At 57.9% G+C, this 57,671-nt stretch carries 48 protein-coding genes and 1 tRNA gene (1 of these 49 running past the window's edge); 33 read left to right on the top strand and 16 right to left on the bottom strand.

The window, feature by feature from the left end; all coding sequences use genetic code 11:
• The 4 genes from AD944_RS10415 to AD944_RS10400 all read right to left on the bottom strand — a co-directional run.
• Positions 1-1,456, bottom strand: partial view of a mechanosensitive ion channel family protein gene (locus AD944_RS10415; protein ID WP_373317149.1) — the 5' portion only. The gene continues 1,199 nt to the left of window position 1, outside the view; the window shows 1,456 of its 2,655 coding nt (coding positions 1-1,456); the start codon lies at positions 1,454-1,456; its stop codon lies off the left edge, out of view.
• Between the two features lie 33 nt (positions 1,457-1,489).
• Complete coding sequence (locus tag AD944_RS10410; protein ID WP_045541775.1) at positions 1,490-2,134, bottom strand: RDD family protein; 645 nt, start codon at positions 2,132-2,134, stop codon at positions 1,490-1,492.
• 68 nt (positions 2,135-2,202) lie between these two features.
• Positions 2,203-3,450, bottom strand: a complete 1,248-nt coding sequence (argJ, locus tag AD944_RS10405) for a bifunctional glutamate N-acetyltransferase/amino-acid acetyltransferase ArgJ (protein WP_045541774.1) — start codon at positions 3,448-3,450, stop codon at positions 2,203-2,205.
• A 75-nt stretch (positions 3,451-3,525) separates the two neighbouring features.
• The gene (locus AD944_RS10400) at positions 3,526-4,482 is read right to left on the bottom strand and encodes a peptidylprolyl isomerase (protein ID WP_035382566.1); all 957 of its coding nucleotides are present in this window, start codon (positions 4,480-4,482) and stop codon (positions 3,526-3,528) included.
• A gap of 236 nt (positions 4,483-4,718) precedes the next feature.
• Between AD944_RS10400 and secA the strand changes: the two genes are divergently transcribed.
• The 17 genes from secA to thiD all read left to right on the top strand — a co-directional run bounded on the left by secA (position 4,719) and on the right by thiD (position 23,343).
• A complete protein-coding gene (gene secA / locus AD944_RS10395) occupies positions 4,719-7,442 on the top strand; it encodes a preprotein translocase subunit SecA (RefSeq protein WP_045541773.1) in 2,724 nt (907 codons plus the stop codon).
• A gap of 39 nt (positions 7,443-7,481) precedes the next feature.
• Positions 7,482-8,231: a YebC/PmpR family DNA-binding transcriptional regulator gene (locus AD944_RS10390; RefSeq protein WP_035382568.1), complete on the top strand. Its 750-nt coding sequence runs from the start codon at positions 7,482-7,484 to the stop codon at positions 8,229-8,231.
• Positions 8,232-8,233: 2 nt separating this feature from the next.
• A complete protein-coding gene (gene ruvC, locus AD944_RS10385) occupies positions 8,234-8,740 on the top strand; it encodes a crossover junction endodeoxyribonuclease RuvC (RefSeq protein WP_006557695.1) in 507 nt (168 codons plus the stop codon).
• A complete protein-coding gene (gene ruvA / locus AD944_RS10380; protein ID WP_006557694.1) occupies positions 8,737-9,345 on the top strand; it encodes a Holliday junction branch migration protein RuvA in 609 nt (202 codons plus the stop codon). The genes ruvC and ruvA overlap by 4 nt, the downstream gene beginning before the upstream one ends.
• A complete protein-coding gene (ruvB, locus tag AD944_RS10375; protein ID WP_006557693.1) occupies positions 9,342-10,421 on the top strand; it encodes a Holliday junction branch migration DNA helicase RuvB in 1,080 nt (359 codons plus the stop codon). Before ruvA ends, ruvB begins: the two co-directional genes overlap by 4 nt.
• On the top strand, positions 10,418-10,831 hold the full coding sequence (ybgC, locus tag AD944_RS10370; RefSeq protein ID WP_035382572.1) for a tol-pal system-associated acyl-CoA thioesterase: 414 nt from the start codon (positions 10,418-10,420) through the stop codon (positions 10,829-10,831). Before ruvB ends, ybgC begins: the two co-directional genes overlap by 4 nt.
• A gap of 95 nt (positions 10,832-10,926) precedes the next feature.
• Positions 10,927-11,667, top strand: a complete 741-nt coding sequence (gene tolQ, locus AD944_RS10365) for a protein TolQ (RefSeq protein ID WP_176364784.1) — start codon at positions 10,927-10,929, stop codon at positions 11,665-11,667.
• A gap of 3 nt (positions 11,668-11,670) precedes the next feature.
• Positions 11,671-12,102, top strand: a complete 432-nt coding sequence (gene tolR, locus AD944_RS10360; RefSeq protein ID WP_035382576.1) for a protein TolR — start codon at positions 11,671-11,673, stop codon at positions 12,100-12,102.
• 27 nt (positions 12,103-12,129) lie between these two features.
• Positions 12,130-13,122, top strand: a complete 993-nt coding sequence (locus AD944_RS10355) for a hypothetical protein (RefSeq protein ID WP_006559843.1) — start codon at positions 12,130-12,132, stop codon at positions 13,120-13,122.
• A gap of 25 nt (positions 13,123-13,147) precedes the next feature.
• On the top strand, positions 13,148-14,512 hold the full coding sequence (tolB, locus tag AD944_RS10350; protein ID WP_006559844.1) for a Tol-Pal system beta propeller repeat protein TolB: 1,365 nt from the start codon (positions 13,148-13,150) through the stop codon (positions 14,510-14,512).
• Between the two features lie 438 nt (positions 14,513-14,950).
• The gene (gene pal / locus AD944_RS10345; protein WP_035382583.1) at positions 14,951-15,427 is read left to right on the top strand and encodes a peptidoglycan-associated lipoprotein Pal; all 477 of its coding nucleotides are present in this window, start codon (positions 14,951-14,953) and stop codon (positions 15,425-15,427) included.
• A 137-nt stretch (positions 15,428-15,564) separates the two neighbouring features.
• The gene (locus AD944_RS10340; RefSeq protein WP_082741173.1) at positions 15,565-16,452 is read left to right on the top strand and encodes a tol-pal system YbgF family protein; all 888 of its coding nucleotides are present in this window, start codon (positions 15,565-15,567) and stop codon (positions 16,450-16,452) included.
• Between the two features lie 89 nt (positions 16,453-16,541).
• Positions 16,542-17,771: a tRNA lysidine(34) synthetase TilS gene (gene tilS / locus AD944_RS10335; RefSeq protein WP_236709161.1), complete on the top strand. Its 1,230-nt coding sequence runs from the start codon at positions 16,542-16,544 to the stop codon at positions 17,769-17,771.
• Positions 17,772-17,948: 177 nt separating this feature from the next.
• On the top strand, positions 17,949-19,895 hold the full coding sequence (ftsH, locus tag AD944_RS10330; RefSeq protein ID WP_045541832.1) for an ATP-dependent zinc metalloprotease FtsH: 1,947 nt from the start codon (positions 17,949-17,951) through the stop codon (positions 19,893-19,895).
• Between the two features lie 68 nt (positions 19,896-19,963).
• Positions 19,964-20,998, top strand: a complete 1,035-nt coding sequence (folP, locus tag AD944_RS10325; protein ID WP_045541771.1) for a dihydropteroate synthase — start codon at positions 19,964-19,966, stop codon at positions 20,996-20,998.
• Positions 20,999-21,133: 135 nt separating this feature from the next.
• Positions 21,134-22,492 (top strand): phosphoglucosamine mutase, encoded by a 1,359-nt coding sequence (gene glmM, locus AD944_RS10320; RefSeq protein WP_035382668.1) that lies wholly within the window; start codon positions 21,134-21,136, stop codon positions 22,490-22,492.
• A 5-nt stretch (positions 22,493-22,497) separates the two neighbouring features.
• Positions 22,498-23,343 carry a bifunctional hydroxymethylpyrimidine kinase/phosphomethylpyrimidine kinase gene (thiD, locus tag AD944_RS10315; RefSeq protein WP_045541770.1) on the top strand — a complete coding sequence of 282 codons (846 nt, stop codon included), beginning with the start codon at positions 22,498-22,500 and terminating at the stop codon, positions 23,341-23,343.
• A 31-nt stretch (positions 23,344-23,374) separates the two neighbouring features.
• On the opposite strand, the gene AD944_RS10310 is transcribed toward thiD, so the two are convergent.
• A complete protein-coding gene (locus tag AD944_RS10310) occupies positions 23,375-24,097 on the bottom strand; it encodes a response regulator transcription factor (RefSeq protein ID WP_045541769.1) in 723 nt (240 codons plus the stop codon).
• A gap of 439 nt (positions 24,098-24,536) precedes the next feature.
• On the opposite strand from AD944_RS10310, the gene tsaE reads away from it, so the two are divergent.
• From tsaE to AD944_RS10280, 6 genes are all read left to right on the top strand, one after another.
• On the top strand, positions 24,537-25,010 hold the full coding sequence (gene tsaE, locus AD944_RS10305) for a tRNA (adenosine(37)-N6)-threonylcarbamoyltransferase complex ATPase subunit type 1 TsaE (RefSeq protein ID WP_045541764.1): 474 nt from the start codon (positions 24,537-24,539) through the stop codon (positions 25,008-25,010).
• A gap of 84 nt (positions 25,011-25,094) precedes the next feature.
• On the top strand, positions 25,095-28,211 hold the full coding sequence (gene addB / locus AD944_RS10300; RefSeq protein WP_045541763.1) for a double-strand break repair protein AddB: 3,117 nt from the start codon (positions 25,095-25,097) through the stop codon (positions 28,209-28,211).
• A complete protein-coding gene (gene addA / locus AD944_RS10295; protein ID WP_045541762.1) occupies positions 28,208-31,774 on the top strand; it encodes a double-strand break repair helicase AddA in 3,567 nt (1,188 codons plus the stop codon). The genes addB and addA overlap by 4 nt, the downstream gene beginning before the upstream one ends.
• Positions 31,775-31,898: 124 nt before the next feature.
• Positions 31,899-32,225: a thioredoxin TrxA gene (gene trxA / locus AD944_RS10290; RefSeq protein ID WP_006558158.1), complete on the top strand. Its 327-nt coding sequence runs from the start codon at positions 31,899-31,901 to the stop codon at positions 32,223-32,225.
• A gap of 152 nt (positions 32,226-32,377) precedes the next feature.
• Entirely contained in the window at positions 32,378-33,298 is a 921-nt protein-coding gene (gene accD / locus AD944_RS10285; RefSeq protein WP_045541761.1) for an acetyl-CoA carboxylase, carboxyltransferase subunit beta, read from the top strand.
• A gap of 11 nt (positions 33,299-33,309) precedes the next feature.
• Positions 33,310-34,659, top strand: coding sequence for a bifunctional folylpolyglutamate synthase/dihydrofolate synthase (locus AD944_RS10280; RefSeq protein WP_045541768.1), 1,350 nt, complete (start codon positions 33,310-33,312; stop codon positions 34,657-34,659).
• Between the two features lie 71 nt (positions 34,660-34,730).
• On the opposite strand, the gene AD944_RS10275 is transcribed toward AD944_RS10280, so the two are convergent.
• Positions 34,731-34,805, bottom strand: a tRNA-Thr gene (locus AD944_RS10275).
• A gap of 160 nt (positions 34,806-34,965) precedes the next feature.
• Between AD944_RS10275 and cysS the strand changes: the two genes are divergently transcribed.
• Positions 34,966-36,312, top strand: a complete 1,347-nt coding sequence (cysS, locus tag AD944_RS10270; protein ID WP_045541760.1) for a cysteine--tRNA ligase — start codon at positions 34,966-34,968, stop codon at positions 36,310-36,312.
• Entirely contained in the window at positions 36,309-37,082 is a 774-nt protein-coding gene (locus AD944_RS10265) for an RNA methyltransferase (protein ID WP_006558163.1), read from the top strand. The genes cysS and AD944_RS10265 overlap by 4 nt, the downstream gene beginning before the upstream one ends.
• A 456-nt stretch (positions 37,083-37,538) precedes the next feature.
• Here the strand turns inward: AD944_RS10265 and AD944_RS10260 are convergent, their stop codons facing one another.
• Entirely contained in the window at positions 37,539-38,204 is a 666-nt protein-coding gene (locus tag AD944_RS10260; RefSeq protein WP_035382606.1) for an alpha/beta hydrolase, read from the bottom strand.
• Between the two features lie 136 nt (positions 38,205-38,340).
• Complete coding sequence (locus AD944_RS16790) at positions 38,341-38,553, bottom strand: hypothetical protein (RefSeq protein WP_140329602.1); 213 nt, start codon at positions 38,551-38,553, stop codon at positions 38,341-38,343.
• A gap of 115 nt (positions 38,554-38,668) precedes the next feature.
• Between AD944_RS16790 and AD944_RS10250 the strand changes: the two genes are divergently transcribed.
• Genes AD944_RS10250 through AD944_RS10225 form a run of 6 tightly spaced genes read left to right on the top strand, consistent with a single transcriptional unit; the run spans position 38,669 to position 44,388 of the window.
• Positions 38,669-39,814, top strand: coding sequence for a cysteine desulfurase family protein (locus tag AD944_RS10250; protein WP_045541758.1), 1,146 nt, complete (start codon positions 38,669-38,671; stop codon positions 39,812-39,814).
• Positions 39,815-39,871: 57 nt separating this feature from the next.
• Positions 39,872-41,056 (top strand): cysteine desulfurase family protein, encoded by a 1,185-nt coding sequence (locus AD944_RS10245; RefSeq protein ID WP_052427115.1) that lies wholly within the window; start codon positions 39,872-39,874, stop codon positions 41,054-41,056.
• Positions 41,057-41,099: 43 nt separating this feature from the next.
• Positions 41,100-41,414, top strand: a complete 315-nt coding sequence (locus AD944_RS10240) for a ferredoxin family 2Fe-2S iron-sulfur cluster binding protein (protein ID WP_006558169.1) — start codon at positions 41,100-41,102, stop codon at positions 41,412-41,414.
• Between the two features lie 34 nt (positions 41,415-41,448).
• A complete protein-coding gene (gene mnmA / locus AD944_RS10235) occupies positions 41,449-42,531 on the top strand; it encodes a tRNA 2-thiouridine(34) synthase MnmA (protein WP_006558170.1) in 1,083 nt (360 codons plus the stop codon).
• Between the two features lie 12 nt (positions 42,532-42,543).
• On the top strand, positions 42,544-43,215 hold the full coding sequence (locus AD944_RS10230) for a glutathione S-transferase (protein ID WP_045541756.1): 672 nt from the start codon (positions 42,544-42,546) through the stop codon (positions 43,213-43,215).
• 33 nt (positions 43,216-43,248) lie between these two features.
• The gene (locus AD944_RS10225) at positions 43,249-44,388 is read left to right on the top strand and encodes a glycosyltransferase family 4 protein (protein WP_052427114.1); all 1,140 of its coding nucleotides are present in this window, start codon (positions 43,249-43,251) and stop codon (positions 44,386-44,388) included.
• Between the two features lie 85 nt (positions 44,389-44,473).
• Here the strand turns inward: AD944_RS10225 and AD944_RS10220 are convergent, their stop codons facing one another.
• From AD944_RS10220 to rfbB, 7 genes are all read right to left on the bottom strand, one after another.
• Positions 44,474-45,145: an RluA family pseudouridine synthase gene (locus AD944_RS10220; RefSeq protein ID WP_082741172.1), complete on the bottom strand. Its 672-nt coding sequence runs from the start codon at positions 45,143-45,145 to the stop codon at positions 44,474-44,476.
• Positions 45,142-47,736, bottom strand: coding sequence for an FtsK/SpoIIIE family DNA translocase (locus AD944_RS10215; protein WP_045541754.1), 2,595 nt, complete (start codon positions 47,734-47,736; stop codon positions 45,142-45,144). Before AD944_RS10215 ends, AD944_RS10220 begins: the two co-directional genes overlap by 4 nt.
• Before the next feature lie 180 nt (positions 47,737-47,916).
• Positions 47,917-48,885: a glycosyltransferase family 2 protein gene (locus tag AD944_RS10210; RefSeq protein WP_045541753.1), complete on the bottom strand. Its 969-nt coding sequence runs from the start codon at positions 48,883-48,885 to the stop codon at positions 47,917-47,919.
• 98 nt (positions 48,886-48,983) lie between these two features.
• Entirely contained in the window at positions 48,984-49,895 is a 912-nt protein-coding gene (gene rfbD, locus AD944_RS10205) for a dTDP-4-dehydrorhamnose reductase (protein WP_045541752.1), read from the bottom strand.
• Between the two features lie 15 nt (positions 49,896-49,910).
• Positions 49,911-50,468, bottom strand: a complete 558-nt coding sequence (rfbC, locus tag AD944_RS10200; protein ID WP_035382613.1) for a dTDP-4-dehydrorhamnose 3,5-epimerase — start codon at positions 50,466-50,468, stop codon at positions 49,911-49,913.
• Between the two features lie 68 nt (positions 50,469-50,536).
• Entirely contained in the window at positions 50,537-51,448 is a 912-nt protein-coding gene (gene rfbA, locus AD944_RS10195) for a glucose-1-phosphate thymidylyltransferase RfbA (RefSeq protein WP_045541751.1), read from the bottom strand.
• On the bottom strand, positions 51,445-52,503 hold the full coding sequence (rfbB, locus tag AD944_RS10190; RefSeq protein WP_035382616.1) for a dTDP-glucose 4,6-dehydratase: 1,059 nt from the start codon (positions 52,501-52,503) through the stop codon (positions 51,445-51,447). Before rfbB ends, rfbA begins: the two co-directional genes overlap by 4 nt.
• A gap of 170 nt (positions 52,504-52,673) precedes the next feature.
• On the opposite strand from rfbB, the gene AD944_RS10185 reads away from it, so the two are divergent.
• Both AD944_RS10185 and AD944_RS10180 read left to right on the top strand, forming a co-directional pair.
• Positions 52,674-54,857, top strand: coding sequence for a hypothetical protein (locus tag AD944_RS10185; protein ID WP_179946466.1), 2,184 nt, complete (start codon positions 52,674-52,676; stop codon positions 54,855-54,857).
• 15 nt (positions 54,858-54,872) lie between these two features.
• Positions 54,873-55,568: a histidine phosphatase family protein gene (locus tag AD944_RS10180; RefSeq protein ID WP_035382618.1), complete on the top strand. Its 696-nt coding sequence runs from the start codon at positions 54,873-54,875 to the stop codon at positions 55,566-55,568.
• Between the two features lie 43 nt (positions 55,569-55,611).
• Here the strand turns inward: AD944_RS10180 and treF are convergent, their stop codons facing one another.
• Complete coding sequence (gene treF, locus AD944_RS10175) at positions 55,612-57,579, bottom strand: alpha,alpha-trehalase TreF (RefSeq protein ID WP_408735779.1); 1,968 nt, start codon at positions 57,577-57,579, stop codon at positions 55,612-55,614.
• Between the last annotated feature and the right edge of the window lie 92 nt (positions 57,580-57,671).

Here is a 57,671-nt window from a genome sequence, read left to right as displayed (position 1 = left end):
CAGCGATCAGACGCGCGAGAACTAGGCAGACAAGCGTGAGCAGGGTGCCACGCAGGATCCACTGATAGCCGCCCTTCAGGTGTGCGGCCCACACAAACCACAGAGCAATATCCAGGAACAGGACGGGAATCCACCAGAAGCGCGCCATGGCCCCGACAAAGGCCCAGAAGGCATTCTTACGGAGTTCAGGGGACGGCTGGAGCGAATTGGCCACAATATGGCGCACCCGCCAGATAAAGGCGGCAATGATCAGATGCTGCACCAGCACCACTGCACGGAGCATGGCTTCCGTGCCGCGGGGGGCCAGATTGAATTCGCTGCCCAGTGTGGAAAGACAGATGACCAGAGAGGGAGCAGCAACCAGTACGTTCCACCACCGGGTCAGCATCCGTGCCGTGTTATCCTGCGCAGGGATAAGCCGGATGGCCGGAGAACGAGGGGCGAGCCCTGTTTCCAGAAGCAGGTACAGGCCACGCGCCACAACATAGGCGTTTGTCAGCGTAATGGTGACGGTGCGCGCCTGCGATGTGGTGGTCAGAAATTCCGCGCCCAGATAGCCGATGGCCAGAACCACAACCACGGGCAGCAGTTTGAGCAGGAAGTGCAGGAAATTGTAAGGCACACGCACCAGATAGCGCATGACTTCATTCCGCCGTCTCTGATCATCCGCGCGGGTCTGAGTGTTGTCTCCATCGGGTGTGGAGGTTGCCGCCTGCACGGTTTCGACTGCGGCCGAAGCTTCCTGTTTGCGTTCGCGGGCTTCCGCATGAGAGGTGACAGCGGTAAGCGGCTTTTTCAGCATCAGGCTGGTGCCGCGTTCCAGAGCCAGAGCTGCCAGCAGAATGATTGCGGCGCGGCTGAAGGCGTCCAGCAGGGTTTTCCGGGTTTCCGGATTGCTGATCTGGCTGCGGAACCATGAGCCGACAAACCCCAGATCCTTGAACAAACCGGCAAAGTTCTGAACATATCCCTGCATGGATGATGTCAGATTATCCAGCTCTGAATTGACATCGCTATCTACAACGGCTGGTGCGGAGGAGGCGGGTTTGGCTGCTGGCGCTGCGGCAGGCAGGCCTTTTGCCATCAGGGAGAGTGTGTGAGTGAAATCCTCGCGCTTTTTCGGGTCATTCAGCACGTTCAGAAGCTGTTGGGCATCATCCTTGCTGAGCGAGCCTGTTGCGCTGGAGGCTGAGGCCGGGGTCGTATCAGCCGCGTGCGCCAGAGAGGCGAAACCGGGTGCCAGACCTGCCAGAAACAGGCAGAGGCAGCAGAGCGTAAAGAAAGATCTGCTCCATAAAGATAAAGACGAAGAAAAAGCAGATTGAGTTCTGGTCGAGCCCCGCTCCAGGCTTGTTGCCGCCATGGCGTGCCGTCTCCTTGTATTCAGCGCGATGAGAGAATGGGCGGTGAATGCCCGATAAGTGCGCTCAAGGGTAGGGGGCAATTCCGGCAGTATCAAGACCGCCGGAGGGCAGGGATGGCCGGCGTTTCAGGAACGGGGTTCGAAAGTCACAACCTGTGCAGTTTCAGACCGGATAACCAGCGTATCCGCAATCAGGTCATGCAGCGCCTGTTTGTGGCGGGTGAAAGCCACCATCAGCACCCCGATGTAAAAAAACGGGAACGAGATGAAGGCCTTTACCAGAAAACGCACCGTCGCCCGGCCAATGGAAATCTGTCTGCCGCGGGTGGTGGTGACTTCCAGACGGCATAGCCGTTTGCCCGGTGTGGCGCGGAAGGAGGACGATTCAAAGAAAATGAAATACAGGGCCGGAAGCAGTGCCAAAAACAGGCTGGGCAGATGCCAGTTGCCTGCATGAATATGCGGAATAAGGACGGAAGCCGCTTCCGGCTGCACGAAGGAGGCGATATCCACAACATCCATGGTCTGGCCGGATGCGTCGGGAATGGGGGTTTCCTCCCATTCCACTTTCAGGTCAGGCAGCATGAAGAAGCCCAGCACGCCATCCACCACGCTCAGAATGACGCTATCAATTATAAAAGCCCACACACGCCACCAGAAGCCAGCGTAAATCCACATCGGGCGGCCAATGCCCTCCTGCGGCGTATAGAAACCGTTATCCGAATGTTGCGACGGGCCTCCCCAGCCGGGCGGCAGATCAGAAGCGGACATCAGGCCTGTTCCTTAAAAACTGTTGCTGGCGAAGCAGCGAACATGAACCGTCCGTGTGGGCGGCGGGGCTAACTGCGGTAGGAGCCGTTGATATCAATATAGCCGTGGGTCAGATCACAGCTCCAGACCTGAGCTGATCCTGTGCCAAGGCCAAGATCAACGGCGATATCAATTTCCTGCCGCTTCATATGGGCAACCACGGGGGTTTCATCATAGTCCGCCACAACCGTGCCATCACGGGCAATGCAAACACCGCCTATTGAAACGGAAAGTGTGTCACGGTCTGCCGGTTCGCCGCATTTGCCTACGGCCATGACAACGCGACCCCAGTTTGCGTCTTCTCCAGCAACAGCGGTTTTCACCAGCGGGGAATTGCCAATGGCCATGCCAACACGCCATGCGGACGCATCAGAGACTGCACCCGTCACCCGAATGTTCATGAGCTTGGTGGCCCCTTCTCCGTCCCGAATGACGAGAAGTGCCAGGTCATGCAGCACCGCTTTCAGGGCTGCGCGGAAATCTGCCAGTGCAGCGTCATTCAGGGCGTCAATTTCTGCTGCAACAGGCGGATTCTGTGCCGCACCTGTGGCGAACAGCAGAACCATGTCTGAGGTGGAGGTATCAGAATCGACCGTGATGCAGTTGAAGGTGGTTTTGACATCTGCTGAAAGCAGGCTTTGCAACACAGGTGCCGGAAGAGCGGCATCGGTCGCCACGAACGCCAGCATGGTGGCCATATCTGGCGCAATCATGCCGCTGCCCTTGGCAATGCCCTGAATGGTCACAGTGGTCCCGTTCAGTGTGGCAGTGCGCACAGCGGCTTTCGGAAACGTGTCAGTGGTCATGATGCCGCGTGCTGCGGCTTCCCACCCGGTGTCGCTGAGTGCAGTGTGCAGCGCGGGCAGCGCATTTGTAATGCGCTCATGCGGAAGAATCGCCCCGATCACACCAGTGGAGGCCAGATAGACGGCATCCAGCGAACATCCTGCCAGTTTGGCTGCGGTTTCCGCCGTGGCTTCACAGGTTTCGCGGCCTGCGCGACCGGTAAAGACGTTGGCGTTCCCGGCATTGACCACCAGCGCCCCTGCCTGTCCGTGCGGTAGCACGGAGCGGCACCAGTCAACCGGTGCGCCAGCACATTTTGTCTGGGTAAAGACACCCGCCACCGTGGTGCCGGGGGTAAACTCGGCCAGAACCAAATCTGTCCGGCCTTTGTAACGGATACCTGCTTCCGCCGCGCCAAGGCGCACCCCGCGAATAACACCAAGCTCAGGAAGAGGCCGGGCGAGAGGAGAAACGGGGAGGGCGTGTGCCATAACGCTTTATGTCCTTGAAACGGCAGAACCGCCATGCAGGAGGCATGGCGGCTGGAAGAGGGTGGGCAGGTTAGATTATTTTTTGGCAGGAGCAGCCGGTGCCGCGCCCGGTGTGCCGGGAGGAGGTGCATCAGGAAGCTGCTTGCCGGTTGAGGGATCAAACCGGACAATCTTGACATTACTGGTGGCTTTGCCAACGGCTTCACGCACGTATTTCTGGATCAGAGCCTGACGGATCTTGTCTTTCACGCTGTCCAGGGACGGCACGGGATCGGTGCGGGTATCAAGCACCTGAATGACATGGTAGCCATACTGGCTCTTGACCGGCGTGCTGCTGATTTCGCCTTTTTTCATGGCGAAAGCGGCGGTTGAGAAGGCCGGAATCATGTCTTCCTTCTTGAACCAGCCCAGATCACCACCGTTCTGCTTGGCGCTGCCGGTATCGGTTGAAACTTCTGCAGCCAGCTTGCCAAAGTCTGCGCCAGCTTTCAGCTTCTTGATAACATCAGTAGCTTCAGCTTCGGTCTTGAGCAGGATGTGGCGGGCATGCACTTCCTGTTCCGGCGGCTTGCCTGCGTAATTCTGCTGGTAATACTGCTCAATGGCGGCATCCGTCAGTTGCGGCGTAACCTGTTTGGACAGCCATGCATTCTGCAGCGCATTGATGGAAGCAGCATCCATCATTTTCTTGACGTCTGGCGTCTTGTCCAGACCTTCCTTGCGGGCAACAATCTGGATGGCTTTCTGATCAGCCAGCTGATTGACCAGCATCGGGAAGATCAGGTTCGGCGGCAGCTGACGCATCTGCGGTGGCATGTTGGACAGGGCGTCCTGCACATCAGACACCGTGATTTTTTCACCATTCACGGTTGCGACCACGGCATTGGGGTCTACCGGCTTTGCTGGAGGAGCTGCTGGTGTGGCAGGAGCTGCTGCCGGTGCGGCAGGAGCCGCAAAAGAAGAAGCAGAAAAGGCAGTGGAGGCAAGCAGGGCCGTAGCTGCAAGAGCGAAGGCCTGTTTGGTAAACCGCATGAGGACAAACCCTAAACTAAGGACTAAACAGTGTTACCTCTATGAAGGAGGCTCCCCAGCCCTGCAAGCCCTCTTGCCGGGTGCAAGGCAAGAAACCGGGGTGATTGGTTGACCGCAGGCGGCCTCGGCCCTATTTTGCCCCCGAGCCACTCCATGCTGATGCCTTGTTCTGTCTCCGCCGGTCTGGTTCCGGATGGAAGGCGGAAGGGGTCGCGCATTGTTCCGGAAAGGTTTTCATGCTCGCAAGCTTCGTCCGCGCCCTGTTCGGCACTGCCAATGATCGGACGCTCAAGATGTTCCAGCGCCGCGTGCCGGAAATCAACGCCCTGGAACCCCAGATGCAGGCGCTGGATGACGCCGCGCTTGCAGCCAAGACGGGAGAGTTTCGTGACCGGCTGGCCCAGGGGGCCACGCTAGACAGCCTCCTGCCCGAAGCGTTCGCTGTGGCGCGTGAGGCATCCCGCCGGGTGCTGGGTATGCGGCATTTTGACGTGCAGCTTATTGGCGGCATGGTGCTGCAGGCTGGCCGTATTGCCGAAATGCGCACCGGCGAAGGCAAGACGCTGGTGGCAACGCTGGCAGTGTACCTCAGCGCCTTGGCTGGCAAGGGCGTGCATGTGGTGACGGTGAATGATTACCTCGCCTCGCGTGATGCTGCCGAGATGAGCAAGCTCTACGGTTTTCTTGGGCTGACCACCGGGACGATCGTGCCCAACATGCCTGATGAAGCTCGCCGTGCGGCTTATGCGGCGGATATCACCTACGGCACCAATAACGAATTCGGCTTCGATTACCTGCGCGATAATATGAAATATCGCCTGGAAGAGATGGTGCAACGCCCCTTCTACCATGCCATTGTGGACGAAGTGGACTCCATCCTGATTGATGAAGCCCGCACACCGCTCATTATTTCCGGCCCGGCGGAAGATAGTTCCGAATTGTATCGGGCGGTTGATGAAGTGGTGGTCCGGCTGGTGCAGGACCTCTCCACTTACGATAAGGACGAAAAATTCCGCAGTGTCGTGCTGACGGATGCTGGTTCCGATAAGGTGGAAGAGCTACTGCGGGAGGCTGGCGTGCTGGATGAAGGCGGGTTGTATGACCTGCATCATGTGGCTGTGGTTCATCACGTGCAGCAGTCTCTGCGCGCCCACACCCTGTTCTCGCGCGATGTGGATTACATCGTGCGGGGCGGCAAGGTGGTGATTATTGATGAATTCACCGGCCGCATGATGGAAGGCCGCCGGTATTCGGATGGGCTGCATCAGGCGCTGGAAGCCAAGGAACATGTTGAGGTCCAGCAGGAAAACCAGACGCTGGCCTCCATCACCTTCCAGAACTTCTTCCGTCTTTATCCCAAACTGTCCGGCATGACCGGTACGGCCATGACCGAGGCCGACGAATTTGCGGAAATCTACAAGCTGGATGTGGTGGAAATTCCCACCAACCGGCCAGTTGCCCGCAAAGATGAAGATGATGAGATCTATCTGACGGAAGCGGAGAAATTCGCGGCTGTCACGCGTCTTATCCGTGAGGTGCATGAGCGCAACCAGCCTATTCTGGTGGGCACGACCTCTATTGAGAAAAGTGAAGCGCTTTCCGCCCTGCTGAAGCAGGAAAACATTCCCCATAATGTGCTCAATGCCCGCTTCCATGAAATGGAAGCCAAGATTGTGGCGCAGGCGGGGTCTCCGGGTGCTATCACCATTGCTACCAACATGGCCGGACGTGGGACGGACATCAAGCTGGGCGGCAATGTTGACATGCTGATAGAGCAGCAGCTTGAAGGCATGGAGCCGTCACCGGAACGGGATGCGGCCGAGCAGGCCATTCGGGACCGTGTGACCCGTGACCATGAGATTGTGAAGCAGGCCGGTGGCCTGTTTGTTATCGGCACCGAGCGGCATGAAAGCCGCCGGATTGATAACCAGTTGCGGGGTCGCGCCGGGCGTCAGGGTGATCCGGGCAATTCGCGGTTCTTTATCTCCTTGCAAGATGACCTGATGCGCATTTTCGGGTCTGACCGTATGGGCGGCATGTTCCAGAAAATGGGCATGAAAGAAGGCGAGGCCATTGTTCACCCCTGGCTGAGCAAGGCGCTGGAACGGGCGCAGAAAAAAGTTGAAGCCCGCAACTTCGACATGCGCAAGAACACGCTCAAATATGATGACGTGATGAATGACCAGCGCAAGGAAGTGTACGCCCAGCGCCGGGAATACATGTCTACCGAGGATGTGTCCTCCATCATTGCGGAAGCGCAGGAAGATGTGATTGACGCCATGGTGGCGCGCCATATTCCTGAAAAATCCTTTGCGGAACAATGGGATGTGGACGGCCTGCATGCGGCTGTAAACAAGACATTCGCACTTGATCTGCCGATTGCCGAATGGTCGAAGGAAGACGGCATGGATGCGGAGCAGGTTGCTGAGCGCATCAGTCAGGCTGCTACGCAGGCACATGCCGCCCGGGCTGCCAATCTTGGCCCGGATCTGATGCGGTTCATTGAAAAACAGGTCTTGCTGACCACCTATGATGCCGTTTGGAAAGAGCATCTGCATGCGCTTGATCAGATGCGTCAGGGCATCGGGCTGCGGGCATACGGCCAGAAAGATCCGCTGAACGAATACAAGCATGAGGCCTTCCAGCTCTTCACCATCATGCTTGAAGAAATGCGCGAACGCGTTGTGTCTCTGGTGGCGCGCGTGGAAGTGGCTCCGGCTGGCACGGTTGATCCGTTTGCGGATACAGCAGAAGTTCACGCAAACCCGGAAATTCCCGGCTTTGAGTCCGAACCCGGACCGGGATTGTCTCCGGGTGCTGCGCCTGAAATGGCAGTGCCCATCGGGGCCAGCGCCATCATGCCGGATGATCCGTCAAGCTGGGGCGAAACACCGCGTAACGCGCCATGCCCCTGTGGTTCAGGCAAAAAATATAAACATTGTCATGGCCGCCTGATCTGAGCAGGCGGGAGTGTGGACGGGACAGTTAGGTAAGGAACTATGGCGGGTCATTCCCAATTTAAGAACATCATGCACCGTAAAGGTGCGCAGGATGCCAAGCGGGCCAAACAGTTTGCCAAGGTTATTCGTGAACTGACGGTTGCTGCCCGTTCCGGCCTGCCTGACCCTGCGTCCAACCCGCGCCTGCGGGCGGCTATTGCCGCCGCGCGTGATGTGAACATGCCCAAGGACAATATTGACCGCGCCATCAAGAAGGCGACGGGCGCTGCGGGCGGTGAAGATTATGTGGAAGTGCGCTACGAAGGTTACGGCCCGGCTGGCGTTGCTGTTATTGTGGAAGCCCTGACCGATAACCGTAATCGCACGGCATCTGATGTGCGCGCGGCGTTCTCCAAATATGGTGGGTCTCTGGGGGAAACCAATTCGGTCTCCTTTATGTTCCGTCGCCTTGGTGTGATCACCTATCCGCTTTCTGTGGCTTCAGAAGATGACATGCTGGAAGCCGCCATTGAAGCAGGGGCTGAAAATGTTGTGTCTTCCGACACAACGCATGAGATCACCTGTGAAGTGGAATCTTTTTTTACCGTGCGGGATTCGCTGGAAGCCAAGTTTGGTGAGCCGGAAAGCGCCAAGCTGGACTGGCGGCCGGAAAACAGCGTGACGCTGGATGAAGAAAAAGCCACCAGCGTGTTCAAGCTGCTGGACGTTCTGGAAGACAATGACGACGTGCAGAACGTTTACGCCAATTTTGATCTGCCGGATGATCTGGCCGAAAAACTGTCTTCCTGACAGTGGTGCGCCTGCTCGGCATTGATCCCGGCCTACGGTTTACCGGTTGGGGTGTGATTGATGTCGAGGGTAACCGGTTGCGGCACGTTGAAAACGGCGTGATTGCAACCAACAGCGCGGATAGCGTGCCAGACCGGCTGAAGGTGCTGCACGAAAACCTGACATTGCTGATAGACCGTCTGGCTCCGTCTGAAGCGGCGGTTGAAGAAACTTACGTTAACCGTAACGGCACCGCCACGCTCAAATTGGGATACGCGCGTGGCGTGGCCCTTCTGGCTCCGGCTTTGGCCGGGTTGGACGTGGCGGAATACGGCGCGTTGTCTGTTAAAAAATCTGTTGTGGGCACAGGCTCTGCCGATAAGGATCAGGTGGAAATGATGGTACGCCGTCTGCTGCCTGGGGTTAAGGTTTTGCGGGCAGATGCGTCTGACGCATTGGCGGTGGCCATTTGCCATGCGCATCATCGGGCCAGCGCCCGCCACATTGCGGCCGGGGTAAGAATGGCATGATTGCGTTTCTGTGCGGGTTGGTCATTCAGGTTGAAACAGGATCGTGCGTTATTGATGTGAACGGCGTGGGATATCTGGTCTCGGCGTCCACACGTACTTTGGCGGCGCTGCCCAATCCGCCGGAAAAAGCCCGCGTGCTGATTGAAACAGTGGTGCGGGAAGATGCCATTCTTCTGTACGGCTTCATGGAAAGCGCGGAACGCGAATGGTTCCGGCTCCTGACCAGCGTGCAGGGCGTTGGGGCCAAAGTGGCCTTGGGGATTCTGTCCACACTTTCTCCGGGTGAACTGGTGGCTGCGCTTTCCACAGCGGACAAAGCCAGCCTGACCCGTGCACCGGGTGTAGGGGGGCGTCTGGCCGACCGAATCCTGACGGAACTGCGTGATAAAGCGGGTAAAATGCCCGGTGGCGGCGGTGGGATTGTGTTCCCTGCTGCGGCCACACCGGGCGGCGGGATCGAGGCGGATGCCCTGATGGCGCTGGCCGGTCTGGGTTTCCGTCGCTCGGAGGCAGTGCCGGTTGTGCGGCGCTTGCTGGACGAACGTGGTGCAGCCGCCACGCTGGATACAGTGCTGCGGGATAGCCTGAAGGAGCTGGCCCGATGAGCGGTGCTGACTTCACGCCTGAACGGGAAATCGACGCCGGCCGCCACGAGGATGATGCGGGAGAAGGGTCGCTTCGCCCGCAAACTCTGGCGGATTTTACCGGGCAACGTGCGAGTCGGGAAAATCTGGCCGTGTTTATTGCCGCTGCCCGCCAGCGGGGAGAGGCACTGGACCATGTTCTTCTGCATGGGCCACCGGGGTTGGGCAAAACCACACTGGCGCAGATTGTGTCTCGTGAACTCGGGGTCGGGTTTCGGGCAACATCTGGCCCGGTTATTCAACGGGCTGGTGACCTGGCGGCCATCCTGACCAACCTGCAACCGCGGGATGTGCTGTTTATTGATGAAATTCATCGCCTGCAGCCCGCGATCGAGGAAATTCTCTATCCCGCGATGGAAGATTTCCAGCTTGATCTGATTATTGGGGAAGGCCCGGCCGCACGGTCTGTACGAATTGATCTGCCCCCCTTTACCTTGGTGGCGGCAACAACCCGTGCGGGCCTGTTGGCCACGCCCTTGCGGGACCGTTTTGGTATTCCGCTTCGGCTGGTGTTCTATACGCCGGATGAACTCCGGCTGATTGTGGCGCGCGGTGCGGAAAAGCTCGGCTTTGCGCTTAGCAGCGAAGGGGCGGAGGAAATTGCCCGCCGTTCCCGTGGCACACCCCGTATTGCGGGGCGTCTACTGCGCCGGGTGCGGGATTTTGCGTTGGTAAGCGGCAAAGGCACGGCTCCCGTCAGTCGTGAGGTTGCGGATGCGGCTCTCAGTCGTCTGGAAGTGGATGCACTGGGGCTGGATGCCATGGATCGCCGTTACCTGCGTCGCATTGCGGAATACCACCATGGCGGCCCGGTTGGTGTAGAGACACTTGCAGCCGCCTTGGCTGAAGCGCGGGACACACTGGAAGACGTGATTGAGCCTTATCTGATTCAGGAAGGGCTCATTATGCGTACCAGTCGGGGGCGCATGCTTGGGGAGCGGGGCTGGCGGCATCTGGGTCTGACCCCACCGGCCAGACCGGATGAGCCGCGTTCAGCCCAGATGGATCTTCTGCCGGAAGATGAGGAGGGCGAATGACCACGCATAGCATCGATTTTCGCATTTATTATGAAGATACAGATGCAGGGGGCATTGTGTATCACGCCCGGTATCTGGCGTTTGCCGAGCGGGCCCGCACGGAGGCCATTCGCAGCCTGGGCATGCCAGCGGCCAGCCTTTTGTCAGAGTTCGGGCTGGTGTTTGTGGTGCGGGACGCCACGATCAATTACCGGGTGCCGCTCACGCTTGATGATATTGCAACTGTCACCACGCGCCTGCTTGAGCAGAAGGCGGCAAGTTGCAGGCTTGAGCAGGTTTTTACCCGCGGTAATGAATTTTGCGCGCGCGTTGACGTGGTTCTGGCCTGCGTCAAAGCAAAAGATGGTCGTCCTGCCCGATTTCCGCCGTTATGGCGTGATCTTTTACGCCGACTTGAAGCGGAAGAGTAGAGGCCCTCTTCTGCTTTCGCACGGAAGACAGTAAAAACGGTGCAGTTGGGCAGCATAGGTAAAAGCCCGAGTCGGTGACTGGTTGCCCACTATGGGTGCAGAGGCAGGAGGCGTTTTTGGATCGTGCGGTTGACGCGGCAAATCTCGGCGTAGCAGCGGCGGGAGATCTGTCGGTATGGGGCATGTTTATGAATGCCTCCTTTATGGTCAAACTGGTCATGCTGGGGCTTGTGCTGTGTAGCGTGATGGTTTGGGCCATTATTTTCGACAAGATTGTTACACTGCGGCGGATCAACAAACAGGCCTCAGCCTTTGAAGACCGGTTCTGGTCTGGCGGCAGCCTTGATGATCTGTATGAAAGTGATGGCGCCAAGCCGGTGCACCCGCTGGCTGCCGTATTTGGTGCCGCTATGGGGGAATGGCGGCGTTCTGCCCGTATCCCCGGTGTGGATCTGGTGCGCGGCGGCGTGAAGGAACGTGTTGACCGTGCCATTGGCATTACGGTGACGCGTGAAATGGACCGCCTGCGCCGTTGGGTGATTTTTCTGGCAACAGTGGCGCCCGTTGCACCGTTTGTCGGCCTGTTTGGCACGGTGTGGGGGATCATGCATTCCTTTGCGTCCATTGCCGCCATGCACAACACCAATCTGAGCGTTGTGGCCCCCGGTATTTCAGAAGCCCTGTTTGCAACGGCCATTGGCCTGCTTACGGCTGTACCTGCTTATGTGGCCTATAACGTGATCAGCAACAGCCTTGATCTGTTCCAGGACCGTCTGGAAGGGTTTGGCACGGAATTTGCGGCCATTCTTTCCCGCCAGTCCGAAGAAAGGGCCTGAGCCATGGCGATGCCGTCGGGAGGAGGAGGGCGCCGCAGGCGGCGTCCGATGGCCGAAATCAACGTGACGCCTATGGTGGACGTCATGCTGGTTCTGCTTATCATCTTCATGGTCACATCCCCCATGTTGACAAGCGGCGTGAACGTGGACCTGCCCAAGACCGATGCCCGGCCCGTTAATTCAGATACCAAGCCCATAACGGTGTCCATCAAGTCTGACGGAACGCTTTATCTGGGAGATTCCGAAGTCTCGCCGGATCAGTTGGTGACGCAGCTCAAGGCTGCTGCCAATAACGATGCGGAACACCGTATTTTTGTCCGTGGTGATGCTCATATTGATTATGGGCGTGTCATGCAGGTGATGGGGCAGATCACCGAAGGCGGCTTCACCCACGTGGCCCTGCTGGCGCAGCAACCCGCCAGCAGCGGGCACTAAATTCTCCCACGCGGAGAGGACAAACTCATGGTGCGGCCACGCCGTTCCGAACAGATTCTGCTTCGGCGGTCTCTCTATCTGTCAGGCGGAGCGCACATTGCGCTTCTGTTGGCGCTTCTTCTTTCCCTGCCAGCCCCCAAGCCGCCGGAGGAACCTCCTCCGGTTGTGGAAATGCAGTTTGAAAGCGCTGACAGTGGCGGCTCCACGGCCAAGGCTGACAAGCCTTCCCCGACACCTGCGCCCGCTCCGGCCCCTGTGCCGAATGATGCGCCCCCTACGCCGGAACCGCCCAAGCCTGTTCCGAACGAGGAATCGCCACCTCCGCCACCCCCACCGCAGCCTATTCCGCCACCGCCTGTGCCAGAAGCGGAAAAGCTGCCTGATACGCCCATTCCACCCAAAGCGGATGAGCCTTCTCCGGATGTGGTGAAAACGCCGCCGTCTCCGCCGTCGCCCCCAAAAGCGACGCCGAGCGTGGCGCCGCCTTCTCCCGTGACTGAACCCACGGATACGCTGCCTGATACGCCTATTCCGTCGCATATCACGCAGCCGAACAAGGCGAAGAAAACCCAGACGGATAGCCATTCCCTGCTGGAGACACTGGATTCATTCCGGTCGGACCAGAAGCAGACGCATGCGCCCACGGCAAAGGCCAACCCCGTGCAGGGTGGTGCGCCCAATGGGGGTGGGTCACCCACAGGGGATATTACGCGCAGCCTGAGTGTGGGTGAGCAGAAGGCCATCGGGGGAGCTGTGCGCCGCTGCTATACGGAAGATACGGCCGCAAAGAATTACGCGACCTTTGTGGCGCACCTGATTGTGACGGTGGATGCCACAGGGGAGGCGCGTATTGTGCAGTTTGCTCCGCAGACACAGGCACAGATGAACGCTGATCCTTCCTATCGTGCTCTGGCGGAACGGGCGCGGGCGGCGGTTTTGAGCCCTACCTGTTCCAAGCTGCCAATTCCCAAAAACCTTCTGGGTCAGACCCGGCAGTTGAAATTTATATTCAGGCCTTGATTCAGGCCACAGGGAGAAAAAACGTATGCTGACGAATACCCGGCCGATTATTTCTGACCAGGATGCCGACAACCTGAAGTCTTTTCTGGGCCGCCGTACCGTGATGGGAGCCGGGCTGGCAGCTGGGGGCCTGCTGGCAACCCCGCTTTCCGCCATGGCTGCCGCTGCCGCCGCGCCGGAAGCGGAAATTACCGTTGATCAGGCCCGCACGGCACCGATCCCCATTATCCTGCCCAATTTTGGTGGTGGATTGGGTGCTCAGATTGCTGAAGTGCTGAGCAATGATCTGACCAATACAGGCCTGTTCAAGGTTCTGCCGGGTGGGGCCTCCACGGGCGCGCCGGATTTCTCTACCGCAAAAGCAACCGGTGCACGGGCGCTGGTAACGGGCACAGTTTCCGGCAGCGGGTCGGTCCGGGTGGAAATGCGTCTGTGGGATGTACTGACACAGCAGCAGATTCAGGGCACGGCCTACACAACCTCTTCCGCCAACTGGCGTCGGATTGCCCACATTGTGGGGGATGTGATCTATGAGCGCATGCTGGGTGAAAAAGGGTACTTTGATACCCGTATCGCCTTCATTTCCCGCTCTGGCGCGCGGGCCCATCAGCGTACACGCCTTGCCATCATGGATCAGGACGGTGCGAACGCCCGCATGTTGACGGCTGGCAACTGGCTGACCCTGACACCGCGCTTCAGCCCGGTGAAGGATCAGGTGGCCTTCATGTCCTACGCCAATAATCGTCCGCGGGTGTATCTGTTTGACCTCGGCAGTGGCCGCCAGCAGATTCTGGGTGAGTTTGCGGGCATTTCCTTCGCGCCCCGTTTCTCTCCAGATGGTCGCTCCGTTGTTCTGTCCGTTACCCGTAATGGTGGATCAGACCTGTTTGTGGTTGATCTGGCCTCTGGCTCGCGTCGCCAGATCACGGCATCCGGCGCCATTGACACCAGCCCCAGCTACAGCCCCGATGGCTCACAGATTGTTTTCAACTCTGACCGTGGCGGCAGCCCGCAGTTGTACATCATGAGTGCGTCTGGCGGCGGGGCACGCCGTATTTCTTACGGCAATGGCACGTATGGGTCTCCGGTATGGTCTCCGCGTGGGGATCTGATTGCCTTTACCCGCATTGCCAATGGCAGCTTCTCTCTGGGGGTCATGAACCCGGATGGCACGGGCGAACGGATCATGACCGAAGGCTTTACAGTGGAAAGCCCGAGTTTCTGCCCCAACGGCCGTGTTCTGGCCTATTGCCGCCAGACCCGCGCTGGCGCAGGGGGCGCAGGCTTTAATTCAACCATCGGTATGGTGGACATTACGGGCTTCAATGATCGCGTCCTGCCAACACCCGGTCAGGCGTCTGATCCAGCATGGTCACCCCTTAACGGGTAACGGTCCGGGTTTGCGCCATAAGGCACGAGCCAAAGCCAATGAAGGCGGGACGGGGAAAAAACCCCGCTCCGCCTTTTTTATGCCGTATTGAGGCGGATAATAGGAAAATGACGGTTTCGACTCCCCAAAGAGAAGGGAGCGTTTTTCTAAATAAAAATCCAGATTTGCGATTCGATTACTTCGCATGCTTAGTAAACTGCTGCCTTTGATGCCATTATGTGGCTATTTGGCATCGGTTTGCGAATGGCTGTCATCTAAATCTGAGATGTCGCTTGACCGGAAGAATAAGCTATGGCTTAGGGCAAGGTGGTCTCCAAAATTCGTCGGCTCTTCGAAGGCTTCGGAGAGGAGCAGAAGAATACGCGGGGATGCAAGCACTTAAGTTTGTTTTTTCTCTCCGAATAGTTCTCATATTGAACTAATCTCAGGATCCGACACATGAGACTGAAGTTTATCGCTGCACTTGGTATGGTTGCCCTTCTTTCTGCCTGTGCGCATGAAAAGGCCGATACCGGTGCGTCCACGGGTGCAGCAACGGCACAGCCGAGCGGCCCTGTTCCCGGTAGTGAAGCCGATCTGGTCGCCAACGTTGGGGACCGCGTGTTCTTTGATCTGAACAAGAGCGGCCTGACTTCTGACGCCCAGACCACCCTGCAGAAGCAGGCCTCCTGGCTGGCTCAGTACCCGCAGGTCAACGTTGAAGTTGCTGGCAACTGCGATGACCGTGGCACGGAAGAATACAACATTGCTCTGGGTCAGCGTCGTGCCAATGCGGCACGTGACTTCCTGGTTGCCAAAGGTGTTGCATCTTCCCGCATTTCCACCATCTCCTACGGTAAGGACCGCCCGACCGCAGTTGGTGATGATGAAAGCGCATGGGCCCAGAACCGTAACGCGATTACTTCTGTCAAATAAGTTTCGAGTTCGTTCATATTTGGTCTGAAAAAGCAGGCTGGGTGGTTTTCGCCCAGCCTGTTTTTGCGTTCAGGCTCTTGTTTTCCGGGCTGGAATGATGAAATCCTTGCCCGCTTTTTTAAAAGGGTGAGGTCTTTATGAAACGCCTGGTGATGACATCAGTTTCCGCCTGCGGGCGCATGGCCGTGCTGGGTCTTCCGTTGGCTGCCGTGCTGGCCGCCAGCACACCGCTTGCGCATGCGCAGGAAGTTTCCAGCCGTGAAGGGCTTGCTCTGCAAAACCAGATCATGGCGCTTCAGCAGCAGTTGAGCCAGATCCAGTCTTCAGGGGGAAGTGGCGCACTGCCTGCGCCATCCGCTACCCCCGCGCCGTCATCCGGTGGCGGTGGGGATCTCACAGCCCAGCTTCTGGAACGTGTGAACACGCTGGAACAGCAGCAGCGTGAAATGCGGGGTGAGATCGATCAGCTTACCAATGATCTGCAAAAGCAGACAGCCGCGCTTTCCAAACAGGTAGCGGATGCACAGTTTGCCGCGCAAAACGGCGGCGGTGGGGCTGCTGCTGGTGCCGCAGCGGGGGCGGCAACTGCAGCGACCGCGTCCGCAGCAAGCGGAAGTGGAACAGATGCTGCGGCCAAGCCGACAACGCCTGACGCCATGCTAGCCGCCGGGAAAGCTGCCTTGCAGAAGCGTGATTACGCAACCGCTCACGAGAACGCCGAGGGCGCTTTGAAAAACGCCAAAGGCAGCTTCAAAGTCGATGCCCAGTTCCTGCTGGCGCAGTCTCTGGCCGGGGAAAAGCAATACCGCCAGTCTGCCGTAGCGTATTATGACGCGTACCGTCAGGCTCCTAAAAGTGCACGTGCGCCGGATGCCCTGCTGGGTGTTACGGCTTCCCTGCTGGCGTTGGGGGACAAAAAGGCGGCGTGTCAGGCGCTGGGAAAACTGAAGTCAGAGTTTCCCTCACCAACACAGCGCGTTTCTCATGCTGCTGAAATTTATGCCGGTCGGGGCGGCTGCCAGTAATTTCTGGACTGACCGCCTTTGAAGGGGAGGGACTCCGGCAAGCCGATGGTGCTCTGCCTCCTCTCTCTCCTTTTTCTGACACTCCCGTCTTGCCCGCGCAGTTTCAGGCCATTATCACACGCCTTGGACCATGGATGCCGGATGATTCCTCCTTTCCACCTATCGCACTTGCGGTGTCAGGTGGGGGGGATAGTCTTTGTCTGGCGTGGCTGGCATCGCGCTGGCGCAAGCGGCTTATTGCGTTTGTGGTTGACCATGGATTGCGCCCCGAATCCGCAGAAGAAGCCCGTTTAACGGTAAGTCGTCTGGCGAAACTGGGCGTGCCCGGACGTATTCTGACCCTGACAGATCTGGCAAAAGGCCCGCGCATGGCAGAGCGTGCCCGGCAGGCGCGCTATGCGGCGCTGGCACACGCATGCCGGGAGATGGGCTGCCTTGATCTCCTCTTGGGGCACCAAGCGGATGATCAGGCCGAAACTGTTGCCATGCGGCAACGTGCAGGCAGCGGTCCAACAGGGCTGGCGGGGATGGGATGGAGCACGGTGCTGCCCGATATGCGGCTGGTGCGTCCTCTTCTGGGGTTTTCTCGCGCGGCGTTGCGCAACACCTTGCGGCAGGCCGGTGTTGTGTGGGTGGATGATCCCTCCAACGAGGATACCAAAGCGGAACGGGTTCGTGTCCGGCAGGCTTTGCTCATCGGAGATAGGCGAGACACCTTATGGCAAGAAGCCATCCGCTATGGTCGGGCGCGCATGCAACAGGAAGCGGAGTACACGCAGTATCTGGCGCAGCACGCAGCGTTTCTACCAGAAGGGTGGGTGTGTCTGGGGTCTATCTTGCCGGAGCCAGCGCTGCTTTCTCCCCTTATCCGGAGTGTGGGCGGATTGCCTTATCCTCCATCTCCATCTGCCGTCGCACGCCTGTGTGCGGAAGCGCAACCAGCCACGCTGGCGGGGGTGCAGATGCTTCGGCATAAAGGGCAATGGATTTTACTGCGTGAAGCCGCAGCCATGCAGGGTCGTGTGATCGCACAGAATGGAAACCTATGGGATAACCGTTTTGTGTTGCACCTGCCTTCAGAGCTTGAGGCGGAAGGATTACGGGTGGGGGCGGCAGGGATAGGCGTGCCCCGCGCCAGCCGTGCCGGTTGGCCCGCGCGCTTATGCGCAACCCTGCCAGCCTTGTGGCGCGAGGGGCAGCGTGTTGCGGTGCCTCATTTAAATATATGGGAAGACCCGGCCCTGTGTGGAGCACGGTTTACGTTCCGCCCACCTGTTCCGGTTTCTGGCAGCGGTGTGTATGGAGAGTTGCCAGAGTAGGGCAGGAGAAAAAAGCGCGGCGCAGGCCCCCAAACAGGCAGAAAAAACTGTTTGCGGGGTAGGAATATCCGTACAGCGTCCCATTTATAACAGCAGAGGTTGCATTTTCCGGCATCTGCCGCTCAGATTGGGGGCTCTCCGGCGCTCTCGCACGATAAGTATGGAAACACAGCCAAGATGAACAATTTAGGCCGCAATTTGGCTCTCTGGGTCAGCATCATCGTGCTGCTGCTTTTGCTGGTGGATGTTTTCCAGCCGGGGAGCACACAGCATGCGGCCCAGCAGCTTGCCTATTCAGATTTCGTGGCAGACGTGGATTCAGGCCATGTCCGCTCCGTTGTGATGCAGAATCACAATATCTCCGGCACTCTGACCGACGGGACCGCCTTTGAGACGTTTGCGCCGCAGGATCCTTCACTTGTCACCCGTATGGTCGGCAAGGGAGTTGAGGTTGTGGCCAAGCCGCTGGATCAGGAAGGCAGCCCGCTGCTGCGCTACTTCCTGAACTCTCTGCCCATTATCCTGCTGGTAGGGGCATGGCTGTTCATGATGCGCCAGATGCAGGGCGGCGGCGGTCGGGCCATGGGCTTTGGCAAATCCCGCGCCAAGATGCTGACGGAAAAGCATGGTCGCGTCACGTTTGAGGATGTGGCTGGCATTGATGAAGCCAAGAGCGAGTTGCAGGAAATTGTCGATTTCCTTAAAGACCCGCAGAAATTCACCCGTCTGGGCGGTAAAATCCCTAAAGGGGTTCTGCTGTGTGGTCCTCCGGGCACGGGTAAGACGCTGCTGGCGCGTGCCATTGCGGGTGAAGCCAATGTGCCGTTCTTCACCATTTCCGGCTCTGACTTTGTGGAAATGTTCGTAGGTGTGGGCGCCTCCCGCGTGCGTGACATGTTCGAGCAGGGTAAGAAAGCGGCTCCGTGCATTATCTTCATTGACGAAATTGACGCCGTAGGCCGCCACCGTGGGGCAGGCATGGGTGGCGGTAACGATGAACGCGAACAGACACTCAACCAGATGCTGGTTGAAATGGACGGCTTTGAAAGCAACGAAGGCGTTATTCTGATTGCGGCCACCAACCGTCCTGACGTGCTGGACCCGGCTCTGCTGCGTCCCGGCCGGTTTGATCGTCAGGTTGTGGTGCCGAACCCGGATGTGTCTGGCCGTGAAAAAATCCTGCGTGTTCACATGCGCAAGGTTCCGCTGGCATCTGATGTGGACCCTCGCATTATCGCCCGTGGCACGCCCGGTTTCTCCGGGGCTGATCTTGCCAATCTGGTGAACGAGGCCGCTCTGGCTGCTGCCCGTCTGGGCAAGCGCACGGTTGCCATGCGTGAGTTTGAAGACGCCAAGGACAAGGTGCTGATGGGTGCTGAGCGTCGTTCCCTTGTCATGAGTGATGAGGAAAAGAAGCGCACGGCGTATCATGAAGCTGGCCATGCCATTACGGCTGTGCTGGTGCCGGAAAGTGAACCCATTCACAAGGCGACCATTATTCCGCGTGGGCGGGCACTGGGTATGGTGATGCGTCTGCCTGAAGGTGATCGCCTGTCCATGAGCAAAAAGAACTGTATTGCTCATCTGGTGGTGGCCATGGGTGGCCGCGTGGCAGAGGAAGTTGTTTACGGCAAGGACAACATCTGCAACGGGGCGATGGGTGATATCCAGATGGCGACCCGTGTTGCCCGCAGCATGGTGACCGAATGGGGCATGAGCGAAAAGGTTGGCATGATCGCCTTTGCCAATGATGATCAGGGCGGTGGCATGGGCTTCTTTGGTGGGGCTGCCAAGAACTTCTCTGAACATACGGCCAAGGAAATTGATGCTGAAATCAAGCGTCTGATTGATGAGGCTTATGATCAGGCCCGCAACTACATGCACGATCACGTGGATGAACTGCACCGTCTGGCCGAAGCCCTGCTGGAGTTTGAAACGCTGACAGGCGAGGAAATTCGCCAGATCATGCGTGGACAGCCGATTGAACGGGTGGAGATTGATGACTCTGCTCCCGTGAACCGTCGGTCTTCCGTGCCTCAGGTTTCCGGGCCGGATATCACACCGCCCGGTTCCAAGCCGGAAGGGGATGAGGGTGGCATGACACCCGTGCCTCAGCCGGGCTAAGAGCAGGATCAGCTAAGGTTAAGGGAAGGCGGCAGCAATGCCGCCTTCTTTGCGTTTGGGGGAGAAGAATGGATTTCAGACGGTTGGTGGAACCCGCAGGGCTGCTCTATGGTGTTGCCGCGCAGGAAGCGGTGGAACGAGGAGATGCCTTACCACTTGCGGGTGGTCCCGCAGCGTTTACCTGTGTGGATCTGATAGAAGATAATACCCGCAGCGGCTTTATGCCTGTTGCTGCCGTCCCTGCCGGGTGGGAGAAAGAACTGGTGCGGGTTGCCCAAAGGCCCGTCAGTGGAAAATTACCCGAGAGGCCTTTGGTCATGGGTATCCTTAACCTCACACCGGACAGTTTCAGTGATGGTGGAACCCACCTTGAAACCAGCAAGGCTGTAGAGGCGGGGCAGGCAATGGTTCGCGCCGGGGCAGATGTGCTTGATCTGGGGGGAGAAAGCACACGTCCGGGGTCCTTGCCTGTCACTCCGCAGCAGGAATGGCACCGGATAGGCCCCGCCCTCCGCGCACTAAGGAAGCAGTCTCCAGATGTGGTTCTCTCTGTGGATACCCGTAATAGCTTTGTGATGGAGCAGGCTCTGGCCGTTGGGGCCGATGTGATCAACGATGTTTCAGCTCTGGCGCACGATCCAGATGCTTTGCCGCTTCTAGCCGAGCACGAGTGTGGTGTGGTGCTGATGCATATGCGTGGTGTTCCAGAAACCATGGCGCAGCATGCGGTATATGAGGATGTAGGTTACGAGGTGGTGCGGGAGTTGGGCCAGAGAGTGCAGGCTGCCTTGGATGCGGGCATTGCACGCGAACGTCTGGTGATTGACCCCGGTCTGGGGTTTGCCAAAACGACCGAGCAGAACCGGGAAATGCTGGCACGTCTTCCCCTGCTGGCTAATCTGGGGTGCAGGGTGCTGCTAGGTCTTTCCCGCAAACGTATGATCGGGGAATTGACGGGGGTATCAGACCCGGCACGGCGAGACCCTGCCACTCAAACGGCTACGCTGGAGGCCTTGCCTTTGGGGAATAGTATTTTGCGTGTGCATGAGGTGGAGGGCATGGTGCAGGCCGTCACGATGTGGCGGGCTGTGCATGTCGCCTGAAAAAAGAAGGTCGGTGCAGGTCTTCGCGGTTTCTTCAGACCCTGAATCGTTTTAGGGAGAAGAGAAGAAGGAAAAAAGCCATTTTTGGGCGTCACATCGTCTGCAAAATGGCCCGACGGCATGGAGAGAGATGACATGAGCAGGACAAGACGTCTTTTCGGAACAGATGGCATCCGGGGGACTGCGAACATTGCTCCCATGACCGTGGAAACTGCTCAAAGGCTGGGGCAGGCTGCCGGACTGCGCTTTACACGCGGTGATCATCGGCACAGCGTTCTTCTTGGTAAGGATACGCGTCTGTCCGGCTACATGATTGAAAGCGCACTGGTTGCTGGTTTTCTGTCTGCCGGAATGGATGTAACGCTCGTTGGTCCGCTCCCCACACCGGCCATTGCCATGCTGACCCGTTCGCTCCGTGCTGATCTGGGTGTCATGATCTCGGCGTCTCACAATCCGTTTGGAGACAATGGTATCAAGTTGTTTGGCCCAGATGGTTTTAAACTGTCCGATCATGATGAAACGGATATTGAAGACCTGATGGAGGCTGATCTGACTGGGCGCCTGGCAACGCCGGAGAAGATTGGCCGTGCCTCCCGCCTGAATGACGCTGCCGGACGGTACGTGGAGAGTGCGAAAGCTTCCTTTCCGCGTAAACTGCGGCTGGATGGCATGAAAATTGTGATTGATTGCGCCAATGGCTCGGCCTACCGGGTGGCCCCTACGGCCTTGTGGGAACTGGGAGCGGAAGTCATCCGGATCGGGTGTACGCCTGATGGGGTTAACATTAATGAAGGATGTGGCTCCACGCATCCGGAGGCGCTGTGTAAAGCCGTGGTCCAGCATAAGGCGAATCTGGGCATCGCGCTGGATGGCGATGCAGACCGCGTTCTGATTGCGGATGAAACGGGCCGTCTGATTGATGGTGACCAGATTCTAGCCTTGATTGCGCAGTCCTGGGCACGGGAAGGGCGACTGATTGGCGAGTCGGTTGTGGCCACAGTCATGTCCAACATGGGCTTGGAGCGTTTTCTGAACACGCTGAATGTAGGTCTGGAGCGTACGGCGGTTGGAGATCGCTACGTTGTGGAACGTATGCGGGAACTGGGCAGCAATATTGGCGGTGAACAATCTGGCCATATGGTGCTGACAGATTTTGCAACCACTGGAGACGGCCTGATTGCTGCTCTGCAAATTCTGGCCGTGCTGGTGCAAGATGGACGCTCTGCCAGCGAAGTCTGCCGGATGTTCAACCCATTCCCTCAGAAGTTGCAGAATGTGCGTTTTACGGGCGGCAGCCCGCTTGAAGCGGACAGCGTTCTGGCCAAACAGAAGGAAGTAGAGCAGAAACTCTCAGGCCGTGGACGGTTGGTTCTGCGCAAGAGCGGCACGGAACCGTTGGTGCGCGTGATGGCGGAAGCTGAGGATGCAGCGCTGGTGGATGAGGTTGTCACCCAGATGTGTGACGCGCTTCAGGCTGTGAGCGAACCCGCCTGAGTACGATGACGGTACCAGAACCTTTGATCACCGGATCGCAGCAACGCGCTCCGGCGCGGGTGCTGTCCATTGCGGGAAGTGATTCGGGCGGCGGAGCCGGTATTCAGGCGGATATCAAAGCTATTACGGCTTTGGGTGGTTACGCCATGACAGCCATTACGGCTTTGACCGCCCAGAATACTTTAGGTGTGCAGGGAATTTATCCTGTAGATCCGGACTTTCTGCGCCTCCAGATTCGGAGCGTTCTGAATGATCTGGGCACAGATGCGTTCAAAACCGGTATGGTGGGTGGTCCGGCTGAAATCCGTGTGGTGGCGCAGGAAATTACGGCCTATCGCCAGCAGAACGTCCAGACGCTTTTCGTGCTTGATCCCGTTATGGTAGCTAAGGGGGGCGCAGCCTTGCTGGCAAAGGACGCCATTAGTACGCTGAAGGCGTACCTCTTTCCGCTCGCGACAGTGCTGACCCCCAACCTGCCCGAAGCAGAACGTCTCACGGGTCGTTCTGTGGAGACGATACAGGATATGAGGGTGGCGGCGCGCCATTTGCGAGAGGAAACAGGTGCAGCGGTCCTGCTGAAAGGCGGTCATTTATCAGGTGACGATCTGGTAGATGTCCTGCTGGATGATACCGGTTTTACGGAATTTGCAGATAAACGAATTCCTACCCGCCATACACATGGAACAGGATGTACTCTGGCAAGTGCGTTGGCCACGCTGCTTGCTCAAAATCATGCCATGGCAGATGCCATTTCCTTAAGCCGTCAGTATGTGCGGAACGCTATTCTTACAGCGCCAGGATTGGGCCATGGGGCAGGCCCCCTATGGCACGCGCATCCATTTCGGAAATAGAATTATTTCATAATGGTTTTTAAGTAATTCCTTATTCTCCGGCTGCCTGGAGTTGAGGAGCCCGGCTTTCCTGATAATGCCTGGCGGCATTGATCTGGTGCGCTGCGGGCTTTTTCGGCGGAGGGTCATTGAGAACATACCCACGTCCCCAAATGGTGGAAATGAGGTTTCCCGCTCCAGCAGCCTGAAGTTTTTTGCGTAATTTGCATACAAAGACATCAATAATCTTGATGTCTGGTTCATCATGCCCACCGTAAAGGTGGTTGAGGAGAGCTTCTTTGGATAAAGAAACGCCTTTTCTCAGAACAAGAAGTTCGAGAATAGCAAACTCTTTTCCTGTTAGATGAACGGGCAAGCCCGCCACGGTAACGGTATGTTGGTTGAGATCAAGAGCTAGATTGCCAACTTCCGTGATAGGCTGACAATAACCGTTAGACCGTCTTAAAATAGCCTGAACCCGTGCAACAAGTTCTTCCGGGTCAAAAGGTTTTGTCAGATAATCATCTGCACCAATTGAAAATAAGATGACGATAGGAGTCTGAATTTTTCGCGCCCGGAGAGAGGCAATAAAGTCGTAGCCATCCATATCGGGCAGAAATAACTCTACAATTACCAAACCGTACGTATAATTGCGGAGCATTTCAATTGCGCCGCGCCCCGTCTCGGTCACATCTACGTGAAGTCCGGCGTGTATAAGAACGGGAAGAATCGTTTGAGTTGCAGCATTGTTGTCTTCGGCCAATAGAATTCGCATGGCGTTAGTCCCTTCTCCCGGAAGAGAGTACAAACACACCCAATGGTTGTGTTCGAGGTGTTATAATATCAATTCATACCCTTTCATATAACGTAAACAAATTTTTTACCACCATTGGTTGTATCTTTTTAAGGGTATGCAATTAACGCATAACGCGTTTTGAATCTGAATGTTGCAACTTATGATTGAGAATTTCTTACAATCTGGTGTTGATAAATAGAAATCACGGCACACTTGATCTTATATTTATTAAGTTAATGTAATAAATAAGAAAGTAAATAATAACTTTTTGAATCTTTGCTTTATTTTTTGAAATACTGAAGAAATTCTCTTTTTTATGATGGTTTTTGCCATGTGGACTTCTGACATGCTGTGCTGATCTGATAAAAAGCCCTAGAGAAGGTATGACAATGCAAGGTAAGAGGCGGTGGGGCTGTCTATGGGTGCGAGCGTGATTTTAAAAGATGAGGCAGCAACACAACACTTTGCTATGCAGATAGCCGCTGTGGTTCGACCCGGAGACACCATTCTGCTCTCTGGTCCGTTAGGGGCAGGAAAAAGCGTGTTTGCACGTGCTTTTTTGCGGGCACTCTGTGAGAACCCTGCTCTGGATGTGCCGAGTCCGACTTATACTCTGGTGCAAACCTATGATGCCCCCCTTTGCGCCGTCTCCCATTTTGATCTGTGGCGTCTTGGTGGCCCAGATGAACTGGAAGAACTGGGCTGGGAAGAAGCTCGGGACGGTATTGTGCTGGTGGAATGGCCTGAGCGACTGGAAGATCTGACACCCGATGACGCTTTGCATCTGGGCGTTTCGGTGCTGGCCGGTGGCGACCGACAGGTTTCGATTAAAGGTTGGTCCCAGCGGCTTGACGCTGCTGGTTTGTCTTTGGGCCCAGAAACCAATGTGTAAATGCTTTTGTGAAGCGTCTGTCTGGTTGCCTGATGGGGCTTTTCTTATGTCAGGTTCGTTTCCGCGCAGTAAGGTCAAGACAATATGAGTTTGGCGACAATTCCAGCCCATCTGCCTTTTCTGGATCATCTGGCGCAGCGGTGGATTGAAGCAGCAGGAGGAGACGCTCAGGCAATCGGGGAAGGGGTTATTGTTCTTCCTGGCCGACGTGCAGCACGCGCGCTGACAGAGGCGTTTCTGCGCCATATGGATGGCAGCCCCATGTTGCTGCCTCGCATTATTCCAATCAGTGCGCTGGATGAGGCAGAACTGGGGCTTGCATCTGATCTAGGGGGAGCCGAAGGGATCGACCTGCCTCCCCCCGTTGCCAGCATGATGCGTCTGGCTGTGTTGACCCGTCTGGTTCTGCAGGCCGAAGGGGCGTTTGGCACACGGCCCACGCTTGATCAGGCATGGCCTCTGGCCAAGGCGCTGGCAGACCTTATGGATGAAGCAGAATGGGCGGATGTGGATCTTGCTGCCCGCCTACCGGACGCTGTGCAGGATGATTTTGCTCAGCACTGGCAAACCATTTTGCAGTTTCTGGATATTGTCACACGTGCGTGGCCGGAATGGTTGAGGGCGCAAGGGCTTATGAACCCCGTTGCCCGGCAGGTTGCTCTGCTGCGGGCGCAGGCAAAGTTATGGCATGAACAGGCGGAGAAGGGGGACAAAACCCGTTTGTGGGCAGCCGGTTTTACTAATGTGATGCCTGCTACGGCAGAAGCCCTGCGTGCCGTTATGGCTTGCCCGGGGGGGCTGGTGGTGGTTCCCGGTCTGGATACAGGCATGGCGGAAGAAACCTTTGCCCATTTGCCAGACAGTCACCCCCAGGCTGGTCTGAGCCATCTGCTTGCGGCCTTGGATGCTGTCAGGGCGGATGTTCACGTCTGGGATGGAGAAGGTGGTTATCCAGCCCGCACACAGGCGCTGTGCCGCGCATTGCTACCCGCCTCTGCTCTGGAAGACTGGGCGCGGTCCGATCCCGTTGTCCTGCCTCATGTTACCCGGTTAGACCCGGCGGACCAGCAGGAGGAAGCCGTCGCCATCGCCATGTTGATGCGGGATGTGATTGAGCAGCCGCACAAACGGGCAGCTTTGATCACCCCGGATCGGGGGTTGGCGGCGCGCGTGGTGACAGAACTTTCGCGCTGGGGTGTTCTGGCGGATGACAGTGGTGGGGCCTCTCTTATCGGTACGCCGGGCGGAGTACTATTGCGGCTGGTGGCGCAACTGGTGGATAATCGGTTTGCCCCGGTTTCACTTCTTTCAGTTCTAAAACATCCTTTGGTAGCATGTGGGCTTTCTGCAGGCGTGTGCCGTGCGTCTGCCCGGCTTCTGGAGCGTGTGGTTCTGCGAGGGCCTGCGCCCCCACCGGGTTTTGCGGCCTTACGGGCGGCTGTTGAACGCGCCTTGGATGAACACACGCGGAATGAGAAAAAAATAGAACAGGTTGAGGCCGGTGCGGAGGCGGATCGCCCTTTTGGCCCGGAACCTCTTCTTGTGTTCATGGACAGAGTGGCGGAGTGTTTTGCACCTGTTCTGGCATGGCCGCAGGCTGATAGCGCAGCGGAAGATATGCCCGACCATTTGCAAGATGTGACAGAAACCTATCGGGCGCCTGTACCGGAACTGCTTGAAACCTTGATCAGGACGGTTGAGCGGCTGGTTCGTACGGATACGGAAGAACCGGCCGAACGGTTGTGGCGTGGGGAAGAAGGAAACCTGCTGGCCAGCCGTCTGACAGATTTGATGATGGCATCAGATATTTTGCCACCCCAGCCGCCCGCTGTTCTGGATGGCTTGTTGAGCGCCGTTCTGGCGGAAGAGCGCGTGGCCAGCCGCCGTGGGGGGGACCCGGCCGCCCTGCATCCGCGCGTGTTGATCTGGGGGCTGTTTGAAGCTCGCCTGCAAACGGCGGATACGGTTATTCTGGGTGGTTTAGCAGAAGGTGTGTGGCCGCCCGTGGCAGAAGCCGGTCCGTGGATGAGTCGCCCCATGCGTCAACGTGTGGGGCTGCCTTCACCCGAACAGGGAGTGGGGCAGGCAGCGCATGATTTTTTTGCCTGTGCAACTGCGGCGGATAACGTTGTGCTGTCCTGCCCGAAAAGGCGTGAGGGTGCGCCCGTGGTACCGGCGCGTTGGTTATCCCGGCTGGATGCGTTTTTAGCCGGGCGTGGCCTGTCTGTACCGGCGCATCCGGTTATGGAATGGCTGCATGAGGTGGATCGGCCTGGTGGGGCTGCGCGGCCTGTTGCCCCTCCACGTCCCACGCCGCCCGTGGCTCTCCGGCCTCGTCGCCTGAGTGTGACGGAAATTGAAACATGGATGCGTGACCCTTACGCTATTTACGCACGCCATGTACTGCGGCTTCAACCTTTGCCGGAACTGGAGGAGCCTGCCGATGCATCTGATTACGGGATGATCGTGCATGAAGCGCTTGAGCGGTGGTTCAGCACGCATGGCACAACCTGGCCAGCTAATGCCGAGGCTGGCTTGCAAAAGATGTTTCAGGATGTGCTGGCCGCACAAACGTTGCGCCCGGCTTTGCGTGCGTGGTGGGAGCCACGCCTGATGCGCATTGCTTCCTGGGTTGTTCAAGCGGAAGAAGCATGGCGTGAAACAGCAGGAACGCCGCGCAGTATTAAAACAGAATTGCGCGGGCAGGTGGATATGCCAGACGCATCGCATGGTCCTTTCCGGCTGGTGGGGCGAGCAGACCGTATTGATTTTGATGCAGAAAACCGTGTGATTGTACGGGATTACAAAACAGGGACGCTGCCAACCGCGCGGGACGTCCAGTTTGGCTGGAGCCCTCAGCTTCCGCTTGAAGCTGCCATGATCTTGCGTGGCGGTTTCAAGGAATTACCGAAAATCGATACGGAAAAAACAGCGGAGATTGGTGGTCTGGTATATTGGCGGCTGACCGGGGGTGCAGAGCCCGGCGCAGAGGTGGCGATTTCCGCAGGGAAAGATATATCACTGACAGATTTGGCAGAGCAGACATGGGTACGCTTGCGGGAGCGTGTGGTGGCGTATGACAATCAGGCACAACCCTACCTGTCTCATCCTCATCCTGGGCAGGAGCCCCGCTTTGCAGATTACGCCCGTCTGGCCCGTGTGCCGGAATGGAACACTGCACGCGTGGATGATGAAATATGAGAAATAACCACGTCTTTTCTGATGCTGTTGAGCAGGCAAATCAGCAGCAGGCTCTGGCGTCTGATCCTCTGGCCTCCGTATTTGTATCCGCTTCAGCAGGAAGCGGTAAAACCAAACTACTGATTGACCGCCTGCTTCGCTTGATGCTGCCGCGCCGTACGTCAGACGGAGAGATTATACCCGGTAGCCATCCGGCCCGTATTCTGTGCCTCACGTTTACAAAGGCAGCCGCGGCGGAAATGGCCATCCGCCTGCAAACTCGGCTGGGGCGATGGGTAACGTTATCGGATGCGGATCTGGACAAAGACCTGACAGCCCTCTTTGTGCCATGCACACCAGAAACACGGAGACGCGCACGGGCATTATTTGCAGAAGTTCTGGATCTGCCAGGCGGTATGCGTATTGGCACCATCCATGCGTTTTGCCAGTCTCTGCTGCGTCGTTTTCCGTTGGAAGCGGCCATGAACCCGCACTTTACGGTCATGGAAGAAACGGATGCCTCTTTGGCCTTGCAGAGTTGTGTGGAAACGGTTCTGGGTAGCCGCTCCTCCGCAACGCTGGCACCGGTAGCGGGGCAGATTGGGCTGGGAGATTTTGTTAGTCTGGCAGGAGCGTTACGGCATGATTCGCGCGCTGAACGTATTCGGGAGTGGACTTCAAAAAAACCAGGAGAATTGCCTGCAATTTTCTGTCGTGTTCTGGGGCTTGAGACCGGAGCGCTGAAGGGAACAGATCAGGATTATGTGCAGCGCGCCTGTATGGCATTTTCTGGTGAAGAAAAGCTGCGTCATTTCTTGCGGTTGCTGGCGGATGAAGGCACAGAGGCGGTCAAACGGAATGCGCTGGCGTTACTGGATTGGCTGAGCCTTGAACCTGCCCAGCGGGCTGCGCAGTGGGATGTATGGCGCAACGGGTTTCTGACCAAAGACGGAAATCTGCGCAAAACAGGCCTTATTACCAAAAAGCTGACGGAGAAATATACCGATCAGGCGGAGTGTCTTGCGCGAGAAGCAGACCGTATTCAGGGGGTTGAGGACGCTTTGCGAGCCAGGGAGTTGGCGCGGCTGGGTGTTTCTCTTCTAAAAAATGCTGCACCTGTCGCTGCTCTTTATGAGGCCAGAAAAACCCAACGTGGGCTTGTTGAGTATGATGATCTGATTTATCGCACATTAGGGCTTCTGAAAGAACCCGGTGCAGCATGGGTGTTATATAAACTGGATGGCGGGATAGATCATCTTCTGCTGGATGAGGTGCAGGATACTTCCGGTGAGCAGTGGCGCATTGCTGGAGACCTGACAGAAGAGTTTTTTGCGGGTGAGGGTACTCATGCGCCAGAGGCAGGACCACGCACTGTTTTTGCTGTTGGGGACTATAAACAATCCATTTACGGTTTTCAGGGCGCAGACCCGGAAGCATTCCGCACATGGCGGCGTGTGTTTCAGGAACGTGCGGTGTCAGCCGGCTTACCGTGGCGGGAGCCGGAACTGACCGTTTCCTTCCGTTCTACAGAACCTGTTCTGAAACTGGTTGATTCTGTCTTCTCCCTTCCGGAGGCAGCGAAAGGGGTGGCGGAAGAAGATGGTCGGCCCATGCACCATATCACGGCCAGACCGGGGCAGGGCGGCCGGGTTGAACTCTGGCCTCTGGCGGAAGCCATGGAAGAGGGGGCGGATTTGGCCAGCCCGTGGGAGCCTCCGCAGGCCAATACCACACGGCAGAACCCGCGCCAGAAGCTGGCGGATACGTTGGGGCGCCATATTGCACGCCTGCTGGCCGCGCCACCTGCGCCGGGACAGAAACCGCTTACGCCGGGAGATGTCCTCATTCTGGTGCCGCGTCGCTCTCCGTTTGTTACAGCGCTGATCCGGGCATTGAAAACAGAGAACGTGCCAGTCACGACTCTGGTGCGCACAGGCTTGGCGGATCAACTCGCCGTACAGGATTTGATGGCGCTGTGTGCGGCTTTGCTGCTGCCGCAGGATGATCTGACTCTGGCCTGTGTCTTGACCTCCCCGCTGGGCGGGGTGGCAGATGACAGCCTGATGGTGCTGGCGACAGGACGAAAACCCGCCGAACCTCTGTGGTCCGCCCTGAGGGATCGTCATGCCGAGCGGCCAGACTGGGCGCAGGCATGGGCATTGCTGGATAGCCTGTTCCGGCGGGTGGATTACCTGACCCCACATGAATTGTTGTCTGAAGCCCTAGGGCGGGCCGGAGGGCGCGCGCGTCTGCTAGCACGGCTTGGCCCGGAAGCGGCGGAATCCATAGATGAGCTTCTCTCCGCTGCCCTGCGCTATCAGGACATGCATCCTCCTTCCCTGCAAGGCTTTCTGCACTGGCTGCGTAATTCGGAAGAAAGCGTGAAGCGTGAGGCCGAAGCCGGGGGAGATTCCGTGCGGGTGATGACAGCCCATGGGGCCAAAGGTTTGCAGGCACGGCTGGTCATTCTCCCAGACACGGTCAGCAGGCCCCGGTATGAGGATCGGCTGTTCTGGGCAAAGGACAACCATACAGGGCTGGATGTGCCGGTATATGTGCCGCGTGGGGCGCTTGCCGTAGGGCTGACGCAGGCCTTGCGGGCTTCCATGCAGGCTAGCGCCATAGAGGAGTACAATCGCCTGCTCTACGTGGCGCTGACGCGTGCGGCGGAAAGGCTGATTGTGTGCGGCTGGATGCCGGGCCGGCATGTACCTGCTGAAAGCTGGTACGAGCGCTGTCGTCAGGGGTTTGACGTTGCGGGTGCCCAGCCCCAACCGTGGACGGAAGGGGATTGGGCAGACACCATACTGGTTCTGGAAGAACGGGCAGAGGTCAAGGAGCAGTCCCCAAAGGCGGATGCCAATGCGCTACCCGAAACCGGTAAACTGACAGTCGCTTCTCTGCCCACATGGATGGGGCGAGCCCCAGACTGGCGGCCTGTGCCACCTGTGCCTGATGCCAGACTGGGCCGGCCTCTGGCCCCCAGCCGGCCGGATGATGCCATGCTGGGGCCGTTGCCTCCTGTGCGTTCCCCATTGGATGTTGCCGCCGTGACTCCTGCCGCAGCGCGTGAGGCTGCGTTCCGGCGCGGCACACTGGTGCATGCCTTGTTGCAATATCTGCCGGGGCTCCCGCCTGAGCGATGGGCCGATCTGGCGCACGGATGGCTGGCGCGCCCCGCTAGTGGCCTCAAACCGCAGGAGGCCAAAGTGCTGGCAGATCAGGTGCTGGGGGTTCTGGCTCTGCCGGATCTTGCGCCCTTGTTCACGCCTGAGGCGCGTGCGGAGCAGCGTTTGGCGGGCGTAGCCGGCGGGCAGGTGATTGTGGGTCAGGTGGACCGTATGCGCGTTCTGCCAGACCGCATTGTGGTGTGTGACTTCAAAACTGGTCGGCACACGCCCCGTACCGTGGCGGGCACGCCGGTTCTGTATCTGCGGCAGATGGCGGCCTATCGCGCTCTGTTACAGGGCCTTTATCCCGATAAGCCTGTGCGCTGTGTGCTGGTGTGGACGGAAGGCCCGCGGGCGGACGTGTTGCCTGATTCGCTATTGGATGCACATGCTCCGGGTAGCCCTGCATCTTGACCGCCTGCGTTGCCGCCTTAAGTGTAGGGCTATCAGATGATGCGGAACCGTTTTTCGGCATCCGGTTTATGGCAGCCAAGGAGGCAGGGGCTGAAATGTCCCGCCCAGAAAAAGGAACAGGTTAATGAGTGAACATACGCTTGCTGTCAGCGATTCCACCTTTGAAGCCGATGTGCTTAAGGCATCCGGTCTGGTTCTGGTGGATTTCTGGGCGGAATGGTGTGGCCCGTGCAAGATGATCGGCCCGGCACTGGAAGAAATCGGCAAGGATTTTGCTGGCAAGGTCACGGTTGCCAAAGTGAACATTGATGAAAACCCCGCAACGCCGACTGCTTATGGCGTGCGCTCCATTCCGACCCTCATGCTGGTGCGTGATGGCAAGGTGGTGGAAACCAAGGTAGGCGCTCTGCCCAAGAGCCAGCTTAAAGCCTGGGTTGAAGGCGCTCTGTAACGCCTGAAACACTCAGTGTTGGGCTTTTCTGGCAGGCTGTGTGCGGGGCACGTTCCGGCGCATAATGCTTGGCAGGAAGGCCCAAGCAGCGTAATGCACGCCTCATTGGGGCTGCATGCCCATTTTCATGTCTCGCAGTTGCAAGGTTCAAAATGAGCTGGATCACCGAATATGTCCGTCCCAAAATTCGCGGCCTTCTCCGCCGTGAAGTGCCGGATAATCTGTGGACCAACTGCGAGTCCTGCAGTCAGATGATTCTGACCAAGGAACTGCACAAGAACCTGAATGTGTGCCCGCACTGTGGCCATCACATGAAGGCTCCTGTGACGGAACGCCTTGAATGGACATTTGATAACGGCGAGTTCACCCGTATTGAACTGCCCTCCGCTCCCGTTGATCCGCTAGGGTTTCGGGATCAGAAAAAATATACGGACCGTCTGAAGGACGCCCGCGCCAAAAGCCATGTGGATGAATCCCTTGTGGTGGCGCACGGTACCATTGGCGGGCATCCTGCCGTGGTGGCCGTCATGGCGTTTGAATTCATGGCAGGCACCATGGGCGCGGCTTTTGGCGAACGCTTTGTGGCCGCCGCACGGCTGGCTGTTTTGCAGAAATCTCCGCTGGTTGTTTTCACCGCGTCTGGTGGGGCGCGGATGCAGGAAGGCGCCATCAGCCTGATGCAGATGCCCCGCACCACCATTGCCGTGCAGATGCTGAAAGAAGCCGGTCTGCCTTACATTGTGGTGCTGACCAACCCGACAACGGGCGGGGTTACGGCCTCCTTCGCTATGCTGGGTGATGTGCAGATTGCAGAACCCAATGCCCTGATCGGGTTTGCAGGCCCGCGCGTTATTCAGGATACCGTGCGTGAAAAACTGCCCGAAGGCTTCCAGCGGTCCGAATATCTGCTGGATCACGGCATGTTGGACATGGTGGTGGTGCGTAAGGACATGCGTGCCACGCTGGGCCGCGTGATCGGGCTGCTGACGCGTGCGCCGGTTGGTGCTGAAAAATCAGCACCTGATCGGCCTGCGCCGGTAGAGGAAGCACCCACCGCGGCTCCGTCTGTCTGAGTTTGGCGAGCGTGCCCGCTTCTGCCGCCGGCGCAGCGCCGACAACCGAATTTTCTGGTCGCACTGGTGAGGTGCTGGAGCGCCTCAACCATCTGTACCCCGCGCTGATTGATCTCTCGCTGGGGCGGCTTGAAGCCCTGCTGACCAAGCTGGGTAACCCCGAAGAAAAACTGCCTCCTGTAATCCATGTGGCGGGCACCAATGGCAAAGGCAGCACCTGCGCAACGCTGCGCGCTATGGGTGAGGCCGCAGGCTGGCGTGTGCATGTCATGACATCCCCGCATCTGGTGGATGTTACTGAACGCTTCCGTATCGCGGGAAAATTGGTCAGCGAGGCTGAACTGGTCTCCACGCTGGAAGAGATCGAGCGGGTGAACGCAGGCGCGCCCATTACGGTTTTTGAGGTGCTGACCGCCGCTGGTTTTCTGCTGTTTGCCCGCCATCCGGCAGAACTGGCAATTATCGAGGTCGGGCTGGGTGGCCGGTGTGATGCTACCAACGTGCTCAAACACCCGGCCGCATGCATTGTCACCTCTGTTTCCATGGATCATGAGGCCTTTCTGGGCAACACGCTTCAGGCCATAGCGGCAGAAAAGGCCGGAATTTTCAAACCCGGCGTTCCGGCCATTACAGGCGCACAACCGGAAGCCGTGATGCAGGTTTTAGAAGCGGAAGCGCAGAAGGTCGGGGCACCTTTGCATCGGCGTGGGCACGAGTGGGAGATTACGCCAGAACGTTCTGCCGAGACCGCAAAACCGTCTTCCGCACTCATCTTTACGGATGGGCAAGGGACCCTGCATCTGCCTGCGCCGGCGTTGTCTGGCCCGTGGCAGATTGAAAATGCCGGTCTGGCCGTGGAGGCTTTGCGGGTTTCCTGTTTGTCTGTTCCTGCCACGGCGTGGCAGGGGATTGGGAACGTTTTCTGGCCAGCCCGCATGCAACGCCTTCATGGCGCTCTGGCTGCGCGCGTGCCTGAGGGGTGGGACGTCTGGCTGGATGGTGGCCATAACCCCGGTGCGGGCCATGCGCTGGCCAAGGAACTTCAGAACTGGGATGATCGTCCGCTCCACCTGCTGGTGGGCATGAAGCAGACCAAGGATGCATCCGGTTTTCTTGACCCTGTGCTGCCGTACGCCACGACGGTCTGGGCTATCAGTGAACCCAAGCAGCATCTGGCATTGCCGGTAGAGGCCATTGTGGCAGCATCCGGCGGTAAGGCGCAGGTTGGGCCAACACTGGTGCAGGCGCTTGATGGCCTCAAGGCGCAGTCTGAAGGAAAACCGGCGCGGGTGCTGATTTGTGGCAGTCTGTATCTGGCTGGTGTGGCGTTAACGCAGGATGGCTGGCAACCGGGCGCATAAAAGCGCCTGCCAGACATAGCCGTCACCAGTCCGCCAAGCGGAAGAGGCTTTAATAAAAAAGGGGAGAAAAATGGTGCCCCCAGTAGGATTTGAACCCACGACCTACCGCTTACAAGGCGGTTGCTCTACCACTGAGCTATAAGGGCACAGCACAACTTGGTGCAGGGGCAGGATTAAAACGGCAATTTTTGACGCACGTCAAGGGCTGGTTTTCACTCCTGGTACAGATTTTTGGCTGTTATGATATTGCATCCCGCAAGGCGCTGGCGCATCTAGGCGATCATGCCGTACTCAGAGCCTGCACCAATGCCCCTTCTTTCTCTGCACGACAGCCAACGCCGCGCAACAGTGCCTTTCACACCGCTCGATCCGGGCCATGTGAAGGTCTATTACTGTGGGCCTACGGTGTATGATCTGGCGCATATCGGTAATCTGCGCGCCATGTTGACGGCGGATGTTCTGGTGCGGCTTCTGCGGCATCTGTTCCCGCGTGTCACGTTTGTGCGCAACATCACGGATGTGGATGACAAGATCACCGCCCGTGCCCGCGCAAACGGGGAGGATATTGGTTCCCTGACGCAGCGGACCACGGAAGAGTTCCATGCCGATCTGGCTGCCATGAACGTGCTGCCGCCTGATATTGAACCCCGTGCCACCCATAATATTGGCGAGATGCAGGCCCTGATCGCCCGCCTGATTGAAAACGGCCATGCGTATGAGGCCGATGGCCACGTGCTGTTTTCTGTCGCCTCTTTCCCATCTTATGGTGCGCTTTCCGGGCGTGACCCTGAAGAATTGGTGGCAGGCGCGCGCGTGGAAGTGGCCACCTATAAAAAAGATCCTAGCGACTTTGTGCTCTGGAAGCCCTCCGATGCAGACCAGCCAGGGTGGGAAAGCCCGTGGGGCCGCGGGCGTCCGGGGTGGCATATTGAATGTTCAGCCATGTCGCACCGCTATCTGGGCGAGAGCTTTGATATTCATGGTGGTGGGTCTGACCTGCTGTTCCCGCATCATGAAAATGAACGGGCCCAGAGTCTGTGCTGTTTCCCTCAGGGCAAGTTCGCCAACTATTGGGTGCATAATGCCATGCTGCTGGTGGAAGGGGAGAAGATGTCGAAATCGCTCGGCAACTTCCTGACCATCCGTGATGTGCTGGCGCAGGCTCCGGCAGAGGCGCTCCGCCTGTTGCTGCTGGGGGCGCATTATCGTTCCACGCTGAATTATACGCAGGCAGGGTTGCAGGAAGCGCGCAAAACGCTGGACCGGTTCTACCGCGCGCTGGCCGCAGGCCCTGTGCCTGAAGCGGATGTGCCGGAGGGTGTGCTGAAAGCCCTGACGGATGATCTCAATACACCCATGGCTATTGCCGAACTGCATGCATTGGCAGGGTTGGCACTGGCGGGAGACCGCGCAGCGGCGGGGGCTCTGAAGGCCGGAGCAGGCATGCTGGGGCTTTTGCAGGAAGACCCGGAAAAATGGTTCAAAGGGGATGCTTCAGAAGATGACGCAGCCATTGAAGCCCTGATAGCCAACCGTCTGGCAGCAAAGAAAGCACGGGATTTTGCAAAGGCCGATGCGCTGCGCGATCAGCTTCAGGCGCAGGGGATTGTGCTGGAAGACAGCAAGGACGGCACCACCTGGAGGCGTGCATGACCGGGCGTGACGGCGGAGCGCCGCTGGAGCCGATAGGCAATACGCCGGTTGTTATTCTGGTGCGGCCTCAGCTTGCTGAAAATATTGGCACGACTGCGCGGGCCATGGCTAACGGCGGCCTGTTTCACATGCGCATTGTGGCGCCGCGTGATGGCTGGCCGCAGGAGCGTGCATGGCGTGCCGCCTCTGGCGCAGACCGGATTCTGGATGCTGCAACGGTGCACGAAACGGTGGATGATGCAGTGGCGGACTTACACCATGTGTTCGCCACCTGTCCGCGCCCGCGCCACATTGTAAAGCAGGTCATGACCGCCCGTGGAGGCGCTGCCGAACTCCGTGCTGCAACCAACCGAGGGCTGCGTGTGGGCCTTATGTTCGGGCCGGAGCGGGCTGGTCTGGATAATGAGGATATGGCGCGGGCGGATGGGTTGATTCGCTATCCGCTCAACCCGGCCTTCATGTCCCTCAATCTGGCGCAGGCCGTCATGATCATGGCGTATGAATGGTGGCTTGCTGCGGATCAGACCCCGCCGCGTGAGCTCATGACCAATGAAACCCATGTTGCCACCAAGGGTGAGCTTGAAAATTTCATGGGGCATCTGGTGCGGGAACTGGATGAGTGCGGTTTTCTGCATAATGAACAAAAACGTCCCGGCATGGTGCGGAATCTGCGTCATTTCTTTACGCGAGGGGAAGTGACCGAGCAGGAACTGCGCACCATGCATGGGGTGGTGCGTGAACTGGCCAACAAGAGGCGCGCAAAAGTCTGACTGGTTTTTCAAACTGTCTCTGATCTGTTGGAGACGGTTTGAAATAAAGGAGCCAACTCCCCAAGGCGACCGGCAAGGACGGACCCGTTTGGGCACACGGTTTTGGCGGGGTTACGGTTACCCTGAGCGGGGTGTGTGAGTTACAGACCCGCTCTTACGCAGAAGGCTGCGGCCTTCATCGAAAATCCAAGACAACTGTTTGAAAAAGCTGCTCGGGTCGGTCCGGTTCTCTTTTGGTGGCTGAGTGTGCAGGATTTTCGTTCAGATCGTCCGGCATGGAGCCTTCAGAACCGGCTTTATCAGCCTTAAAAACCCTCGTGCCCCGTAAGTGCTGACTTTTCAGGCAGCATCCAAGGCCGGGTTCGTGTTTTTGCGAGAGAACAGGGAGGCCGGTTATGGTCCCTGTTGAGAGTTTATCTGTCAGGCATGAGGACACACCTGACAGATAAAAAATCCTCAGTCGGCAGCCAGCGGCATGTTGCGCTGAGCCATGGCGGTGGTCACATGGTCTTCCAGTGCAGCCGTAATCTTGTCGGCCTGCTTGGCAAAGATATGGTCCGCTTCCGGAAAGACGCGATAATCAACCGTCACACCCTTCTGGGTGTTCAGTTTGTCCACCAGTTTATGGATGGCAGGTTCAGGAGCCATGTCATCCTTGCCACCAGCAATCATCAGCCCACCACAGGGGCAGGGAGCCAGAAAGCCGAAATCATAGTAGGTGGCAGGCGGCGCAACACTGATCCACCCGGTAATTTCCGGACGGCGCATCAGAAGCTGCATGCCCACAAATGCCCCGAAGGAATAGCCAGCAATCCACAGGCCGGAAGCATTGGGGTTAACCATCTGCATCCAGTCCAGTGCTGCGGCGGCATCTGAAATTTCGCCAATTCCGCCATCATACCGGCCCTGAGACCGGCCGACGCCGCGTGAGTTGTAGCGCATGACCGAAAAGCCCATTTTTTCAAAGGACCGGTACATCGCATACGTAATACGGTTGTTCATGGTGCCGCCGTGCAGCGGGTGGGGGTGCAGCACGAGGGCAAGCGGCGCATTGGGCTCGTTTGAGTGATGGTAACGCCCTTCAAGGCGACCGTCAGGGCCGGCAAACATAACCTCAGGCATTTGTATTCCGCATAATCTTTGAATGCGCCCTTGGGCATGACGCATCCAGGTTTGGCGAAGGTCCCAGCATGGAACGATGCCGCGCACCGTGCCGGAACAGGCGGGTTATCAGGCCCGCAAAAAGGTCAAGAACTGTTCATCCGCTACCATGGAGGGAAGGCAGAGGGCGGCGGGCATACAGTATGGACATGGTATCATGCAAGACGCAGGAAAAGAGGGAGGCAGTTTTTCCGGCATTGACGGCGTCGGAAATGAGGGCATAATCCCCTCGTTCTGTCTCGCGGCCTTCTGTTATGGAAACAGTGTTTCCACAAAAGACGGCCTTGCTGCGCTGTATGGTATCGACCATAAGCCCCTCTATAACGGGTGCGGAGCCGAAATTTCCACATAAATCGTTATAATGGCTGTTTTGTGCCCTTTGCAGAGGACACCATTGCACCCCAGAAACAGGCAGGAACGGGATCATGACCGCACATACACACAGCAGGGATGGCCAGAGCCGTGTTGTGTATCTGGATGCCAACGCCACTGAACCATTGCGTCCACAGGCAAGGGACGCACTGCTTGAAGTGGCGGACATGACGGGAAACCCCTCTTCCGTGCACAGGGCAGGCCGTATGGCGCGGGCCGTGCTGGAAAGCGCGCGGGATACCGTGGCCCAGATGTTCGAGGTTGAACCGCTGAACTGCATTTTCACCTCAGGCGGCACGGAAGCCAATGTGTTGGCTATGCATGGTCTGGGGCAGGGGCGTCGGTTTCTGGTGGGGGCGACGGAACATGACGCCGTGCGCAAAGGCGTTCCGGATGGAGCACTGGTTAACTGGTTGCCGGTCACCCACAATGGGCAGGTAGAACTGGACGCATTTGAGGCAGCCTTGGCGGCGGACGAGTCGCCTGCCTTTGTGTGCCTGATGCTGGCCAATAATGAGACAGGCGTGCTGCACCCGTTGGCGGAAGTTGCTGCACTTTGCCAGCGTTATGGGGCGCACCTGCATGTGGATGCCGTGCAGGCAGCCGGACGAATGGCGTTTTCCGTCGCAACCATTGGTGCGCAGAGTGTTGCGATTTCCGGCCACAAGATTGGGGGCCCAAAAGGCGCGGGGGCCCTGCTGCTGGCTGGCCCTGCTCCGGCACGGGTAGCCCCTTTGTTTGAAGGCGGTGGGCAGGAACAGGGGCGGCGGGGCGGCACACAGCCATTGCCGGCCATTGCCGGGCTGGCTGCCGCTTTGAAAGCCGCGGTTGAAACCCCGCGTGACCTCAGTCCTTTGCGCAATAGGTTGGAGCAAGCGGCAGTAGCGGCGGGCGCTGTGGTGTGTGGGGCGGAAGCGCCGCGCCTGGGCAACACAACCTCACTGGCGCTGCCCGGGCGGCGGGCTCAAGGCCAGTTGATGCGGCTTGATCTGGCCAATATCTGTGTATCGGCAGGCTCCGCGTGCTCCTCGGGCAAGGTGGCGTTTTCCCATGTCTTGCAGGCCATGGGGCTGGATACTCTGGCTGGAGAGGCGATTCGTGTGTCTTTGCCCTGGAATGTGCAGGAACAGGACATAGATAGGTTTATTCAGGCTTATGTTGGTATGGCGCAAAGTGCCTCCCCGGTTCTGGGGCTATAAGATACCGGCTGCTGGCTGTTCAAAAAGCCTTTCCGCAGACGTCTGATGGGGGACCAAATGGAAGAACTCTATTTCGATCACGCTGCGACCACCCCTTGTGACCCGCGGGTACAGGCTGTGATGATGGCGGCCCTTGAGCAGGAAAACGGCAACCCCCACAGTGCAACACACGACTCGGGCCGGAGAGCGGCTGCGCTGGTGGAGGCAGCACGGCAGCAGGTGGCCGATCTTCTGGCAGCCGACAGCCGTGAGATTATTTTTACGTCTGGAGCGACAGAGGCCAATAATCTGGCCATCAAGGGTGCAGCCCGGCATCTTGCCGCACAGGGTAGCCCGCGCAAACGCATCATTACAGTGGCGACCGAGCATAAATGCGTGCTGGAAAGCGTGCGTGATCTCGCCGCAGAGGGATTCGAGCCCGTTATTCTGCCGGTGCAGCCTGACGGCCAACTTGCGCCCGATGTGCTGGCGCGCGCACTGGAAATTCCGACGGCGCTAGTCTCCCTCATGGCGGCCAATAATGAAACCGGCGTGCTACAGGATTTCACGACTCTGGCGCCTCTTGTGCAGAAGGCAGGGGCACTTCTGCATGCGGATCTGGCACAGGCCGCAGGCAAGATACCGGTAGATGTCTCAGCCATGGGGCTGGCTCTGGCCTCGGTCTCTTCCCATAAACTGTATGGCCCGAAAGGTGCCGGGGCGTTGTATGTGCGGCGGCGGCCCCGTGTGCGGTTGGAACCGCTGTTTTCCGGCGGCGGGCAGGAGCGCGGCCTGCGCTCCGGCACATTGCCCGGCTTTTTGCTGGCCGGATTTGGAGAGGCCTGTCGTATTGCGCGGGAGGAGATGGCGAAGGATGCCACCCATCTCGCGACTCTGCGGAGTCTCTTCATGCAACGGTTGAGGGAGCACCTGCCGGGTGTTGGCATCAACGCGGAAAATGCGCCCCATTTGCCCGGCCTGTTCAGTGTGCGTCTACCAGCCGGGCTGCGCGCGCTTGATGTGCTGGAGGCCGCAACCGGCATTGCCGCCTCGCTTGGTTCGGCCTGTTCCTCGGCTGAACTGGCACCGTCCTATGTGCTGGAAGCCATGGGTTTAACGCGGGAAGAAGCGGGAAGAAGCTTGCGTCTCTCCCCCGGACGTTTTACCTCACCCGCCGAGGCGGAGCGTGCGGCGGATGTGCTGGCGCAGGCCGCCCTGCGGGTACGCGGCCAACGCATGCCCGAAGAGACCGCATGCGTGTGACCCTCACCGCAGTTGAGACAGCCTTGGCAGGATATAAAGACGAATGCCCCAGATGACGTTTGTTGAGCAGGACGGAACAGAGCGTACGGTTGATGCGCCGCTTGGCCTTTCCGTGCTGGAAATTGCCCATAAGCACGGTATTGATCTTGAAGGTGCCTGCGAGGGCTCTCTGGCCTGCGCCACCTGCCACGTGATTGTTGATCCGTCCTGGGCGCCGAAGCTCAATACGCCGACGGATGACGAAGAAGATATGCTTGATCTGGCGTTCGGGCTTGAAAAAACTTCTCGCCTTGGGTGCCAGATCGTGATGACCGAAGATTTGAACGGGCTGGTGGTGCGTCTGCCGCGTACGGCCTGAACACACACCGTTTAACGTAAGAAAGGGAGCGCCCATGCGCATTCTTGTGGCCATGTCCGGGGGGGTGGACAGTTCCGTGGTTGCCGCCCGCCTTCAGGCAGAGGGGCACGAGGTGATAGGCGCCACCCTCCAGCTTTATGATTCGCGCGGAGCCGCCAAAAAGGGGGCCTGCTGCGCGGGGCAGGATATCCGCGATGCTCGGGCCGTGGCTGATCGCCTTGGCTTTCCGCATTATGTGATTGATGCCGAGCGCCGCTTTCAGGACAGCGTGATAGAGCGTTTTGCTGATGCCTATGCGGCGGGTGAAACACCAGTGCCCTGCGTGGCCTGCAATCAGGGCGTGAAATTTACTGATCTTCTGGGGTTGGCCAAGGAAATCGGCGCGGATGCCATGGCCACAGGCCATTACGTGCGGCGCGTGGAAGGCCCCGATGGCGTGGAACTGCACCGCCCGGTGGACAGCGCGCGGGATCAATCCTGGTTTCTGTTTGCCACCACGCGCGAACAGTTGGCGTTTCTGCGCTTCCCTCTAGGTGACATGCCAGACAAGGGTGCCGTAAGGGCGGAAGCGGAAAAGTTTGGTCTGATTGTTGCAGGCAAGCCCGACAGCCAGGATCTCTGCTTTGTTAGCGATGGGTCCTATGTGGATCTGGTTGAGCGCATGCACCCGGAAATGGCCGGTCCGGGCGAAATTGTGGACAGCGCCGGGCAGGTTGTGGGCCACCATGAGGGCGTGATGCGCTTTACCGTGGGGCAGAGCAAACGGCTGGGCAATGCGGCGCGCCTGAATGGTGAGCGTCAGATGGTGGTGGGCGTGGAACCGGGCCGCCGCCGTGTGATTATCGGCCCGCGTGAGCACTCTTTTGTCAGTTCTCTTTCCGTGCGGGATGTCAACTGGCTGGTGGATGCGCCGCCGGAGGGCCTTGTTTGCCATGTGCAGATGCGCGCGCGGGAAGTGCCGCGTCCGGCCCGGGTTATTCCCACGGCAGACGGGGCGCTGGTGCAACTGACCGAACCGGCAATGCCTGCGCCCGGTCAGGCCTGTGTGTTTTATGATGGCAGCCGTATTCTGGGCGGTGGTTTTATCCGCCGGGAAGCAGCCGCCTCGGCAGCCTGAGGGAGAGACAGCATGGCAGATGGTCGTCTTGTTATCGGCACGCAGCGTTATTCATCATGGTCTCTGCGTGGGTGGCTTATGGTGAAGCTGGCAGGGCTGAACGTCGCCACACAGGTTGTTCCGCTTGAAGGGGCTGGCCAGACCAAGGCGCTTAAAACCCTTTCTCCCAACGGGTGCGTCCCCTATCTGGAGCACAACGGGGCGCAGGTGTGGGATTCGCTTTCCATTGCTGAATATTGTGCGGAGCAGGCCCCGGCCCTGTGGCCTGCAGACCGGTGCGAGCGCGCTGTTGCACGGTCTTTCTCTGCGGAAATGCATTCGGGGTTTCGTGGTGTACGCTCCACATTCCCCATGAATCTGGGGCGAGATGCTCGTCCTCTGGCAACACCCCTTGATGCGGATGTTCTGAAAGATATTACGCGTATTGATGCCATCTGGACCGATGCACGTACGCGTTATGGTCAGGGTGGACCCTTCCTGTTCGGGGCGCAGTTCGGCAATGTGGATGCCATGTTCGCGCCAGTTGTCTCGCGCTTTTTGTCCTATTCCGTGCCAGGGCTTTCCGAGGCGTCTCGGGCCTATATGCAGGCAGTGCGTCATCATCCCCTGATGCAGGAATGGTACGAGGCTGCGGCGCGTGAGCCGGAAGCGTGGCATCTGGACATGTACGAATCCATTGCGTGATCCCTGACGGGAGGCATCAGACTTATGGTGTCGATGCAGGCTTCTGCCTCAAGACCACAGGATGAGGACGCAATGCCGTTGAAGGTGATGACTGTCCTGCCCCCGAGAGAGCGCTTTGCGGTGGGGGAGGCTGGTGCAATTTCTCTGCTGGTGCAGCGCATGGCTGCGCCGGGAGAAATTGTGGTGGGGTTGCCGCCGGACAGCGCACCCTTTGCTGGTATTTCTTTTCTGCCCGTGCAGCGCGTTTTTCGGCCTTTCAGCCGTATTCACCGTTACGCTGGTGGGGTGGCGCGTCTGGCACGGCAGGTGCAGCCTGATCTGCTGGAAGTGCATAATCGTCCGGATGTGGCGCTTGCCTTGCGCAAACTGTGTCCTACCGTGCCGGTTGTACTGGTGCTGCATAATGATCCCTGTGGCATGCGGCGCGCGCGAACATCGGGGGAGCGCGACAAGCTGGGGCAGGCGGTCGCCATTGTGGCCGTGTCAGAATGGGTGCGTTCGCGCTTTGTCAGCCAGAATGTCAAAGCCTGTGTGCGGGTTCTGCCCAATAGTTTGACTATGGCCTCTCTCCCTGCCCAACCGGACCAGCGGGAAAAACGCCTGCTGTTTGCAGGCCGGGTTGTGGCGGACAAAGGGGCCGATGCGTTTGTTGCGGCCTGTGCCCAGCTTCTGCCCCGGTACCCGGAATGGCGGGCGGATATGATCGGTGCGGACCGTTTTGGCCCGGATTCGCCAGAGACTCCCTTTCTGGCAGCACTCCGCCCCAAGGCGATTGAAGCAGGGGTAGTATTGCATGGCTACCAACCGCATGAGGTCGTGTTGAACGCCATGGCGCATGACGCCATTGTGGTTGTGCCCAGCCGTTGGCCGGAGCCTTTTGGCATGTCCGCGCTGGAAGCTATGGGATGCGGGGCCGCCCTTGTCGCATCACGCAAAGGCAGCCTGCCCGATGTTGTGGGCGACACAGGCCTGTATGCAGACCCGGATGATCTTCCCAAACTGGTTCAGGTTATTGAACGCCTGATGCTGGATGAACCGCTGCGCCAGACCTTGGGGCAGGATGCCCGCCAGCGGGCGTGGTTGTTTGATACAACCATCGTGCGTGAAAAGCGGCGTCTTCTGCATCAGGACATTGTGCGGGAATGGCGCTGGAAAGGCACCTTCCACGCCTGAAAGATAATTTTGAAAATTTACTCAGACTCGGCGAATAGGTCTTTTTTCGCAGGATAAAAGGGGTTTCAAAGGAGTCGCCCCGATTCTACCCACAGTTCCATCCACAGGCTTGTAACGCTGCTTGCATACCCTTGCGAGGTGGGGCGACGGCCTTCACTGGTGGCGTAAAAGGCAACGTCAGGCTACACGCCAGCAGGTGAAGCCCCTCCGGATGGGGCGCCCCGTAAAGTGTATCCCCTACAATGGGCCAGCCCATGGCGGCGCAATGGACTCGGGCCTGATGGGTCCGGCCCGTGTGTAGATGAAGTTCTAGCCAGCAGAGTGAGTCTGATCGACCCAACACGCGCCAAGACGTTCGGGCAGGAGTGCCTTTTTCGCTGGTGATCATCCGCCAACCGCTGCGATCTGTCTGTTTGACAAGGGGCAGATCAATTTCGCCAGTATCGTCCTTGGGGCCGCCTTGGACAACGGCCCAGTAGGTTTTCTGCGCTGTCCTGCTGGCAAAAGCCTGTTGCATAGCCAGCAAAGGTTGCTTGCGCAGTGCAATGGCCAGACAGCCGGATGTTTCCGTATCCAGCCTGTGGGCCAGCCATGGTCCATCCTTGCGCCGCGACAGGAGCGGAAAGCAATCCTCCACACAGGGGCCACCTTTCGGCCCTGCATGCACAGGGATACCCGCCGGTTTGTCCAGAATCACCACATGCTGGTCCTGATACAGCACGGAGAGAGGAAAGGGCGGAGCTGAAAGGATGCTCATTCCTCGCGGGCGGACCCCACCAGCACCTTGCGGCGGCCTACATGGTCGGCCCGGCTGATAATGCCTTCCTTTTCCATCTGTTCAATCAGCTTGGCGGCGCGGTTGTAGCCAATGGAGAGGTGCCGCTGCACGAAGGAGGTCGAGGCTTTCCCTTCCCGCGTTACAATGGCTACGGCTTCATCATACATGTCTGATTCGCCGCTATCTCCGCCGCCCGACTTGCCGCCGCCAGCGGGCGCTTCTTCCACGGGTTCGGCCAGAACGTCATCATCGTAAATGGGTTCGCCCTGTTCTTTCAGGAAGCTGACAACCTGCTCCACTTCGCTATCGGCCACAAACGGACCGTGCACGCGGGTAATGCGGCCGCCCCCCTGCATGAACAGCATGTCACCCTGGCCCAGCAATTGTTCCGCACCCTGTTCACCCAGAATGGTGCGGCTATCAAACTTGCTGATCACCTGAAAGGAGATACGGGTGGGGAAGTTGGCCTTGATGGTGCCGGTAATCACATCCACGGAGGGGCGTTGCGTGGCCATGATCACATGGATGCCAGCGGCACGCGCTTTCTGGGCCAGACGCTGCACACACGCGTCAATTTCCTTGCCGGCGGTCATCATCAGATCCGCCATTTCGTCAATAATCACGACGATATAGGGCATCGGGTCCAGCGTGACGGACTGTTCCTCAAACACGGGGTTGCCGGTTTCAGGGTCAAAGCCCGTCTGCACACGGCGTACCACTACTTCACCATCAGCACGGGCTTCGGCCGCGCGGGCGTTATAGCCGGCAATGTTTCGCACCTGCATGTGCGCCATGGTGCGGTAGCGGCGGTCCATTTCCCGCACCACCCATTTCAGGGCGTTCACGGCTTTTGGGGGTTCTGTCACAACCGGGGTGAGCAGGTGCGGAATGCCATCGTAAATGGAAAGTTCCAGCACCTTGGGGTCAATCATGATCAGGCGGCATTCATCGGGGGAAAGCCGATAAAGCAGCGAGAGGATCATGGCGTTTACGCCAACCGATTTCCCTGAACCCGTGGTGCCCGCAACAAGCAGATGCGGCATGCGGGCCAGATCACTGAACACGGGCTCGCCCGCAATGTCTTTCCCCAGAGCAAGGGAGAGGTGGGCGGGATCATTCTGCCAATCCGGCTGGCTGAGCAGTTCAGAAAGATAAACTGTCTCGCGTGTCTGGTTTGGTACTTCAATACCAATCACATTCCGCCCGGGCACGGTGGCGATACGAACACTCAGAACCGAGAGCGAGCGCGCAACGTCATCCGCCAGCCCGATCACACGGGCGGAGCGGATACCGGCAGCGGGTTCCAGTTCATAAAGCGTGACCACAGGGCCAGCGCTCATGCCCACAATGGTTCCCTGCACACCGTAATCAGAAAGCACCTGTTCCAGCAGGCGCGCCGTGGCGTTCAGTGCTTCGGCGGAGGGGCCATATTGCGTGTGGGCGGGGGCTGGTTTCAGCAGATCAAGGGGTGGCAGTTCCCAGCCGCCTTTCTTGGCGGGTGCCGCTGTGGCTTTGGGTGTACCAAGGCCGGTTGCGTTTTCCTTACCGGTAAACAGACGCCCCAAAAGTCCACTTTTGGCACCAGCAACGGGTGCGGAAGACGCAGCCTGCGGCACAATAGCCGGTGTGGGTGTAGGAGCAGGTGACTCCCGCAAGGCGGGAGGGGCGTTGGCAGCGGTAGGTGCGGCTGCTGGCACGTCGTCCCGTAGGGCCAGTGCAGTTCCAGAAGCCACAGGATGTTCGGAAAAGGAGAGATCGTCTTCCTCGTCGTCCTGCGCAAAAAGAGAGTGAGGAGCAGCGTTGCTTGCTGCGAAGGATGTTTCCTCACTGGTAGCAAACCGGCCAGCCGTGCTGATGGGGGTGTCTTCGCGTGGTTTACGGCTGGCGTAATAGCGCACAAACCGCATGCCAAGCTGACCCGGCAGACGCAGCACAATCATGACGCCTCGCCAGAGAGTAGCCCATTCCTGACGGCGCAGGCCGGTGGCGAGCGCCAGCAACAGGCAGGACAGAAGCAGCCCCAGAATCCAGACCAGCATCCCGCCAGCAGGCCCAATGGCCGCCGTACCCGCGGAGAGAGAGGTCTGGGCGATGGAAAACCCGATGCCGCCTCCAATTCCGGCTTCTGTCGGCCAGTGCAGAGGCGGTAACGCGGTAAACAGCAGCGGAATGGCCGCGAATAAAGCCCCGCTGACCGGCAGAAGGCAAAGAATGGCTACAAACCGCAAGCCAAATACCACAAGGGATTCATGGCCCAGAAGCCGGTGGCTCATGAAGCGCCAGCCCCATGCCATCAAAATGAAGGCGGGCAGGACCGCCGCCATGCCAATACCCTGAAGCAATGTGTCTGAGAGCACTGCTCCTACCATGCCCAGCAGGTTGGTGGGTGGCTGGCCTGTTGCCGTATTGAAAGAGGGGTCTTTCGGGTTGTACGTGGCCAGAGCAACCAGCAGCGCGCAGGCAAGCACACAGAGAAGGAGACCGCCTCCTTCTTCCAGCCGCAGCCGAAGCGTGCTCTTGTAAGTGGGAAGGACATAGTCTGCAGATCGTGTGTGGCTCGCTCGCGCCAAGGGTCTGGATCCTGACTCCAAAAGGCCCTGAAGATCTTGCAGCCCAAAGGGCAGCCTGTTTCTTTCAGGGCAGTTATCACAAAAACAGCGTTCGGAAACGGTGGCCCAACCTACCGTGAACTTCTGCTGTAAAGAAGGTTTGTAAGGCAGAGTTTTGGCAAAATGCCCGTTTTTTGCAGTTTAGCCGAGCAAAAACCATAACCGGAACACCAGTTGCTCCAGTTTTTCGTGTCGCTGTAATTGTTCCATCTCCCGCAGGAGAGAGAATCGGGCAGCAACACCATGCCACCCATGGCGGAGCCCTTTATGAATGGTGTGCAGGCTTTCCTGATTTTCCGGAGTCAGCAATGTCTGGCGGCTGAGCAGATAAAGCGTATTGGCCCGAAAGATATCCATAAACAGGCTGGGGCCGCGCCGCAGGGCCCCCATGGCACGTTGCAGAAAGCGGGCTGGGGCACCCACAGCATTCTGTCCATGCTGCCGGTAAAGCAGAACAGGGTGATTATCTGTCAGGATGTTTCCGCCTGCGCCGGCCACCAGCAGATAGGCCCACCAGTCATGCAGAATATGGGGGGACGCGGGCATGGCTTTTTTCAGGAGATCACAAGCGGCAGGAGAAAGCATGATCGTGCAGCCGGTTGCAATATTCTGTGTGAGAGCCGCCAGAAAAGAGGTGGAGGCTGGCAGGCGTGGAGACAGCCCCAAGGGGGTGAGGTTTTTGTCCGTCAGGGTTTGTCTGGCGCAATAAAGTGCGGCGTGTGTCGCCGGGAGGGCCGCCAGCGCTTTCAGGCCACGCGCTAGTTTGTCCGGAAGCCAGACATCATCCTGATCACAGAATGCCACAGGAACATGCGGTGGAACGGCTGCCAGAAGTTTTGAATAAGACGCTGTTACCCCCAGATGCCGCCCATTGTGAGGGGTGACCAGAATGCAGCGTGTTCCCAGTTTCTGGCTGAAACGCTGCATCAGGGTGAGGGTCGTATCCGTAGAGCCATCATCCCGCCAGTAAAGTACCCAGTTAGTGTGGGTTTGGCCCTCAAGGGAGGCAAGCTGTTCGCTTAAATAGGTTGCTCCATTATAAAGCGAAAGCAGAATAGCAACCGGGCCCTCTGAAAGCCCCGATTGTGCAGGAAAAAGGCGTCCGGGCATGCTGCTCTGACTGTTATCCTGCACTCGGGGTCCTCTGACAGGGGGATGAAAAGACTGCTTCCGTAACGTAGTCAGAAGCAGTGGGTGCCTTTTTTTACTCAGGCTGCCGGGGTCTGGGCAAAAATCTGGTTTACAACCTGCCTCACGCTTTCTTCCCACGCGGGCATGGTTACGCCAAATACACGGGTGAGCTTGGAATTGTCCATCCGTGAATCAGCAGGCCGTTTGGCGGGAGTAGGCCAATCTTCTGTCCGAATGGCTGTAACTGTGGGCATGGGTTGCCCATGGTCAGCCGCATCTTTCAGTGCTTCTACCGCCAGACCGTGCCATGTGGTTTCACCTGTTCCGCACACATGGTAGATCCCGGCAAAATCATCTTTCCAGCCGTCTTTTTCGAGAATGGCGAGAACGGAAAGAATGGCGCGCGCCAGATCATCGGAACTGGTGGGATTGCCTTTCTGGTCCCCGACCACTTTCAGAGCCGGATTTTTGGCCCCTGCGTTCAGCATGGTGCGAACAAAGTTCTTGCCATGAGCCGAATACACCCAGGATGTCCGGAAAATCAGGGTCTTGGGATTGGCGGCCAGTGCCTGTTTTTCGCCTTCAGCCTTTGTGCTGCCATAAACCGTGTCAGGGGAGACCGCATCTGTTTCCACATACGGCGTGCCTTTGTCTCCGGAAAAGACGTAATCAGTGGAAACATGGATCAGCGGAATATTCTGCTGGGCGCACAGGCGGGCCAGTTCTGCCGGACCACTCGTGTTGGCGCGGGCGGCTGCTTCAGGTTCCTTTTCCGCCAGATCAACAGCAGTCCAGGCTGCGGCATTGACTACGGCAACCGGTTTGACGGCTTCCAGCGTGGCAGCCAATGTTTCAGGTTTGTCAAAATCAAAACCGGGACGCCCAACGCAATGAATGCGCGGACCACCAAGCGTGACCAGAGATGTTGCAAGCTGCCCGGTGCCACCGGTGACCAGAATGGGACCACCTTCAGATGCCAGAATGCTCATGACGTGCTCCCGTTCTTAAAATTGAAACCAGCTTTTGGCGGCAGAAAATTCCGGTGCTTCCAGATCTTTTTCTGACAAAATGGCGTCTTCAGGTTTGACAGGCCAGTCAATGGCCAGTTCCGCACTGTTCCAGATTACCGCCCGTTCAGAAGCCTTGTTGTAAAGGCCGGTGCATTTGTACTGAACTTCCGCGTTTTCAGTCAGGGTGCAGAAACCGTGCAGGAAGCCCGGCGGAATCCAGAGCTGGGACCAGTTTTCTTCTGACAGTTCAGCCGCAACCCATTTGCCATAGGTCGGGGAGCCAGTGCGGGCATCAATTGCGACATCCCAGATGGCCCCTTTGGTGCAGCGTACCAGTTTTCCCTGAGCATATGGTTCAAGCTGGCAATGCAGGCCACGAACAACACCTTTCTGGCGGGAAAGGCTCTGGTTATCCTGAACGAATGGCTGGGTAATGCCTGCGTCACGCATGCGGTCGATATTGTAGGTTTCGGAGAAGAACCCCCGATTGTCTCCAAAGCGCGGCGGCGTAACAAGGATGACGTCCGGAATGGCGAGACGATCAACTTTCATGAAGGCAGATCTCCAGAAATTAAGACTGGCATAAAATTAAGGCGGGCATAGAAAAAAGGGCTGCCTGATCAGCAGCCCACGGGAGCAGAATCGGCAACCAGCATCAGCAGGCGGCCCAGTTCGGTTTTGATCATGCGCTGTGCATGAGCCCGCAACTGGTCTGCATCAATAAAGCCCATGCGATAGGCGACTTCAGCCGGAGAACCGACCAGCATGCCCTGACGTGCCTGAATGGTATGCACAAACTGACCGGCTTCCATCAGGCTGTCGGGAATGCCGGCATCCAGCCAAGCGCAGCCACGGCCAAGGCGGTCAACATGCAGGGATCCTTCTTCCAGATAGAAGCGGTTGAGATCCGTAATTTCCAGTTCACCACGGGCAGAGGGCTTCACTCGTTTTGCAAAGTCCAGCACCCGGTTATCGTAGAAATAGAGCCCGGTAACCGCCCAGTTGGAGGGGGCTTCCTTCGGTTTTTCCACAATGCTCAGGGCCCGACCTGTGCTGTCAAAGGTGACCACGCCGTAGCGTTCTGGATCACGTACCTGATAAGCAAAGACCGTAGCGCCCGTCGGGCGGAGGGCCGCAGTTTGCAGGGCGGCGCTCAGGTGGTCAGCAAAAATAAGGTTATCGCCCAAAGCCAGTGCACAGGGGGCGTTCCCCAACCAGTCTTCCGCAATCAGGAACGCCTGCGGAATACCATCGGGAGAAGCCTGTACCCGGTATTCAAACCGTACGCCGAACTGGGACCCATCTCCCAGAAGGCGTTTGAACTGCGGCAGGTCAGCAGGTGTGCTGATGATCATGATATCCTTGATGCCCGCCAGCATGAGCGTGGAGAGCGGATAATAGACCATCGGTTTATCATAAACCGGCAGCAACTGTTTGCTGGCAGCCAGAGTCATGGGGTAAAGGCGCGTGCCGGAACCACCGGCCAGCAGGATGCCCTTCATGGGCGTGGCGACTGCGGGTTTCTGTGTCATTCTGCGGCGGTTCCCAGGCGGTTTCCGGTATAGCGGCGGGCGCGGATAGCTTCCCACCAGTCACGATTATCCAGATACCACTGCACGGTACGGCGGATTCCGGTTTCAAAATCATGCTTGGCTTTCCAGTCCAGCGCCTGTTCGGCATGGGACGGATCAATTTCATACCGGAAATCATGGCCAGGGCGATCGGATACAAAACGGATCAGACGCTCGCGCGGCCCTGCGGTATCCGGGGCCAGTTCGTCCAGAACGGCGCAGATGGTCTTGACCACTTCCAGATTGCTGCGTGGCTGGCGGGCGCCAATGGCGTATGTTTCGCCCGGCACACCTTTTTCCACGGCCTTGACGAGTGCTTCTGCGTGGTCTTCCACAAACAGCCAGTCCCGCACGTTGGCGCCATCGCCGTAAACAGGCAGTTCCTTGCCTTCAATGGCGTTGATGGTGATCAACGGGATCAGTTTTTCCGGGAAATGCCAGATGCCGTAATTGTTGGTTGTGTTGGTCACAAAAGTGGGCAGACCATAGGTATGGTACCATGCTCGCACCAGATGGTCTGAAGAGGCTTTGCTGGCGGAATAGGGGCTGCGCGGATCGTAAGGCGTAGTTTCCGTGAACGGTGGATCATTGGGTTCCAGTGCACCGAATACTTCGTCGGTTGAGATATGATGGAACCGGAAGGTTTCACGGTCGGCCTTGTCCAGCGTGAGCCAGTATTTCCGTGCTGCTTCAAGCAAGGAATAGGTGCCGACCACGTTGGTCTGGATAAAGACACCAGGGCCATCAATGGAGCGGTCTACATGGCTTTCCGCGGCCAGATGCATCACGGCGTGCGGGCGGAACGTCTCGAACAGACGGCTCATCTCGCTACCATTGACAATATTGGCCCGTGCAAACTCGTAGCGTCCGCTGGAGGGGGCATTTTCCACTGTTTCTTCAGAAGCTGCATAGGTCATGCAGTCAACATTGAGAACAGAGTGATCGGTTGACCGAATAATGTGTCGGATTACCGCAGACCCGATAAATCCGCATCCGCCCGTTAATAAGATACGCATAGAGTTTCCGCTTTTGTGGACCAAAGAAAACTTTTAAATTCTTACGTAACAGGCATAACGCAGAAAATTCCCATTCGCCAGTAATCATGCACAATTTGCGCAATTAGGCCGGTGCGCAGTATGAAAAAGACGAAGTGACGCAGCGTGGCTGGCTGGTAAGGACGAAGAGAATGTTTGCCGAAAACCTGACGGAAACGCTGTTGAGGGTGTTGGAAAGACCGGAACTGAAAGTTCTTGCACAATTCTGTTGCATTACGCTTAACCCTTCGATCGGACATCCTTTTCAGGTTAATCGGCAGGGAGACATCACTCTTGGCGCACCCTGCCTGGGGGAAGAGACAGTTGTAGCGTTTCACCTGCGGCATGCGCTTGAGCTCGCCGTTCTGTTGAAAAAAACCTCCGAATCGCAACGTGAAACCACCCGAATCATTTTGGCTGCCGCCCGTACAACTGCCAGATTCTGGTTGCTGGACAGTTGTGCCGACCAGCCTCCACCTGAAGCGTGGGTTCGTGTCTTTTCAGCAGCCGATGTACCCACAAAAGCGGCCTTGAAGGCTGTTTATCCAGTTTTTCAGCCTCTTGTGGCGGAGGCTGGGGGCCATGAACAAAGACCGCTTTCCTCTGGGGAGTGGGATGAGATTTTCGACTGGCTAGTGAAAGCTTGGTCTCTGATTGGTCCGGTTGAAGCGCTGATGGCAGAAGGAGGAGATGCGCGGCTGAGCGTGGGCGTGCGCACAGGGCTGAATCACTACGGATGTTCCCACCGCCCGCGCCCATGGGCTGTGACGTTCGCCTCCTCCACGGCCTCTTCCCTATCTGAACGCGGTTTTACAGGGGGGGAGCTTGCTCGACTGGCTTTGATGCGGGCCGTGCTACAAGGGAATGCTCATACGTTTTTAAAGCAGAAGGCGCGAGATATACGGGGCTATCTGGCCGGTTTTTTTGGGCTTGTGGATTCTGATGCGGTTATTCTCTCTCCTTCTGGCACGGATAGCGCATTGGCTGTGCTTGCATTCTCGGCGGCCTGCAACAAGCCCGTCACAACAGTACTGACAGCGCCGGATGAAACGGGAAGCGGTGTCCCTTTTGCTGCGCAAGGCTGCCATTTTGCGCAGGAAACAGCTCGTAGCGTCTTGGTGGAAAAAGGTAGCCTTGTAGACGGTTTTCCAGCGGACACACGGTGTTTGACGCTTCCCTTACGCAATGTGGAAGGGGGCTTACGTCTATCCGATGACGTTGTTCATTCCTGTCAGGTTATGGTGGCCGAAGAGGTTGCGGCAGGACGGCGGGTTCTCCTTCATGTGCTTGATTTGTCGAAAACTGGCCTGCTGGCGCCAGATATGGAAGCGATTGCCGCTTTGTGTGCTGCCTATCCGGGGTGTCTGGATGTGGTGGTGGATGCTTGCCAGACCCGTCTTATGCCCCAGCGGGTAAAAACCTATCTGGACCGTGAGTGGGCGGTAATGGTCACAGGCTCAAAGTTCTATACAGGCCCCCCATTCTGTGGGGCGTTGCTTCTGCCGGACTCCTGGAAAAAACGCCTCGCACACGGAGGGCTGCCTGCGGGGCTTGCGGCTTACGCCAACCAGTGTGAATGGCCTTCCAGCCCTGCGTGTCAGGTGCTGGCTTCAGGTGCTAATCATGGTTTGTTGCTCCGGTGGTCCGCGGCTCGGGCTGAGATGGAAGCGTTTGCCGCGATCCCGGCGGATGTGGTGTCAGAGCGTCTCCACAGTTTTCTGCATGCCGTGACACAGGCCATTCTGACTCAGCCTGATCTGCAATTATTGACCCCTTACGTGCCTCAACGCCCCATTCTGCCGGACGATTGGGACAGACGGCAGACTATTCTTTCTTTCATGGTCCGGGCTCCCGAGGCTCCAGATATTGATACGCCGCTTGATTTTGATCGATGTCGAAAACTGTATCAGTGGCTAAATGCGGATGTATCCGATTACGTGCCGTTGGTGGACCGCAAGCTGGGCGCGCTTCTATGCCATGTCGGGCAGCCAGTTGCGCTACCTCACCCTCATGCGCGTGGAGGAAAAGCGGCAGCCTTACGCCTATCAGCCGGAGCCCGACTGATATCGGGTGAACCTTCGCATGATGGATTGGGTACCAAGGCCAGAATGGCACGCGAAATAGCGGATGCCCGTAAGGTTCTGGAAAAAATCAGCCTGATTCTTGCACATTGGTCTGCTATTGCCACGGCAGATCCGCTGCCTTCCTATGCTCCAAAGTTCAGTATGGGATTTCCGGCTTTGGGTGCAGATGGCTCATCATGTCATCATGGAAATGGTGGAGGTTCGCAGCAGGCAGGCATTACAATTTCTTCTCTTGCCTTGGGCCGTTCCTGATCGCACAACAGCAGCATGAGTGCATCTGTAACGTCTCCCAAAATCGTACAATCCAATCAGGGCAACTTTCTGGATACGCCTCAACTGGCGACAGGCGTGACCCGCTTCTGGCTTATCCGCCATGCGTTGGTGGAACAAAACGCCAGAATGAGCCTGTATGGCACGCTGGACGTGCCCCTTTGCCCGGATAGCCTGATTGCCCAGCGCCCGATGTATGAAGCGCTGGCGGCACGCCTGCCCCGCAAGGCCCGCTGGCTGATCAGCCCCCTCTCGCGCACGCGGTGCACGGCGGAAGCCATTCAGGATGCCGGATATGGGCCTGCCGAACTAAAGGTTGAGCCAGCCCTGATTGAACAGAATCTGGGGGAATGGCAGGGAATGGCGCATCAGGAATTGCCGGATCACCTGCATCTTGCGCCACATCCGTTCTGGTCCGTTGCGGCCTCTGAATGCCCCCCAAAAGGGGAAAGCATGATTGATGTCTGCGCCCGTGTGGGGCGCGGGCTGGATCGTCTGGCAGAAACCTATGCCGGGCAGGATATGATTGCTGTCAGCCATGGCGGTGCCATTCGTGCGGCTTTGGCCCATGCTCTGCGTATTCATGCTGAAACAGCTTTGCATTTTTCCATCCAGAATCTATCTCTCACCATCCTGGAACGGCTGGAAGAGGGATGGCGGGTTGTAACCGTCAACGAACTGCCGGGCATCTGATTTTTTTAAGCAATCGGCAGCAGAAATCAGGCTTTATCCCTTCTCAGGGAGTGCCAGATTTTTGCTGTTGCTGTTGCTGTTGCTGTTGCTGTTGTGGCGAAGGCGGTGCGGGTGACAGCGGGGGCGTGACCACCGGCGGTTTTCCGTTTTCTGCCGGTGGTATGGGTTGTGACGCCGCTGGCGGGTTTTGCTGCACGTTAGCTCCCGTAGGGGCGTCTTTTCGGGGCTGTTCGTCCTGTGCGTCCTCTTCTGTATGCAAAGCAGAAAGCGGTACGCCCTTAAGCGGAGATTTTTCGGTCACAGGAATATCCGGTCCCTTGGCATCCCACGCGTCAACAGGGGGAAGCGGCTGCTGGGATGGCTGATCAGCCAATGGGTTTTTGTCCAGAACTTTTCGGGTGTTTTGCGGGTAGCGGTTCATCAATCCCAGCAGGGTGCCGTTTGTCCAGCCAAAGCCGACCTGCATGGGGTATTCTCCACCGCCCTTGCCCCCGGTGGGGCTTATGTCGTTTGCCACAACATCATATTTTTCCAATAGAACACCACTTTTTTCAAAGGTGCCAATAACGCGTGCCATCCATCTGCGGCCAATATCGGCTGCCAGATCATGATGCCCGTACTGTTCCAGCCCCTTTATGGCCATCCATTCTTCAGGAGCCCACCCGTTCGGGGCATCCCATTGCTGGCCGGTCACCTGATCCGTTACGGTCAGCCCGCCTACATGCAGCAACCGTTTCTGGATGGTGTGCGCCACGGCATCGGCCTTGTCCTGCGGGGCCAGATGCAGGAAAAGTGGAACAGCTGTGGCAGTGGACAGAATGCCGGTGGGTTTGCCGGTTTTCCAGTTGTAATCGAAATAGGCGCCTTCTTTTTCATCCCACAGATAATGGTTGATGGCGTCCTGAAGCTGTTTGGCCTGCTGCATGTATGACGCGGATTTCCCTTTATCTCCACTCAGCGCGTAGGCGTGGGAGAGGGTCTGCATCAGATGCACCATCAGACAATTATATTCTATTGTCAGGAGTGATGTTGTCTGGATGGTTGAAAGGGTTTTGCCGTCCGCCAGCCAGCGTGAGGAATAATCCCATCCGGTTTCAGCGCCCGCGCGCAGATCACGCCAGAGATCATTGGCGTTGCGTTGTGTTTGGCGGGCAGTGGCCAGATCCTGCGGGTAGCTTTCATCGCGAGGCGTGTTCATGTCATCCCATGGGCGAAACATGAGTGTTCCGTCAGGGAGTTTTACGGCGTGTCGCCACGCGTTTCCGGGTTTGAGTGTGGCGGCTCCATCCGTCCAGTAATCATATTCGCGTTGCAGTTCTGGCAGGAAAGATGTGTAAACCACCTGCCCATCATGGCTGGCGAGCAGATCCAGCATCACGGAGAAAAACGGAGGCTGAGACCGGCTGAGATAATAGGTGCGGTTTCCGTTGGGCATATGCCCATACCGTGCGATCAGGGAGGCAATATCCTGCACCATGTTGCGCATCAGATCGATGCGCTCGTCCTCATAGAGGCCAATCATGGTAAAATAGCTGTCCCAGTAATATATTTCTGAAAAACGTCCGCCGGGAACAATGTATTTCTGTGGCAGTGCGAGCAGGGAAGACCACGGCACGGCAGTATCGGCGTCACGCGTCAGGATATCCCACATGCCGGTAATGTAATCGCGCACGTTTTCATCAGGTTTGCGTGAATAGGCTGCAGACCGCAGAACAGGAATGGTGAAATGTTCTGATACAAACAGCTTCAGGTTGAAATCGGGCAGGTCTTTCTGCTGCTTCCACATGGCAACCAGATCAACAGGAGCCTGATCAGGAATTGCATCGGCCACGGCTTTTGCATCCGTGAAGATTTTGGCTGCATGAATGGCGGCGAACAGTTCTCCCAGCGCAATGGACGGCGGACGCAGATCCTGCGGAATGGAGAGAGGGTGATCTCCCGCATGGGGGGCAGGAAGCCGATTGAACAGTTTGGCCTGCACGGGTGGCGTTGCATCATCCTGCTGGTCCAGCGCGGGAGAGGCATCACGAGGGCTTGCGGACTGCGCCACGCCAGCGTTGCTTTCAGGAGCAGGAGCAGGAGCAGGAGCAGGAGCAGGAGCAG

It is taken from the genome of Acetobacter tropicalis (assembly GCF_001580915.1).
GTDB classification, from domain to species: Bacteria; Pseudomonadota; Alphaproteobacteria; order Acetobacterales; family Acetobacteraceae; genus Acetobacter; species Acetobacter tropicalis.
The sequence above is the reverse complement of the archived record's forward strand: the minus strand, read 5'-3'. Positions and strand labels throughout refer to the sequence as shown.

What these genes read in the sequence shown, in the direction of transcription:
- AD944_RS10410 (WP_045541775.1), bottom strand. Translation starts at nt 2,134, where the DNA reads ATGTCCGCTTCTGATCTGCCGCCCGGCTGGGGAGGCCCGTCGCAACAT.
- argJ (WP_045541774.1), bottom strand. Translation starts at nt 3,450, where the DNA reads ATGGCACACGCCCTCCCCGTTTCTCCTCTCGCCCGGCCTCTTCCTGAG.
- AD944_RS10400 (WP_035382566.1), bottom strand. Translation starts at nt 4,482, where the DNA reads ATGCGGTTTACCAAACAGGCCTTCGCTCTTGCAGCTACGGCCCTGCTT.
- secA (WP_045541773.1), top strand. Translation starts at nt 4,719, where the DNA reads ATGCTCGCAAGCTTCGTCCGCGCCCTGTTCGGCACTGCCAATGATCGG.
- AD944_RS10390 (WP_035382568.1), top strand. Translation starts at nt 7,482, where the DNA reads ATGGCGGGTCATTCCCAATTTAAGAACATCATGCACCGTAAAGGTGCG.
- ruvA (WP_006557694.1), top strand. Translation starts at nt 8,737, where the DNA reads ATGATTGCGTTTCTGTGCGGGTTGGTCATTCAGGTTGAAACAGGATCG.
- ruvB (WP_006557693.1), top strand. Translation starts at nt 9,342, where the DNA reads ATGAGCGGTGCTGACTTCACGCCTGAACGGGAAATCGACGCCGGCCGC.
- ybgC (WP_035382572.1), top strand. Translation starts at nt 10,418, where the DNA reads ATGACCACGCATAGCATCGATTTTCGCATTTATTATGAAGATACAGAT.
- tolR (WP_035382576.1), top strand. Translation starts at nt 11,671, where the DNA reads ATGGCGATGCCGTCGGGAGGAGGAGGGCGCCGCAGGCGGCGTCCGATG.
- AD944_RS10355 (WP_006559843.1), top strand. Translation starts at nt 12,130, where the DNA reads ATGGTGCGGCCACGCCGTTCCGAACAGATTCTGCTTCGGCGGTCTCTC.
- tolB (WP_006559844.1), top strand. Translation starts at nt 13,148, where the DNA reads ATGCTGACGAATACCCGGCCGATTATTTCTGACCAGGATGCCGACAAC.
- pal (WP_035382583.1), top strand. Translation starts at nt 14,951, where the DNA reads ATGAGACTGAAGTTTATCGCTGCACTTGGTATGGTTGCCCTTCTTTCT.
- AD944_RS10340 (WP_082741173.1), top strand. Translation starts at nt 15,565, where the DNA reads ATGAAACGCCTGGTGATGACATCAGTTTCCGCCTGCGGGCGCATGGCC.
- ftsH (WP_045541832.1), top strand. Translation starts at nt 17,949, where the DNA reads ATGAACAATTTAGGCCGCAATTTGGCTCTCTGGGTCAGCATCATCGTG.
- folP (WP_045541771.1), top strand. Translation starts at nt 19,964, where the DNA reads ATGGATTTCAGACGGTTGGTGGAACCCGCAGGGCTGCTCTATGGTGTT.
- glmM (WP_035382668.1), top strand. Translation starts at nt 21,134, where the DNA reads ATGAGCAGGACAAGACGTCTTTTCGGAACAGATGGCATCCGGGGGACT.
- thiD (WP_045541770.1), top strand. Translation starts at nt 22,498, where the DNA reads ATGACGGTACCAGAACCTTTGATCACCGGATCGCAGCAACGCGCTCCG.
- AD944_RS10310 (WP_045541769.1), bottom strand. Translation starts at nt 24,097, where the DNA reads ATGCGAATTCTATTGGCCGAAGACAACAATGCTGCAACTCAAACGATT.
- tsaE (WP_045541764.1), top strand. Translation starts at nt 24,537, where the DNA reads ATGGGTGCGAGCGTGATTTTAAAAGATGAGGCAGCAACACAACACTTT.
- addB (WP_045541763.1), top strand. Translation starts at nt 25,095, where the DNA reads ATGAGTTTGGCGACAATTCCAGCCCATCTGCCTTTTCTGGATCATCTG.
- addA (WP_045541762.1), top strand. Translation starts at nt 28,208, where the DNA reads ATGAGAAATAACCACGTCTTTTCTGATGCTGTTGAGCAGGCAAATCAG.
- trxA (WP_006558158.1), top strand. Translation starts at nt 31,899, where the DNA reads ATGAGTGAACATACGCTTGCTGTCAGCGATTCCACCTTTGAAGCCGAT.
- accD (WP_045541761.1), top strand. Translation starts at nt 32,378, where the DNA reads ATGAGCTGGATCACCGAATATGTCCGTCCCAAAATTCGCGGCCTTCTC.
- cysS (WP_045541760.1), top strand. Translation starts at nt 34,966, where the DNA reads ATGCCCCTTCTTTCTCTGCACGACAGCCAACGCCGCGCAACAGTGCCT.
- AD944_RS10265 (WP_006558163.1), top strand. Translation starts at nt 36,309, where the DNA reads ATGACCGGGCGTGACGGCGGAGCGCCGCTGGAGCCGATAGGCAATACG.
- AD944_RS10260 (WP_035382606.1), bottom strand. Translation starts at nt 38,204, where the DNA reads ATGCCTGAGGTTATGTTTGCCGGCCCTGACGGTCGCCTTGAAGGGCGT.
- AD944_RS16790 (WP_140329602.1), bottom strand. Translation starts at nt 38,553, where the DNA reads ATGGTCGATACCATACAGCGCAGCAAGGCCGTCTTTTGTGGAAACACT.
- AD944_RS10250 (WP_045541758.1), top strand. Translation starts at nt 38,669, where the DNA reads ATGACCGCACATACACACAGCAGGGATGGCCAGAGCCGTGTTGTGTAT.
- AD944_RS10245 (WP_052427115.1), top strand. Translation starts at nt 39,872, where the DNA reads ATGGAAGAACTCTATTTCGATCACGCTGCGACCACCCCTTGTGACCCG.
- AD944_RS10240 (WP_006558169.1), top strand. Translation starts at nt 41,100, where the DNA reads ATGCCCCAGATGACGTTTGTTGAGCAGGACGGAACAGAGCGTACGGTT.
- mnmA (WP_006558170.1), top strand. Translation starts at nt 41,449, where the DNA reads ATGCGCATTCTTGTGGCCATGTCCGGGGGGGTGGACAGTTCCGTGGTT.
- AD944_RS10230 (WP_045541756.1), top strand. Translation starts at nt 42,544, where the DNA reads ATGGCAGATGGTCGTCTTGTTATCGGCACGCAGCGTTATTCATCATGG.
- AD944_RS10225 (WP_052427114.1), top strand. Translation starts at nt 43,249, where the DNA reads ATGCAGGCTTCTGCCTCAAGACCACAGGATGAGGACGCAATGCCGTTG.
- AD944_RS10220 (WP_082741172.1), bottom strand. Translation starts at nt 45,145, where the DNA reads ATGAGCATCCTTTCAGCTCCGCCCTTTCCTCTCTCCGTGCTGTATCAG.
- AD944_RS10210 (WP_045541753.1), bottom strand. Translation starts at nt 48,885, where the DNA reads ATGCCCGGACGCCTTTTTCCTGCACAATCGGGGCTTTCAGAGGGCCCG.
- rfbD (WP_045541752.1), bottom strand. Translation starts at nt 49,895, where the DNA reads ATGAGCATTCTGGCATCTGAAGGTGGTCCCATTCTGGTCACCGGTGGC.
- rfbC (WP_035382613.1), bottom strand. Translation starts at nt 50,468, where the DNA reads ATGAAAGTTGATCGTCTCGCCATTCCGGACGTCATCCTTGTTACGCCG.
- rfbA (WP_045541751.1), bottom strand. Translation starts at nt 51,448, where the DNA reads ATGACACAGAAACCCGCAGTCGCCACGCCCATGAAGGGCATCCTGCTG.
- rfbB (WP_035382616.1), bottom strand. Translation starts at nt 52,503, where the DNA reads ATGCGTATCTTATTAACGGGCGGATGCGGATTTATCGGGTCTGCGGTA.
- AD944_RS10185 (WP_179946466.1), top strand. Translation starts at nt 52,674, where the DNA reads ATGTTTGCCGAAAACCTGACGGAAACGCTGTTGAGGGTGTTGGAAAGA.
- AD944_RS10180 (WP_035382618.1), top strand. Translation starts at nt 54,873, where the DNA reads ATGAGTGCATCTGTAACGTCTCCCAAAATCGTACAATCCAATCAGGGC.